This is a genomic window from Thermostichus sp. MS-CIW-30 (genome assembly GCF_054058015.1).
The window spans coordinates 57,038-111,395 of the sequence record NZ_JBSRZW010000006.1; the positions used below are offsets into that span (position 1 = coordinate 57,038).

Consider the following 54,358-nt stretch of genomic DNA (forward strand, 5'->3'; position numbering starts at 1 on the left):
CAGGTCTCTTTGGTTCCCCTTCCCGGCATCAACTACGAGCTAGAGGGATCCTCTCTGGAGCGGATGGCCGAGCTGTTGAAACAGTTGGCAGAGAGCGCCAAGGGGATCGTCACCTTTGCCGCTACCGGCGGGTTCAAAGCCCAAGCCATGATCATGGCTGTGGTGGGCAGCCAATTGGGGATCCCAGTTTGCTACATCCATGAGCAATACAAGTCTTTGGTCTACCTGCCCTACCTACAGCCGGAAGTTCAGCCCCGGATCCCTCGGGCAGATCTCCCCGATTCAGGCCGAGATCGCTCCCAGATCATCCAAATCCGAAGCGATGCCAGCCATCACCGACCCCGCAGTTGGGCCAAAGTGGAAAGACTCCTGCGAGACATTCCCTGGGTGGATCTGGTTCGATACGATCCACACGCCTACGCTGCCCCCAAAAACAGCGTCAAAGCCTCAAACCGCAAAACCGAAGATGGCCGCCACATTCTGTGGATCCACCTCCACGAGAGCCAGGACACCCACCTCGCTGTCAGAGTAGAAACCACCGGCTACACCCCCGAGCACCTAGAGCTGGCTGCCACCGAATTGCGGCAACGCTTGGGCCGTCTGCTTTGAGTGTTTCCATGAATCCCGCTTCCCCAAAGGGAAGTGACTTATCAGGTATAGGGTTTTTGCTACGCAAACCTACATAAAATAAGGTATCGCATTCGGAACAACGGTTGATCCGGGTGGCGTGGAAGTTGCTTGCGGCTCAGGATCGGTTCCATTAACAGGAAATTACCGAGTACAGCGTATTCGCTTCGACCATCATCCGTTTCAACTACCCCTGCCAAAAGTGCCAGATCAGATCTAGATCATCACGCCTGCAGTTATTAAGCTTGTCTGAGACACATATTACGAACAACGCGAAAAAAGGAAGTAATATGGTAGAACATGAAAGCCTGAATACACCAACCAAACTTCTCCTAGTTGGAGTGGAGATCCTTTTTGTCTGTGCCCTGTTTCTCATGCGTCTTGGAGTCGCCGGTTGGCTTCTAATGATGTTTGGAGCGCTGCTTATTTTGCTGCTTACTTTATGGGCATTTGTGCATATAGCTTTGATGATCACATTCATTAGCGTTTTTGAATCAAGAAAGAGCGATATTGCGCTCTACCTCGCGACTCATTTTTTCTATCTTTGGGCCTGGTTATTTCAATTCGATGGCGATGATACCAGTGTAAAGTGGACTATTCGTCTCCTCCCATGCACGAACTTTCTGGAGCCTCTCCTCCGGAAATGGGGCGGAGTTCTATTTTTAACCACGAGTATCGCTACATTTGTTTGCTATTTGATAATCTTCATTTTAATAGTTATTCGCTTGGCTCGATTAATTTTCCATTGAGTTTTCATTAATTCCACTGCCCCGAAAGGAAGCGACTTCCGCCGATTATAACCCTTGCCCAGAGCGGGATCCAGGGGCCTAGATCGACAGGGTCTCGTTTAAGGACTCCGTCCCGCTGGCGCGAACGGCTGCAATTTCCCCTTATTTTTCTCCGCCGAGGGGCCTGAAACCCTTGCCCAGAGCGGGATCGACCGGGTCAACGGAAGAATCAGGGTTTGAGGCTTGTCGCCGACCCTGTCGCTAACCATGTTGGTGTAGAAATTAACATGGATCCCTGTGTGGAGGTTGCTGGGGAGCTGCTCCTGAGACGCTGAAGCAGAGGGCCAATGGGGCGAAAAAAGGACTCCGTCCCGCTGGCGCGATGAGAGGCTAGGGAGCAACGACATAGCGATCTTGGGAGAGGCGCTCGTTACCCCGATACACGCTCACCTGCAAATGCTGGGGATCCAGCCGGTGCCCCTCTACACGGATGGGTGGGATCCTCAGGGCGTGGCGGGATCCCCGTCCCAGCACGGACACAATCAGGTTTTGGCCGCGGATCTGAACTCGTAGGCGCACCGGCCAGGGGAAAGGGTTGCGCAGCTTGAGGTCGGCCAAGCCGTACCAAACGGTGGCATCTAAGCCAGGGGGCACCGACTCTACCTGCCGGTAATGGGGGTGCCTCTCCACCACCTCCAGCCCTGCCAACAGAGCGGCATTGTAAAGGCTAGAGGACACCTGACAGATTCCTCCCCCAACCGAATCCAGGGTTTCGGCCACCATAAACACCGGCGCGGGCACATAGCCTCGTTCCAGGCTGCGCGGCCCCACCACTTGGTTGAAGGAAAAAATCACTTCTGCCTGTTCCTGTGAGCGTGTCGCAGGCATGATGTAAACTCCATCCAGGCTTTGGACGGCTCGGCGAATGTTGTGGAGCTGAGAAGGGGTACGCTCCCGCAAAGAAGTAACGTATTGGCTTAGGGTTGTTGGCGTGGGATCCGTCCACCACAAGGCCAGAAGGGCCAGTAGCGCCCCCACCAGCACAGCCAACCTCCGCAGGTCAACCCTTCCTCTCACCTCACACCTTGCCCGTCAGAAGGGGTTTCAAGGACTCCGTCCCGCTGGCGCGAGCGGGCAGTTGGCGGGAACCGGTCGCGACCAGCAGCTCTTGGGCGCGGGTACCTGCCGGCAACGTGCGGGATGGGCGTAGGGCCACCAGAGCAGAGCCTTGAGCATCCACCTGAAAGTCACCACAGTGGAGGAACTCGCCATTATCCAGCTTGAGCCAGAGGGAGTAGCGCTCCCCCGCCACCGGTTGGGGCAGATCCCGTGCGGCCAAGATAACCTCCTGCCAGTCTCCTGGGCGAAACAGCACATTGGCCGTCCCCACCTCCCCCTGCAAATGCACCAGACGGGATCCCGGCTGTTGCAGGAGATGAGACAATGCTCGCACCGGCTCTAACTGGGCTAGTTGCAGTGCTTGCCGCAGTCGCCAGTTGTCTAAGCTGAGCAGAACCAAAATTGCCGCCACCAAGCCTCCCAACCAGCGCCACCCCACCCCAAAAGCAGGCAGTGGAGAGTGAAGGGGGACTGCCATCTCCTGCTCGCGTAAGCCGATAGCCCCCACCTCTGCCATCACCTGGTCGCGCAAGCTGGCAGGCGGGAGTACTCCTGGCAATCCGTAGGGCAACAATTCCAAGGTTTCTTGCAAGGCTTGCAGTTCGGCCACCAGCCGAGGGTCTTGAGTTAGGCGTGCCTCTAGAGCACTCGCCTGCTCGGGAGACAAGTCCCCCAGCAGATAGCCGGCCAGTTCTTCCCGTTCCTCTGTTAAAGGGGGCGAGGTGGATAAGGACTCCGTCCCGCCGACGCGAAAGGACTCCGTCCCGCTGACGCGATAGGACTCCGTCCCGCTGACGCGATCAGACATGGCCATCCCGACACCAGAACTCAACTCCAAACCTAGGACTCCGTCCCGCTAACGCGAGCAGAAACCCAGAAGGGCGCGCAGGGATCCCCGCAATTTGCAGAGAGCTTGGCGAGAGCGGGTCTTAACCGTCCCCAACGGGATCCCCAATTGGCGAGCAATGTCCGCCTGGCTTAACCCTTGGTAATAGAGCAACTCCAGGATCTGCCGTTGGTTTTCGGGCAATTGGCTGAGGGCCGCTTGCACCGCTTGCCGCCGCTCCTCGATGGAAACCTGCTCAAAAGGGAACCGAGTCTTGCTAAAGGACTCCGTCCCGCTGACGCGATCGGCGCTGGGAATGGTCTGCCAGCGTTTCAAAAGAAGTTGGTGGCTGCCCTGAGAACGCAGACGGTCAATGGCCCGCGAGCGGGTCAGGATGCACAAAAAACTGCTCAGGGATCCCCGCCGCTCGCGCGACTCGGACGGAGTCCTTGGATCACAGCCAACCTTGCGCCACAGCTCGACAAACACCTCCTGAGTCAGGTCTTCTGCCTCGGCCACGTGGCCCAGGATCTTGAAGGCCAGCCCATAGACCAAGCCGGCATAGCGATCGTAGAGCGCAGCCAGAGCAGCAGGTTGCCCCGCCTTGAGCGCTTCCATCAGCTCCCAATCGGCGCGGGATGACCAATCTCTCACCCGCTCACGCCAGCGGGACGGAGTCCCTGGTTGCTCACCCATGCTACACCCAGTTTCGCCCCACACAACTAGAGGATAAACCTGCCCGATCGCGCCAGCGGGACGGAGTCCTTAAGTCTACCCCCTCAGCCACGACGGGCCGCCCATTCCAGGCTGAGCAAGGCTGTGTTCACCAGCAAGGCCAGGGATCCCACCGCCAGGGATCCGGCCCAGATCTTGTCGTAGCGACCGGCCTGGGCAATGCCATCGAACAGCAGGGTTCCCAGTCCCCCTGCCCCAAACTTGGCGCCCACGGTGGCAATGGCAATGGCCACAATTGCCGCCAGCCGCAGCCCTGCCAAAACAATGGGCAGCATGAGCGGCACCTGCACCTGCCACCACCGTTGCCAGAGGTTCATCCCCATGCCCTTGGCAGCTTCCAGGATGGCAGGCTCGACCGAGCGCAGGCCCACGCAAAAATGGCGCACCAAGATCACCTGCGTGTAGATCACCATCGCCACCACCACCGAGCGGGCATTGAGGCCAAGCCAGGGCACCAACAAAATGATCAAAGCCAGGCTGGGCACTGTGTACAGGATGCTGAGGATCCCCATGACCGGCAGGGCCAACCAGCGCACGTGGTGAACCAGCAGAGCCAGCGGCACCGCCAGCACCACCGCCATGCCCAAGGTCATCCCCACCATTGCCAGATGCTCTTGGGTGAGCTGCCACATCAGGCCGGGGTGGTTGAGGAGATAGCTCACGCGGATCCCCCCTCCAGCATGGCCAAGCTGCGAATGTGATCCAAGGTCAAAACGCCGATGGCCCGCCCGTCCTCCCACACCGTCAGGGCTGCCGCCCCTGTGCGCAACAGCAGGGACAAGGCTTGCCGCAAAGTGGCCTGGGGCCTCACCATCGCTCCCTCTTGGATTTTGTGGTTGTGCGGGATCCCGGCCATCGCCGTTTCCACCCGCAGCACACTCAACTGCCGTACCATGTCATCTGCCCCCAGCAGTTCCCTGACAAAGGGAGTAGCCGGCTGGGTGAGCAGCCGAAAGGGAGTGTCGAACTGCACCACCCGCCCCTTCTGCATCACCAAAATGCGATCCGCCAGGCGCAGCGCCTCTTCCACATCGTGGGAGACGAACAGGATGGTTTTTTTCAATTGCCGTTGCAGGCGCAGGATCTCCTCTTGCAGCTTGCTGCGGGTAATGGCGTCGATGGCCCCAAAGGGCTCGTCCATCAGCAGCAGCCCTGGATCCCCGGCCAGCGCCCGAGCCAGACCGACCCGCTGTTGTTGTCCACCCGACAGTTGGGCAGGGTAGCGGTTTCTGTACTCATGGGGGGGCAAATTAACCAAGCTGAGCAGCTCGTCCACCCGCTCGCGGATGCGCTCCTTCGGCCACCCCAAAAGTCGCGGCACTACCGCCACATTCTGGGCCACCGTCATGTGGGGAAACAGCCCCGATTGCTGGATAACATAGCCGATCCGCTGCCGCAGAGCCGTGATGGGAAACTGGCGGATATCCCGCCCGTCCAAGCGAATCTGCCCTTGGGTGGGATCCAGCAAGCGATTCACCATTTTCAGAAGGGTGGTTTTGCCGCAGCCAGAAGGCCCCAGGATGACCACCAACTGGCCCGATTCTATGGAAAAACTGCACTCCTCCACAGCCGGCTGGGAACTGTGGGGAAAGCGCAGCGATACCCGCTCGAACTCGACGGTGCTCACCTCAGGGTCTCGTGCAACAGGCAAGGTTATTTCTTGAGAATGCCGGCTTCCACCAAGAAAGTTCTGGCCACCTCCGCCGGCTCCTTGCGGTTGCCGCTCACCTCGTAGTTCAACCGCTGCATCACCTCGTCCGTCAGCAGGGGGGAAAGGGCATTTAAGGCAGCGGCAATGCCGGGGTTGGCCTCTAGGGTGTCCTTGCGCACCACCGGCGCCACCTGGTAGGGGGGGAAAAGCTGCTTGTCATCCTCCAGCAGCACCAGGTCAAAGGCGGCAATTTCTCCATCGGTGCCGAAGGCCACTGCCACATCCGCTTCCCCATTGACCAAGCCCTGGTAGCGGAGGCCGGGATCCACTGCTTTGTAGGCCTTGAGCCGGAAATTACCGTAGACGGCTTGGATCCCAGGTAGGCCATCCTCGCGGGCTTGAAACTCCGGCGGCCCGATCATCACCAGCTCGCCCGCTTTGGCCACCATGTCCGAGATGGTGGCAATGCCCAGCTCAGCCGCTCTGGCGCGGGTCATGGCCAGGGCCTGGGTGTTGTTCAGGGGGGCGGGATCCAGCCAAATCAGTTGGAACTGGCTCTCGTACTCGCGGGCCACCGTCGCGTACACCTCTGCCGGGTCGCCGCTGCTGGGCAACTTGAGCACTGTCAGCAGGCCAGTGCCGGTGTACTCGGGGTAGAGATCGATCTCGCCGCTCAACAAGCCCGCATGGGCTACCGGTGTTCCGCCCAGGTTGAGCTTGCGCTCCACCGTGAACCCTGCCGCCTCCAGGGCTAAGGCGTACATTTCCCCCAAAATAAACTGCTCGGTAAAGTCCTTGGAGCCGACGGTAATGGGCTTGGCGAGGCCCCCTAAGGACTCCGTCCCGCTGGCGCGATGGGGAGTGAGAACAAGAGCTGCCAGCCCCGACAGGGCCAGCAAAGCCAAGCGACGAGTGGTTTTCAGCATAGGCAAGGGGAGAAGGGATCCCAGGCTAATGACAAGAGGCCCTGCCGAGAGCGTTCCGGCCTGGGCCAGGAAGTTTCGACTGTTAAGTCACCATTAAACCATTATTTTCCCTGAGCCGTAACTGCAAGAACCAACCGTAGAGCATGCCTCTAACCCCCAAAACCCTGAACTTTGCTGAATTTACTGAGCTTTAGGCGGTTTGGCAAAAGTCATTGAGAGGGATATAGTAGACCAAGTTTCCCCCTGATCCTTGAGTCCACCGCAACGGTTGCCGGGAAGTGAAGGGGGAAAGCGCTCGGGGGGTATTCCTCAGGGCTTTGCGGGATACCGCCTTCCTGCTCAGAGATAGGCAGGATGCGATCGCTTCTTTCCTGAACCATGTTCAGGAGAGTTCAGCGTGAATGTATCAGATCGCCAGTACGGTCACTGCAAGTTGGTTTGAAATAGCCCAAGTGTAAGGACTCCGTCCCGCTGGCGCGATCAGCCTCCGCTGGGGGCCGGGAAAGAGCCTGTTACCGCGCGGATCTTCTGTCGCCGCCCGGCTCGCTCGATCTCCAGATCCAGGGTGCTGCCTACCTCAGTGCGCTCCACCTCCTGTTGCACCTGATCGGCTGTGGTTACGGCACGACCATTGATGGAGAGAATGACATCCCCAGACCGCAGCCCTGCCCGTTCCGCTGGGGATCCCTGGATGACTTCGCCGATCAGCACGCCCTGATCCACCGTTATCAAAATGCGACTATTGGGATCCTGGTTGAGGCGCTCCTTCAGCTCTGGAGTCAGCGTGAGCATGCGGATGCCCAGGTAGGGGTGATCCACCTTGCCGCGAGTGATCAACTGATTGGCCACCCGCTGGGCCGTCTCAATGGGGATGGCGAAGCCCAACCCTTGCGCTCCCTGGATGATGGCGGTGTTCACCCCTATCACCTCCCCTTGAGCGTTGAGCAGCGGGCCGCCGGAGTTGCCGGGGTTAATGGCCGCATCCGTTTGGATAAAAGATACCCGCTTGTCAGGCACCCGAATCTCCCCGCTGGAACGGCCCAAAGCGCTGATGATCCCAGCCGTAACGGTGTTATCCAAACCCAGGGGGTTGCCGATGGCAATGGCCCACTGGCCCGGCTCCAGGGTTTCCGAGCGCCCCAGCTTCACGGTCGGCAGGTTCTGGGCGTTGATCTTCACCACGGCGATGTCCGTAACCGGATCCGAACCGATTACCTGCCCATCAAAGCTGCGGGTATCCTTGAGCGTCACCGTTACCTTGTCGGATCCCTCGACCACATGGGCATTGGTGATGATCTGGCCGTCTGGGCTGATGATGAACCCAGAGCCGGTTCCCTGCTGTCGCCGCTGCCGAGGGATGGAAGGGATCGCTTGGCCAAAGAAATCCCGGAAAAAGGGATCGCTGAAAAACTCCTCCGGAAAAGGGGCAGGGGCGCGCACCGTCCGCTCAGCATCGATGCGAACCACCGCCGGCCCCACCTTTTGCGCCACATCGGCGATGAAATTCAGGTTCAGTTGGGGCGGGGTTGCCGTCGTCTGGGCAGATACCCCCTTGCCCCCCATCAGAGCTGCTCCCAGCCCAATGCCCAGCAGCACCAGCAGCACTGACGAGAGAAGAGACTTCCAAGTGGAGATGGCAAAAGGCTGGAAAGAGGATTGAGCAGGTTGGGCGGAAGCTTCTGACCCGGGAGAGGGCTGGCCCGGCATGGATGTGCTGCGCTTCATAGCTACAAGAAGAGGGTTGGGATGCTGCAAGACTTCGGCCCCACGCAGGGGGAGAAACCTAGGGCCTAATCTAACATGGACAGCAGGGATCCCAGAGTGGGCAACCCTAGCGTTTTTCCGTACTTCTATCTGGAGCGAAGAGCAGCGGAATCTGCTCACCTGAGGTAGCCCATTTCCATTCAGTTGGCTTTGATCAAGATAGGTAAAAGATAGGTAAGGCCCGAAAGGCTCCCGGTTTTGTCCGGTTTGCAGCTAGCGTAGGAATGATGAATGGGGGTAAGACCATGACCAACCCAGCCAGCCGCCTGTTGGCTCCTCTGCTTGGCGGATTGCTCTCAGCGCAGATGGCCGCCCCAGTTTTGGCCCAAATGGGGCCCTTGCCACCACCGCCTGCCGGTGAGGGATGGCGTCCTGTGAATCCTCGCCCCCTTCCCCCTGGCCCTCAACCCCTGCAACCTGGCCAGCCCTTTCAACTGCAAACCACGTTGCTATTGCGCTCTGGGGATCTGATCCAGGCGGTGCATCGCTCCCCAGAAACCCTCTTGATTGCCCCTGGGGAAACCCGCGCCGTCAGCCTTAGCTTGGATACCCCTCTGCGGGACATCTACGGCAACATGGTCGTCCCGGCGGGGGCTGTTTTGGAAGGCCAATTTCAGCCGGTGAGCGGCGGCACCCAGTTTGTCTCGCGGGCCCTGATTTTCAACGGCCAATCCTACCCCCTCTATGCCCAGAGCCAGGTTATCCCGCTGCGCAAGGATCCCCGCCACACTTCCGGGGAAGCGATTGTGCAAGATGCCTTGATTGGGGCAGCTGCGGGGGCCATCTTGGGAGGCTTGTTCGGCGACCGCGTGATCTCGACGGAGAAAGTGCTGGGTGGAGCGGCGGCAGGGGCTGTCATCGGCAATGTAACGGCGCCGGAAGTGGCGGTGATCGACGCCAATGCCAACTTGACTCTGACGGTCACCCAAGATTTTCAGCCCTACCTGCCCTAGCGAGCCCCTGAAAACAGCTCTGGCCCTAGGGACTGGCCGTGAGCCGATCCAAAATCTCCTCGTGGGAGAGGCCCTTGCGCACCCACTCCTCGCAGTGGTGCAGCCGCTGGGCCGTACCGATGAGGAAGCGGTTGAGGTCGGCCCCTAGGGATTCGCAGGTGGTCTGTACGCAGATGAGATCCCGCCCCGAAAGCAAGGAGAAGAGGCTGGCCAGCATTCCCGCCTCCAAATATCCGGCAGGCTCTCGCCGTGCAGAAGGTTCCTCCGGGTTGAAGCTGGCGCGAGCGGCAAGGGCAAACCCGGAATTGCGGATCCCGGCCTGAACCAAGCCGTGGTCGGCGGCGGAAAAATCCAGCTCCAGGCGTCCCCAACCGTGGGTGGCCCAGAGGTCGCTGAGGGCATCCAGGAAGATCCCCATCGGCAATTCCTGCAGCGGCTGCTGGTAGTAGCCGGAAAGCTCGTCTTCAACACGGCGGAAAAACGCCTCTCCCCAATCGCGGCCACAGTTGTAGAGAATGACGCGGGTGGCTTGGCCGGTTTCGTAGCGCAGGCCGGAGTAGAGAGCTTCCAGCAGGGGCATGGGAAAGGCCGCCAAGCGGTATCCTCCGCGGCTGTACAGCAGTCCGGTGTGGATGTCAGGGCGGATGTAGTGGGCGGGGCTGAAGCAGTGTCCGGGCAAGATCTGGTCTTGCAGAATCTCTTGCAGGGAGATCATGGCTATTCTCGCAGTCAGGTGGACAAGAGGGCGGGGATGGATAGATTGGGGAGCGGCTGGAATTTTTGGCGTGAGGGAATGAATGATTAAGGAGTGAGCTGTATAAGCTGTATACAGTAAATCGGGAGAAGGAGGTCGCTATCGGAGGGCGCAGGGAACTTTGGTGAATAGATTGAGGGCGAATGGACCTAGTTAACCAGCATGGATTTGGCCAAAAGCAGATAAGGACGGATCATCTCGCTCTCTTCTGCCCCAAAGATGTGGGTCAGGGAGTCGAGCATTAACTTGTAGGCAGGCTGGCATTGGTCGCGCATCTTGAACGATTTCAGGATCGTCTCCAGCCAGTAGAGCAATTTATCCCTCAGGTAGTCTTCGTCGTTGAGCAGCATGGCCATGCAGCAGTAGCGCCACACCATGCTCAGATCCCGGCGGCAGCGCTCCCAGGCCAGGTGACCATGCTGGCGGATTAAATTCGGCATCATCGGCTGAAACTTCTCCATCACCCGATCCAGCAGCTCTTGTTCTTTGGCCTGCAGAACCTGGTAAAGGCGGACCCGCTTCGGGATCCCTTCCACGTAGGCGTGTAGAGTTTTCAACTCGTCCGGGCGCAGATAGCGGCCTTCGCTTTGTTGCATCAGCTCGGCAACCCTTGAATTCATAGATAGAGCCTCCTTCAGTGGGCTTCACACAAACATTTCCGCCAAGGTGAGAGCCCTCTCCGGCGGAACTGTGGGCAGGTCAACCTCGGCCTCAGACCTAGAAGAAGAGGGGGAAGGGAACTGGGCCTGAGAAGTGGCGCAGACAGCTTGTAGCTCTTGCCAGTAGGGGGCAAGCAAACCCTGCTGATCCGCTGGCAGGGATCCCTGAACCACTGCCCGTAGCTGAGCGAGCGCTTGCGGCAACCCTAGGTACTGTTCCATCGCACCAAGAGTTACCTGCTGCACAGGGGTGGGATCCCCCAGCAACAGACTCAGGCCCAGGGAGCGCAAACAAAAGGCCAATTGACGAGCCAAGAGGCGCTGAGCCGGGGTTAGAGAAGGTTCTGCCCCCTCTCTGGCGGGATTGCTGCTGGGCAACGCTGTCGCGACGGGGGTTGGCCCCTGCTGTTGCAAAACCTTTTGGATCCAGGTCAGCTCTTGCTGTTGTAAGACTTGGTAGAGCTCCAGCCGTTCTTCAAAAGAGAGCGAGTAACGAATCAGGTCTTGCAGATCGTCGGGTGTTAGGTAACCCCCTTCTCGATCGGCAATGCGCTCCGGCCAAGAGTGAAGGTCATCCATGGGTGAAGTCTCCTTAAAAACAGAGGGCAAAACAAAACCGAGATCCCTGAACAAACCAGAGCTAGAGCAAAGCTCCGCCAAACAAGGCGGCAAAATCCTCAAGGGTAAAGGGATCCTCCGCTGGCAATTCCGGCACCGGCTCCACCCATGGGCGGATGCCCGACCAATTGAAGCCGGCAAAAAACTGGCCCACCGACTGGGCAAAGAGCATGGGGGACTGCGGCGGCGGCTCTTGAGCAAAGGGAGCCTTGGCCGGGGGTCGGTTATCCCAGTTCAACCCCTGCAAGAAGAGCATCAGGGGCTGGGTTAGATCTCGAGCAGGATCTAGGGTGAGCATGTCAGCTTCTCCAAAGCGCTGAGGAACGACAGAACCACAAGCAAGCCTTACATTTGCTGTAAACGCTGCTCGATCTCGCGGGCGCTGGCCCCTTCGGTGATCCAAAAATTGGCGGCATCAATGCGTTCTTGCCCGCCCAACAGGAACTTGCAGTAGGTTTCCCCCATGGCGTAGCACTGGATCTCGATGCAGGCCAGCTCGCGGGAAGTCATAGCGGTGAAAAACCCGGCAAATAGCCCGGCATAGAGATGGCAAACCGGCTTGCCCACATCCCCTAGGGTGCGAGCCACCATCGAGTCAAACAAGTTGATAAACAGGAAGCCTTTTTGTTTGGATTCGGTTTCCACCTCCCACTTGCCCCAGCCCTGAGCCGTAAAAGGCCACCACCAAGTCTCCAGCAAAAACAAAAGGTTGGACTGTTTTACGCCAATCCCATACTCCCGCTCGTACCACTCGGAGAAGTGCTTGGCATCGCGGATGCCCCAATCTCTGCCAATGGTGTACATCACCGCCGCCGAAGCATCTCCCACTTCCCGTTCCAGGCCTGTTTGCAAGCCCACAATAAAGTCTTCGCTCAACAGCAGATTTTGGGTGTTGTTCCAATCGATAATCGTGCCCTGATCTCGGTTGAAGCGAAAGAAATCGCGGTAACTGTAGTGGGCATGCTTGTCGCGGCCCACAGGCAGGGTGACTGCAGGACGGGGATCCGGTCGAGATGTGGTGGCCATGGCGCTCTCCTGATAAAAAATGGATAATTCTAGATTGCAAAGCAACAGGATTTGGTGGGATTTGTAGGGATCAACTGGGCCAGACAATGCCAATGAGTCAACAAAATGAATGGCTAAGCATTCGATAAACTTGGTCAGCTATCTGAGGGATCCAACATTGTTCAATCCTTGGTTGATTGTCTATAAGTTGTCTATAAGACAATGCCCGCTGAGCCCAAGGGATCCCTGAATATCGACAATCCATCAAACTTCCCGAGTTTGGGCCAGCGTATTGCCAATGATGCGGAAGTCCTCATTTTCTAGCTGCTTAACAGTAGAGCGAGTGATGATCTTGCCCTGCTCCACCAAAACCTTCCCCGTCCGTGGGTGCAGCAGGTCTTGTTCGGCCCGCCGACCGATGAGCACTTCGATATCCCTCAGCGAGTTCACGTACATCCCCGGCGGCAGCTCCACCACCACGCCATCGGAAACCACCCGCGCCTGACAGGCCAGCCGGGAATTGCTGCGGGCGCTGGTAATGGTCTCCAGAGTCTTGGCCTCGCGGGGGGTGATGGGAGTGAGGCTTTCCATTCCCTCTTTGACGTAAACATGACAGGTGGCGCAGAGGCCGCGACCGTTACATTCCCGCGAAACCTGCAGCTCCTCCGACAAAATGGCCGACAGCAGATTGCTGTAGGTATCGACCTCTGAGACGCGAGATAAAGGCTCTAGCCGGATTTGTTTAACCATAGACGGGATCCACATTAAGGGCAGACAAAAAACCCCGGCGGGCAGGATCTACTGCATAAGCAACGCAAACCAATCACAAAAATTGATTGATCCCTTCCCCTGCAGCCCCCTTGCAGGTCTACAGCAACACCTGAGTCCCCAGTCAATCAAACCAGAGCACTTCACCAGAGCACTTCAAATGATGAGCCCTGCACCTGTGACCCTGGGAGAGGCTGCATTCTTTACTTAACTTATATTCTGGATCTGGAGCAGGTTATTCTGGATGGAAGTGTCATAATACTTAACTACGAATAAACACGGAATTTTTTTATCGGCTAGAAAGTTACAAAGTGAAATCACGTAAATTGGAGAAAATGACAATCCTTTCGTAAATATTTATCGCAGATCTCCCCCGGTCGTTCTGTCGGCAAGGTAAATCTTAAGTAGAACCTTCACGGTCTTTTATTGGCAATTTTGTTACAGAAGGATGTGCTGAAGTTTGCCGTAAAAGCGTATTGAGCCATTCGCTACTCTCTTGGCCATTTCTTTAAAATAGCCCCTCGTTTTGTCTGTTTTTGTCAGTTCTGTCGATTGGGAGCTAGGGTTATGGAATCGCGCCAGCGCCGGCAGGATCCGCAAACGTTGCAAAACCTGTTGCGGGCTGCCTACCAACAGCTTTTGGAACGCCAGCCCTACCAGCACGAGAAAACAGGAGAGCTGGAGAAAATCGAGCAGGACTTCTTGCGGGGGCGGATCGGGATTAAGCGCTTGGTTCGCCAGATTGGGGGATCCCGTCTTTATCAGCGGCTGTTTTTCAGTGCCGGCTGCAACACCCGCTGTGTAGAGCAGGGTTTCAAGCACTTTTTGGGGCGGGCCCCGGCCAGCAAAGCTGAGGTGGCCACCTACCACGATATTCTGGTGCACCAGGGCTTGCAGGCCATGGTCAATGCCTTTATCGACTCGGAGGAGTACCGCCACCATTTCGGCAACGACCATCTGCCCCACCCCCGCCAACGGCTGAGCGGCCACCCACCTTTGGCCTACTTGCTGACAAACCAAATGCACCGGCGCCATGAGCTGGGGATGCAGGGATCCCCGCTTTTGCACAGTTTGGCGGCGATGGAAGTGGGGATCCCTTAGGCAGTGGGGCCGGGGAGGAAGTCGAGGGTATAGGCTTGGCGAACCTCCAGACCCGCTGCGCCGATCCCCAGGGCCACCATCTCCTGAAAGTAGGTTTGCCAGCGCTGGTGGGTCATGGCGCCGATCCCCAGCGTGGCGGCATCTCCACTGGTGAGAAGGCCGTAGTCTTTTAGGGCTTGGTGGGCGTAGGCCAGGAGGGCCTCGCTCATGTTGGGGTTGTCTTGGCGGATGAGGCGATTGCCGGGGCGGGGATCCTCTAGGTAGCTCTGCCAGCCCTGGATGGAGGCAGCTACAAATTTTCGCACCTGCTCCGGGTGCTGTTCGGCAAAGGGGCGGGTGGTCTCCAGGGTGGTGGCGTAGGGGGAATAGCCGTAGTCGGCCAGCAGAAAAACGACGGGATCAAAGCCCCCCTCCTGGCGCACGCGGAAGGGCTCGGAGGTCACATAGCCCTGCTGGGCAGAAGACTTGTCCAGCAAGAAGGGCGTGAGGCTGAGGTTGTAGGGGCGCTTCTGCTCGTCGGTAAAGCCAAATTTGGCCCGCAAAAAAGGCCAGTAGGTGAGGTTGGCCCCCGGTGACACCCAGATGGGCTTGCCCCGCAGGTCTTCCAGGCGCTCGATGCCCACCCCTGGATGGGCCAAGAGACACTGGGGATCCTTCTGGAAAAAGGCGGCCACGGTGAGAACAGGGATCCCAGCTTGCAGAGCCGCCAGAGCGTCGGGGCTGCCGCCGAGCACAAAATCTGCCGCTCCCCCGGCTAGCAGTTGCAGCACGTTAACCGCCGTTCCCCCCATGCGGATTTCCACCTGCAGACCGTAGTCGGCGTAGATGCCGGTGGCCAGGGCTTGGTAAAAGCCGCCGTGTTCGGCCTGGGCGTACCAGTTGGTGACCAGTCGCAAGGGCCGGGATCTGGCCGAAGAGGGGCGGGAGCCCGCTCCTACTGCTAGCAGAGCAGCTCCACTGGCCAAAAAACGCCGCCGCGGCCAAGGCTCTGGAGTTACACCGGACATAGGCAGGGATCCTCAGGCAGCCACGCTTTCAGTATCTCGCAAGTAGACCAGTTTTTCCTCAGGCTGGCCACCCCTTGGAAGAGGAGCTGTTGGGAGGCGTCTTCGATTTATATTTGCAAAGCAAGCGGGATCCCCTTCTTACAAGGGGCAAGATCGACATTCCAAGGGGTAGGGCATGGGCAAGGTGTATCTAGTGGGGGCAGGGCTGGGCGGGCGGGCGGGCCTGACGCAGGGAGCACTGGAGATCCTACGGCAGGCTGAGGCTATCTGGATCGACGAGCTGGTGGATGAGCGCTTGTTGGCAGAGTTGCCGCCGCAGGCGCAGGTGTGGCGACGCTCTGGGCCAGGAAGCCTCCAGGAGGGCATCCACTGGCTCATCCAGCGCTGCCGAGAAGGCAAACAGGTGGTTCACCTCAAGTCAGGGGATCCCTTGATCTTTGGCCGCGCTCGCGAGGAGATCCAAGCCCTTAGGGAGGCGGGCTGTCCCTTTGAGATTTGGCCGGGGTTGTCGTCGGCCCTGGCTGGCCCCCTCTGGGCAGGGATCCCGTTAACGGATAAACACTTGAGCCGCGCTTTTGCCGTTCTCACCGCCCACGAGCTGGAAGCTCTGCCCTGGGGCGCTTTGGCCCAGTTGGATACTTTGGTGATTTTGATGGGATCCCGGCAGCGACAGCACATTGGCGCACGGCTGGTGGAGTCTGGGATCCCGGCAGACCGACCGGTGGCCTTGATCTGGGGGGCGGGGCAAGCAGAGCAGCAGGTGTGGGTGGGCACCTTGGCGGAGCTGCAGCAGGAGGCGGGTCAGGCAAAGTTGCCGGGCCTACTGGTGGTTGGGGAGGTGGTGCGGCTGCGGCAGGACTTTTTGCCGGGGATCCCACCCTTGCCGCCACCGGCTCCTTTGGCAGGCAAGACGGTGCTGGTTACCCGTTCTGAGGGGCAATCGCCAGCTTTTCGGGAGCTGCTGCAGGCCCAGGGGGCGCGGGTGCTGGAGATGCCCACCCTGGTGATCCAGCCGCCCACGAGCTGGGATCCCTTGGATACAGCCATTGCCAACCTGGAACAATTCGACTGGCTGCTGCTGACCTCTGCCAATGGAGTGCAGGCTTTCTTTGAGCGGCTGCAGCGGCAGGGGCGAGATAGCCGAGCACTCCACTCCCTGCAAGTGGCGGTGGTGGGATCCAAAACCGCTTCCGTGCTGGCCCAGTACGGCATTCGCCCGGATCTGATGCCCTCCGAGTTTGTGGCCGAAGCCCTGCTACCCATTTGGCCGCAGCCAGTGCAGGGGCAGCGCATCCTCTTTCCCCGCGTTGAGTCAGGAGGGCGGGAGGAGCTGGTACAGGGGTTGCGGCAGCGAGGAGCAGAGGTGGTGGAGGTGGCCGCCTATCAGTCCGCCTGTCCGGCGACAGCGGATCCCCAGGTGGTGGAGGCTCTGAAGGCCCGTCAGGTGGACATCCTCACCTTTGCCAGCTCCAAGACGGTGCAGCATTTTGCCCACTTGATCCAGCAGGCAGGGCTAGGCCCTGAGATCTGGGATCCACCCGTGCAGATTGCCGCCATTGGCCCCAAGACGGCCGCAACCTGCAAGGCTGCATTTGGTCGAGTGGACATCGCAGCCCAGGAGTATACTTTGGAAGGATTGGTGGAAGCCCTCATCCAAGCGACCAACCGTTCTACCTAGCCTTTTCAGGCCGTTCGCGGTAGCGGTGCAGAGTACCCAGGTGCTCCTCATAGTGAGCCCCCATCAGCCAAACGGAACTCTCCTGGCCCGGCATCCCAATAGATACACCCAGACACCATGTGGCAGACGGCCAAGCTCTACGAAGACATTCTTTACGAAAAAACGGATGGCATTGCCAAGATCACCATCAACCGTCCCCACAAGCGCAACGCCTTCCGCCCCAAGACCATTGCCGAGCTGATTGATGCGTTTGCCGATGTGCGAGAGGATCCCAGGATTGGAGTAGTGCTCTTAACAGGCGCCGGGCCCCATACCGATGGGAAGTATGCCTTCTGCGCCGGCGGGGATCAAAGCGTACGGGGCGAGGCCGGTTACCTGGATGAGGCCGGGATCCCTCGTCTCAATGTGCTGGATCTGCAGCGCATCATCCGCTCTTTGCCCAAGGTGGTGATTGCCCTAGTGGCAGGCTACGCCATTGGGGGTGGCCATGTTTTGCATCTCATCTGCGACCTGACCATTGCCGCCGATAATGCCATCTTTGGGCAAACCGGCCCTAGGGTGGGCAGCTTCGATGGGGGCTTTGGGGCCGCCTACCTGGCGCGAGTGGTGGGGCAAAAAAAAGCCCGCGAGATTTGGTTCCTCTGCCGCCAATACACCGCAGCCCAAGCCCTAGAGATGGGTCTGGTCAATGCCGTGGTGCCAGTGGAAGAGCTAGAAGCTGAAGGGATCCGCTGGGCGCAAGAAATTCTCCAGCACAGCCCCTTAGCCATCCGCTGCCTCAAAGCCGCCTTCAACGCCGACTGCGATGGGCAGGTGGGGCTGCAGGAGCTGGCCGGAGATGCGACGTTGCTGTTCTACATGACCGAAGAAGCTGCTGAGGGCAAACGCGCCTTTTTGGAAAAGCGCCCACCTAACTTTCGCCAGTTTCCCTGGCTGCCATAGTTTGTTTGTTTTCATTAATTCCACTTCCCCGAAGGGAAGCGACTGCCTATCTACTCTTTTTACTCCTGCTCTTAGCCTTCCCGTTTCTCTGGTTGGTGGTTACCCTAGATGCGGTTCAAGTTGCTGTTGCAAAGCTCGGATTTTCTCCTAACCTATCTCTTGTGCTGCCGACCCTAGTAATTATTGGGAGTACGATTAATATCCCCCTTTATGAGAGAGTTTCCAAAGTAGCTATGGTACCTGATTTGGATCGATTGTGGACGATGCGCTTCTTTTGGGGTATTCCCTTAAGGCGAATTGAACAGAAAACGATTGTGGCGTTGAATGTCGGGGGTGGTCTGATTCCAACCCTATTGGCCATTTATCAGTTTACCTGTGTTTCGCCAATTTTGATTGTGCTTGTCACGGCTGTGGTGACAATAGTTAGTTATTATTCTGCCCAGGTGGTGCCGGGGATTGGGATTCAAGTGAATGCCTTGATTGCTCCCCTAACGGCGGCGATGACTTCTGTGCTATTAACGGCGGGGTCTGATGTTGTGGCAGCACCGATTGCCTTTGCTGGTGGTGTATTGGGAACACTAATTGGGGCTGACCTGTTACACCTGCCCCAAATTGAGCGGATGACTCCAGGCATTCTTAGTATTGGTGGGGCTGGGGTTTTTGATGGTATTGCGCTGTGCGGTTTATTCGCCGTTTTGCTGACTTAGAAATTACTCAGAAATTCCAACAATTCACTTAATTGGTACATTCGGTTGGCTCGTAATTTATTCTGAAAAACGTTCTGAACAACACGACTTATCCCTAAAATTGATCCCCCATTAAGGTGGTTTTTCTACCCACTCGTACAGTTCTAAATCCGTTGAGGCGCAGGAGTGACAGCCACCACACTTCCGCTGGTGTACGGGGCGCACCCGCCCTTTGCGAATTAATACATCCAGGATCGGACGGAGGGCATCGGCATCCATTTGCCAGTGTTGACATAATTTGGTCAACGAAACTTGCCGGTGCGTTTGCAGATAACGTTGTAGGTCTTGCAAGAGCATCCCTTACCTCCCGGAGGGTACCCGCCGCAAACGGGGGCTACTGACGGCACGCAATCCCCACAAAACCCCCAACTGTACCAGCATGAGTCCCAATACCCACAACAGGGAACGTGCGGGGTGTTCATTAAAAGTCATGAACTGGTAATAAAAGGTGGCAACCCAATAGGCCAGCCCGGTTGTCCAACAAGCGATAAACACCGTCCAGCCTAGATTGGTTTCCCGATAAACCGCCGCCGTTGCCGACACACAGGGGAAATACAGCAGGACAAACAGCAAAAACGCAATCGCCGCCGTGGTACTGCCAAAACGGAGAGCCATTTGACCAAAGGTAGTCGTCTGCACCCCCAATTCCTCCGCCACTGCCTCCTCATCCCCACTCCTGCTGACTACCCCCATCCCCAGCGGGTCCAGCAACTGCTCCCCTAGGGCGGCAAAATTTTGGGGAATGCTGGCAACTGCTTCCTGGAGACCACCCCACAGGTCAAATGCCGCCGGTGGTTCCCCACTATCTGCCGCTTCCGCCTGCGCCAACTGCCCATAGAGGGAATTCATCGTCCCCACCATCACCTCCTTGGCAAACGTCCCGGTAAATATCCCCACCGTTGCCGGCCAATTCTCCGGTTGCACGCCCATCGGTGCAAATACCGGCGTAATCTGCCGCCCAACCGCACTGAGCAGGGAATCGGTACTGTCCTGTTTCCCAAAGGAACCATCCGTTCCCACCGAATTTAAAAAGCCCAAAATCACCACCATCACGATAATCATCCGCCCCGCTTTGGTAATAAACGCTTGCAACCGTCCCCAGGCGTGGATGGCTACCCCCTTGAGCGTGGGCAAATGGTAGGGCGGCAATTCCATAATGAAGGGAGCCGCTATCCCCTGTAGCAGGGTGCTTTTCATCACCAAACCCGTAAACACCGCCGCCCCAATACCAATCAGGTAAAGCAGAAACACCACATTTTGGGCATTTTTCGGAAAAAACGCCGCCCCAAACAGGGCATACACGGACAGCCGCGCCCCGCAGGACATAAACGGGTTCATCAGAATCGTCATCAACCGATCCCGCCGATTTTCCAGGGTACGGGTCGCCATAATGGCGGGGATATTGCACCCAAACCCCACCAGCATCGGCACAAAGGACTTCCCCGGCAAGCCAATCCACCGCATCAGCCGGTCCATCACAAACGCCGCCCGCGCCAAATACCCGGAATCCTCCAACACCGATAAAAAGACAAACAATAAGCCAATTTGGGGAATGAAGGTCGCCGTCGTTTGAATGCCACCCCCCACCCCGTCCGCCAACAGCCCAATCAACCAGCCGGGTGCATGGAGTTGGGTCAACAGATGCGCCGTGCCCTTCACCGCAATCGTGCCCACCCCTATATCAAAAAAATCCACAAAGGCTCCCCCCACATTCATCGCCACGAAGAACATGAGGTACATCACCCCGAGGAAGATGGGAATCCCCAGCCACCGGTGCAACACCCAGCGGTCAATCCGATCCGAAAGCGTTTGGCTAACCTGCCCAGCGAAAGTGACCGTCGCCCCCATCACCTCCCGAATCCAGGTGTAACGGACATCGGCAACCAAGAGGTCAATGTCTTCCCCCAAGGTTTGAAAAATCTCCTGCCGATGGGTTTCTAACACCGGTGCAACGTTCGCCCCATCCACCGCTTGCAACCCGTACAGCACCGCCCAAGGGGAACCCAGACCTGCTGTATAGGAAAGTTCGGTAAAGGCTTGCTCGATCACCGGGGGATAAACAGGGCGCACCCCCGCCCCCTGCGGCTGGGTCAATGCCTGCCGGATGACTGCCTTAAGTTCTGCCACCCCCCGCCCCCGATGGGCACACAAAGGCACGACCGGACAGCCCAACCGCTGTTGCAAACCAGCCACGTCAATCCGTATCCCCCGCCCTTCCGCTTGATCCATCATGTTCAGGGCAATTACCAGCGGCACCCCCATTTCCAAAAGCTGGGTCGTCAGGTAAAGATTCCGCTCCAGATTGCTGGCATCCAGGATATTCACCACCAGGTTGGCTTCACCGCTGAGCAGGTAATCCCGTGCCACCTGTTCATCCAGCCCCGTGCCCCCCGCTGCCACATCCAGGGAATAAATCCCCGGCAAATCCACCACCGTCACCGTTTGCCCCTGATCCCGGTAGGTGCCCTCCTTGCGTTCCACCGTCACCCCGGGCCAATTCCCCACCCGTTGGCGCGCCCCCGTCAAGGCATTGAATAGGGTCGTTTTCCCACAGTTGGGATTTCCCAGTAAGGCAATCGTCCGCTTGCTCATTGCCCATCGCTCCCTAAATTTGCTTCTCCCTCCACCGGCACTACCTGTAATGCCGCCGCTTCCCCTTTGCGCAGACTCAGGGCAAACCCCCGCACCTCAATTTCCGTCGGGTCTCCCAAGGGCGCATGGCGTTTCACCTGCAGGATCGTCCCCGGCGTTAAGCCCATCCCCAGCAATTTCCGCTTGTAATCCCCCGCTCCCGGCGCATAGCCCACCACCCGCACCCGACTGCCAATAGTCGCCTCCCCCAAGGTCATCCTGGGCATTGCCGCCTCCCATCGCTCGACACCAATCCGTTCCGCCATACCCGCCCCCAACCCCCACCGCTGACCTTGACATTCCACCAGCACCGACCCGGAATCCAGATGGCTCAGCACCGTCAGCACCGCCCCCTGGGTAATGCCCATGCCCACCAACCGGGGATTGGCATCATCACAATCCACCCGCACCACCCGCACCCGTTCCCCTGCCCGCATTTGAGATAGGGGCATTATTTGCAAATTACCTTCACTAGCAATTCCCGGCTTAGCCCGGCTCACTGCCGCCTCGTTGACATAGGTAAAACCCAGTTTTTGACCGTTATTTCCCGGCTGACTCCCTGAATGTGGCACCAGAACCTCCTTGATTATTAGTGGCGTTTGTAATAACTTTAGACCTGAACATAATAAATATCATTCTCAATTCAATTCAATTAACACAAAGGCAACCCGACGGCGCCCCTGCCTTAAGCAAGTTTTAATGCTCAGGACGCCAAATTGTTATCAAATATTACGGATGGGATGGATTATAACTGGGAGGATTCTTGGGAGCGATTGTTTTGCAATGTACTGCCAATACCCTGCAAAATCCCCCGCCCAATCAAGCCCAAGCCCCGCCCAATGATCCGGGTGAGCAGGTAGGCACTGGTACGGCCAATGTAATTTGCCACCGCCCGCAGTATGGGTGCCACCGCATCTTGAAACTCCAACCAGAGGGTGACCAGCCAGGGAATGCCCCGGAGTTGGGCCAGTTCCGCCGTGCGCCCCGCATACACCGGGTACAGGACAATCGCCTGGTCTTGGATACGCAAAAGTTGATAACAACTCTCAAAAATCGCCCGGGGTTCGTCCCAGTAGCGTTGCCAGCGGTAGCGTTGGGAAAGTTGGTTGCGGAGCCGTTCGGTTTCCCGGGTAGAGAGCAGGTTGCGGCGATAAAACCGTTGCTTCACCGATTCATGGTGGGGAAAGCAGTTGAGCAGGGGTTGCACCACCCCGTTGGCGACCTGGATCACCAGATTTTCCAGGAGGATGGCGGCGTGGTCGCTGGCGATTTGGCTGTTGGCCGCATACAAGACCCCATCAATGCCCAGGGGCGTTTGAAAGAGATGAAAGCTAAAAAGGTCCTTGACCAGGGGAATTTTGTCTAAAATCAGGGCGCGCACCGTGTCCCGTTGTGCTAGGAGGATGTCAATCACATCCTGCCCGTCAATGGTGTAATAACGTCCGACAAAATCCGTCAGGGCTTCCTGCCACAGCCGTTCCACCAACTCGGGGCAACGGGGGGTCAGTGCCTCGGGGGTGATGCGGGCTTCGAGCAATTCCGCCAGCAGGGCTTCCCACCGATTGAGAATGGTATTCCACAGTTCCCGTTGTTTTTCAAACCGGAGCAGGTCGGTTTCCAATAATAGATTGCTGGTGTTGGTCAGGGGTTGGTTGAATTTTTGCCGCACCTGGCTCAATCGTTCCCCACTGGGGAGGGCAGGGGGGGGAGTCGCCACGGCGGGGGGGCCAACACGGCTCCCGGTCGCCACAGCCAGGTGATCAACCGGCGGGCGGCGTGCAATTCCCGGATGCGCCCCCGGGTGATCTGGGTTGCCAGCCAGGGACGGGGACGTTGGGCCCATTGCTGGCATTGCGCCAGGGCCGTCTCAATTTGCGCCAAACCCTGGGTATACAACTCGGAACGCCAGCGGGGGGTGAGGATGGCCGGTTGCAACCAGGGGGAATAGCCCCCCAAAATGGCCTGCATCCATTGCCAGAGGGTCGCCGCCGGGGTGTACCGTTCCACATACGCCGCTAGCCCCAGTTGTTGAAATTGTAAAAGCTGATCCCGGCTCACCGGGGGGCCCAGGGCGAGGATGGGCAGGTGGGGGTAACGGCGGCGCAGGGATTGGCACAGGGGAATGTCCACCGGTTTCAAATCCACCACCAGCAAATTCACCAGGGGTTGGGTCTGTTGCAACCGTTCGCTCAAGAGATTTTGCAAATCCCCCGGTTGGTCGCTGGCCAAAGTTTGGATCCGCTGCATTAATTCTCTGGAATCTAAGGAATTATTTTCGTTAACCAGTTGTCCCAATAAAGAAGTCCAGACAGGAACTGTTCTCTGTCTTACTTTACCCTCTTGAGCATTGGACTGGTTAACATATCCTATGGCCGAGAGTAAGCCAAAAACTCTCAGGTGCTGGGAAAGTCGGAGCACTGCGTTGAGATCTTCCTGAGAAAGAGACTGTTTCCCCTGAGATTTTATGTACTGTTGGATGTGTTTATAGGCTAGCAGGCTGATATGCTCCGGGCGCACGCCTGTTGGTTGTCGCTCAGACGACGTAGGAACAGGGGATCTGTCTATTGGCGGGTTGGAAGATATAGCTTTGCTCTCCAATTTGGGATTTGGAGGAGCGGGCTTAGGAGAGCTCTTGGCGTACTTGTTTTTCGACATCCTTAAACTCCTGCGGTGTTTTCAGATTTGGCTTGTAGAGCGGGCGGAGAAGCATTGGAGACCCATCCTTGAACCCAGCCTCGTCCAACGTTGGCTTGTCCTCCTACTTGGAACAAACCTTGAAGAATGTTGATCAAAATCTCATGTTCTTGGGTGAGATCTTGCTGATAGGGCAGGGGGCTATATCCCCAAGTAAAATAAAGAATCGTGTCACGAGGGATGCACACATCTGTCCAAAACACTTCTGCCGAGCCTACTTGGTTAGCTCCTTCAGGATCTTCCTGAATCTTGTTACGGATCTGCGTCCAAAGGGAGTGCTCCATCAAGATCTGGAAATCGCTGTCGGGAAGAATGATCCGATTGTGTTTCCAGGTTTTTTGGGTATCCCCCTGTAAAACAGTAGGCCACTCCCCAACCAGTGAGAAGGTTTGCCCTTCAGGGAGTTTCTCAACATGCACTTCTGCGTCTGCCACAACATAAACGCCAGGTTTTGTTCCTACAGGGGTTCTGGGGAGAACTGGAAGAGGCTGACGGCACAGCAAGGCGTGATCTCGCAGTAGGGAATGACAGCTCACCCAACAGAAAACGGAATCGGATCCCTCTAGAGACATGGTGCGCATCGGCACCCACAGTAAACGGGCATCTCCAAACCAGACTTGGTGAACCCCCATCTGGCCGTCTTTTTGGAGTTCCCGTCCAAAGAGGGTATCAGCGATTTCTGGATCTTGGAGTGTCACCTCGTTCCGCAGGCTTCCTCGTAAAGAGGATCCTGGGATGTAGGGAAAGTTGGTGTGAGATTCACGGGCAATTTCCAGGATATTGCCTAAGTCGCCTTCTCCACCGCAATGGATGGGGGCAAGGCTGTAAAGATAGCCAACGCGAAAGTCAGGTTGAATCATTTTACAATTCCCCACAAAAGTGTTCCGTAATTCAACGATGCAAAAGTCTGCAACTGGGCGCATGGGTTACCCACAAGCTGCCTTGGCAGTGGTGGATCCTCCTTGAAGTGATACACTGTGCCGGCGGGGATGAAAGCCCGTTGAGGTAGCAGCGCAAAGTCTAATCGCTCACTGCCCTGTCGCCGAACCGCAGAAATTCCACCCCATAGCAAGGCCCGATCCGTGGCGCATCCCGCCAGATAAGGCTGCCACTGGGAGGGATAGGCCTGATAGATGCGGGGATCCGCTTCAGGCTGCGCTAGGCCCGGAGTGAGGAGATAAGCCACCCGACCCGTCCCCTGCCGAAACCGCTCCCAATCGATGCCGGGATCCCAATCTTCCAGAGGCGTGACCAGGGCGCGATGTCCCTCTCCGCCCAAGCGAACGGTGGTGGCCGGGATCCGAGCACTGATGGCTGCCGCCAATCGCCACCCCCACCGCAGCCGGGTTGCCACCTCGGTAAAGTAGCCCGCCTCCTCTTTCACTTGGCGAGTGTCAGATTTGATGTCGATGTGAGGTAGTACCTGGGTATCCCAGGGATCCTCATGAAAGTCGTCGGCCTGGGGCAAGGATCCCTGTAGATAGGCACTCAGCGCCGAGGCCCGCATCCAGGGATAGGGACGACCTTTGATGTACTCCCCTTTTTTGAGAGGCGGAGGCACCAGGGGCGGGAGTTTTTGATCATCCCAGCCGATAGATTTTCAAGGATCCCCCTCGACCGGCTGCAGACGAGAGTACTTGTCTCCCCGGATTTTCTCCTCGAAGTTATCTTCTCGGATAGCGTCTGGATCAGCATGGGGATCCGATTGACCCGTAGCCAGGAGATCCTTGGGAGCGAGTAGCCAGAGCGTATCTTGCTCATCCAGGAGAAATGGCCCTAGGAACTTGAGATTTCGAGCCTTGTCTGAGGTGTAGGGCAGGGCGGAGCGTAGCGCTTGAAAGATCGTGGTGGGCATAGGGGGAAATAATCCTTTCGCCCAGGATCCCTCGCCAGGAGAAAAAGGTTTGCTCTCGCGAAAGAGCAGCACATCCATAGGCTCTAGGGCGTACCAGTACAGTTGAGTTTCAGACATAAGAATTACCTGCCTTGTGGAAATAAATCTTCGACACAGAAGGTGACCTCAGAGAAAGCCAAAGGAGAGAGGCAATCACGCTCTTTAACCACTTGCACTTCTTGATAAAAACCTTCCGCAAGGTGTGATAAAGAGCGCTCTCCTTGGCCTTGACATCAACAACCCAGTCATCCCAGATCCCGGCTTTAATAACTCCACCCGGTCGGCATCGGTCAACACACCGTTTTCGATCATGTGATGGTAATCTTCAACTCTCCAGGGGTGAATATTTCGTAACTTGGCTTTGTCTTGTAACCGCATCTCGATCCTCTTACTTTGCCTCAATTTCCTGAGGTTTTTTGATCCAATCATCTCGTTGTTTTTTCTTGTCTATCCAAAAGGCTGAGAATCTCAAGAGATTACCCAAATCTCTAGGAGTGGTGCCCAGAGCCTCTGACTTGCCTTGAAACTCGAATGCCCAGCTTTCCCAGGCATTGATCCAGTTCACCAAAAGCTCCCGAACAGGTTCCAGCTTCTCAGCTCGGTCTAGTCGCGCCAAAATCGTGGTGGTGGCCAGCTTAAACAGCTTGTTATTTGCAGAGATCACACAGCGCAGCGGCAGTTCTTCGGCCAAACGATATAGCACTGGCCCCAGATCCAGTTCCGGCCCTTGCTTTAACCAGTCCCACCATTGCTCCAGCAGTTTCCCTTTCATGAGAGCTTCCAGGGTATTCCCGGATTGGTAAATGACCCGGAAGCAAAGACCATCCTTGCCAGGGATCTTCTTGGCTCGATGCTTCTCAGCTTCCCAGAGATTTTCCAGGACGGTGGGCAGAGGGATCCCTTTGTTGGCGATCACCACGCCGATGCTCATGGTGGCTCCTTCGCCCATGGTGAAAAGGGGACGATTGGGCAGGCCGGAGAGATCTTTACCCGGCTGGGGATGCCAAAATCCTCCTTCAAATCTGAACTCGTCTTTGGGATCCCGTTTCCCACACCAATTCCCACACCAAGCTGCGCGCAGGAAGAGGAGATATTCGGGCAGATCTTCTAAGGGCAAGAGAGCCATGACATCGTCTCCGCCACTGTAGACCACCCGACCACAGAAGCGTTTCTCCGTCAGGTAAGGAACCAGCCGATTGGAGAAATCCAACAAGGCCCGATTAAGCCCCACGTGGGTGGCTGGCCCCATGCGCTTTTTGACATTCTTCAAAAGCTGCTGCCACTCCAAGCCATTTTTCTTCAATTGATCGGCAACTCCTTCGGCCAGGTAGGTTTCGTAGGGGTGCAGCCTGGAGCCGCTGACATACTTGCCCATGTTGTCTCCATCCGCCAGTACAATCACCCACCAGTCGGAGGGACTGCCCCCGGTTAGACCCACCTGTCGATGGGCTTGATCCACGGCTTCTCGCAATAGGGCAATATCTTCAGGATCCTGGAGCCCCAGATCGTCCACCAGCCATCTGCTGGAAAACATCACTCCGTTGTAGGGTGCTTCTCCCCTCGTCCGCTGGGAGAGGGGTTGGGGATCAGGAATCATTTGCTCATCCGTCTTCGGCACCTGAAAAGGGCGGCGCGTCAGGGATCCAAATCGATCCCGATATTCCGGCAGAACTTGTCGGATCTGCTTCTCCAACACGTGCCAATACTGTTTCACCTTTTCGGGAGCATCATGGGCAAAGCGGGCTGCTGCAATGGAGCTGAGGTTGGGAAACCGGATCAGGTTTTCCAGATCGTCCTCTTCTTCGGCTACTCCCAGAGAGTTGGCAATGCCCCCATACTTCCAGGCCATGCGTTTGGTCAGTTCCACCGCGTTCAACATCTCCGAGCCGTTGAAAAGCCCCGGATAAACTTCGGCCATCAGTTTCCAGAACATGCGCAGGGATCCCGCCGGCAACCCTGCCCCTTCACGGAATCGATCCCGATAGAGCAAATTGGGGTGAACCGCGCTGTACATGCCTGAGAGGGTAGACCGCTCCCCAGGGGCCACCGGGATCTGCCAGGTGCGGGTATTTTTAATAGCCTGAATCGACTGACCCAAACGCGCTTGCAAGCTGCCCCACCAGGTGCCCACATTCAAATTCCCATAGGCTTTTTCTTCAGGGTTGGTCGGCAATTCAACTCGGCTTTGGGCTAGAGTTTGCTGGGATTCTTTCCAGGACTTGTAGTCGGGATCTTTAGTTTTGGCTTGCAAAGGCTTGTCGGGATCCCCCAGCGGAACCAGAGTCCAATAGCTTTCCCAAGTATGATCAAGTCTTGGTACTGATGCTGCTCCAGTCGGCATTCAAAGACGCTGTACTGAACCCGCCGGCCATAGCCTTCAAGCAAGTCAGAGACTTTCTTGCGTCGTTTGTTGTCGGGGATGTCGTAGGTGATGACGTAGAGCTGCATGTGGGATCCCCTCAGTGGATGAGGAACGGCAAGTAAACAGGGATCTGATCATTTACAAACTGCTTGTAGGTCTGCACCTGCCGGTTGATGACGGCCCAGCACAGTACCCCATGTGGGAAAGATAGGCGATGGGGATGTTGCGCTCTAGGCAACTCTGGATCAGTTGGGTTGTGACTTGGGCATGGCCAAAGATCAAAATCTGATCCAAGTGGGGCAATTGAGCCTGTTGAAGAACAGCTCCAGCCCGTTTGACAACCAGGCGTTCCTGGTCGAGGCTGAGGTAGCAATCCTGTTGGGACACATAGAGTGTTCTACCCATGAGGCCACTCCCAGAAGCCTAAAATTGAAGCTGAGGTGGGAACAAAACGGGGTCTTCTTCAAGTTAAAAGTCAGGCCCAAAAATGCTGTAAGGGAAGATGCGAATGGCGAAAAAGCAGAGCAGGGTTTCTGGTGTGGGATCCGTTCGTGACGGTGCGCTCCTGATGAAAGATCTGCAAACCCTGAGACACTACGGCATCTTTGGGGATCTGGTGTATCGTTGGGGCTACTATCTCGGCTCTAGCACCATGACCGAAGTGGAGTTCAACGCCGCCCTCAGCGAGGGGATCCCAAAGCCCAAGAGGTCTTTCAGGCCCAAAAGCCGCGGTTCGGTTGACGCAGACGAGCATGACTCTAGTCAATAATAAGCTCAACTATACTGAAAATAATGTATAATATGTTCAGTACGGATTACTACCAGTTGATCTTTCTGTTTACTTTCGAGTCTGCCAACATGGTAGCCAAAGCAAAGCAGAAAATTGGTAGTAAGACGACACGGAAACTGCGCTTTGGGTATTCTACTCAAAGCTTTGCGGGATACCGCCATTCTGTTTGGACTCCGTCCCGCTAACGCGAATGGAAACAAACAGAATGCTATCGCTGCATAGTTGAACAGTGATGTTCAGCAATGTTCAGCGTAAATGTATCAGACAGAGCAAATCAGGGCACTGAAGGTCTCACTCTGGCAAACGAGCAAAGCTGACCCCTCGGTAGTAGTAGGCCAAAATTTGGCGGTAAGTCCAGCCTCGGCGGGCCAATTCTTGGGCGCCCCACTGGCTCATGCCAATGCCATGCCCAAACTTGGGATAGGGGCTGACATCCGGTAAGCTCATCAAATAAGGGATCCCACTCACCCCGACGGTTTGGCCGCCGCTGCTGGCGCTGTACATGGCATTGACAAACTGACCCCCATACACCATGACCACACCACGGGTGGCTTGTGTTGCTTCCAGGGCGGCTGCCGACCGCTGGGAAAGCCCTCGATACACCTGGGAGCGAGTATCGCTAAACACATCAAACCAACCGCGGGAATTGCGATGGTAGAGAACGTAGCTGCGGGCTGCCACCGCTTGCGCCTTCAGGGCTTCTGGGAAGAACCGGGATCCCATTTCTGCATCCACCACACTGGCCACATAGTCTTCTAGATCCACGTAGTTGATGGCCATCACCATGTTGTAGCCAGTCAAGAGCACCTTGCCGGAGTACCAGCGGCCATTCACTGCCACCAGGCCACCCTCCTGAGGTTCGATGAACAGCACCGGGTCAACCACCCCATGCAGACGCACCCCTTGAGGGCTGGGCTGAGCCAAAAACCCTTGCATAGGGGGCAGATCTGCCAGCACCTCTCCCCGACCGTTGATCAGTTGGGCAGGGAGAGAAACGCCTACCACCAGAGGGGCAGTGGTATCGGCCAATTGCACTCGCACTGTCACCCCCCAGACAGACTCCACCCATCCCCAGAAGGCACTGACCACCAGGGATCCCAGCAGGGCCAGCCAATGCCGCGCTTCCATAATCCGTATCCAGAGTTGCCTTTTGTACACCAACTCCAACTTAGGATAGGGCGAGTTTCCAGAAATGGGCCGGTTTGTCTGTAGAAACTGCAGAGGGCTTGAGTCTCAATTCAGGTGTGGATCAGGTGTGGAGCAGGGGGGATCTGATAGAGATATGAGACTATCTATGAACGGGATCCCGTTTCCAGCGGAGCGGGCCGATCCGGCGGCTCCAGAGGGTCGGGTTCTTGCGACCCAAGCCGATTGCGGCCGCCCTCTAGATGGACCGAAGAGCTAGCCGGCCCCAGGCCCAAGGCAAAGCGCAGCGAGTCCCCCGGTCGCCCATTGGAGAAGAAGAGAAAAGAACCCAAGGAAGCCAAGGAAAGAAGAGCCGCATAGCCAAACATGGCTCGATAGCCGGATCCCGCTGCTAAGGTGCCCAAAAGGGGCCCCGCCAGGCCAATGCCCAAATCAAACCCGCACATCACCAAGCTAAACAGGCGACCCCGCTCCGCCGGCTCCGAGCGATCGGCCACGAGGGCAGAGATGAGAGGGATCAAAGTCCCAAAACCGCAACCCACCACGATCCCAGCAGCCAGAAAAGCGCCGGTGCTGTTGGCAACAATCAGGATCCCCATTGCCAAGGCATAGGTGGCCAAGCTGAGGGAGATAAATGGCCCCCGCCCATAGCGATCGGAAGCGCGACCGGTGAGCAGGCGCACTCCAAAGCTGGCAAAGGCCACTGCCGTATAAAAAAGACCTGGATTCAGGGGAGCTCCGGCTTCTTGGATTAACAAGGCCACAAAGGTGGTCTGGGTGCCGAAGGCCAACCCCACCAAAAACATCACCCAAGCGAGGGAGCGCACCTTCGGGCTGCCCAGAAAGCTCCAGAAGGCTCCGTCCATCGGCAGGGATCCCCAATGCTCACGCCGCTGTTCTCGAACCAGTTGGGTACAAAGAAAGCCCACCAACCCCAGCAGAGCAGAGAAGAGAAACGAAGGGCCATAGCCGGCAAACTCCTGCAAAAAGCCGCCCAAAGCAGGGCCAATGGCTGCGCCGATCGGATTGACCAAACTCATGTAGCCCAGGATCTCACCCCGTTTTTCTTCTGGGGCAAAATCCACCACCAAAGTCACATAGGCCGTGGCAAAAGCGGCGATGCTAACCCCATGAAAGGCTCGCACCAGCGCTACCCATGGGATCCAATCGGAGAGCCAGTATCCTATGGGGGCCATCCCCACCACCCCCATGCCGATAAGCAGCACGATCTGCCGGCTGTGGCCATCCGCCAGGCGACCCAACGCAGGGCGAAAGGCCAGCAACCCAATCGAAAAGGCCCCCATTACCCAGCCCACTTGCTGGCTGGTGCCACCGGCATCTCTGACGTAGAGAGGCAACGTGGGCAGCAGCGAGGATAAACTGGCCCAAAAGAGCAGCCCAGCCACAAACAAAATGCCCAAGTTGCGCCGCTGTGCCGGCTGCAGCTGCCCGAATACCCTCACGCCAACTCCTTATGCAAAATGGAACTCAAAGCGTTCTCCCAGAACCGCGCCCTAGGATAAGCCCACCTTCGCCGGATCCCTCAGCCCGAAATATTTAGGTGCTAACCTTTCTGATTGTAACCGTATGGTCTGGGGCTGGGAACCGGCCCTGCTCGCCTTTGCAGGCGCCTCCAGTCTGGGATAACAGCTAACCTCAAGTTACCTAGAGATGCGCTTTTTGGACTCCGACCCATGCCTGAACGATCGGATCCCCTCACTCGCAGCTTGATTGCCCTGATCCGGGGTTACCAGGTGGGTATTTCTCCTTGGCTGCCGCCTGCTTGTCGCTACTACCCCACCTGCTCCCAGTACACCTTGGAAGCGGTGCGGCGCTACGGTGCCCTACGAGGGGGTTGGCTGGGGATCCGTCGCCTCTGTCGCTGTCATCCCTGGCACCCAGGGGGCTACGATCCAGTTCCCGATTTGCCGGGATCCGCGCCGACCCAGAAACCATTCCGCTAGCCGGACTCAGGAGACATTTAGGTCGATTGTGGGTAGCAGGCCACAACCTCGATTTCTACTCGGGCATTGAGGGGCAGGCGGGCCACCTGTACGCAAGAGCGGGCCGGAGCCGGATCGGTGGCAAAAAACTCTCGATAAACCTCGTTCATGGCCGCAAAGTCCTCCATATCGGCCAGGAAAACCGTTGTCTTCACCACATTGGCGAGAGTGGTGCCCCCCGCTTCCAGCACTGCCTGCACGTTCAGCAACGCCTGCCGAGTTTGAGAAACAATGTCCTCCCCCACCAGTTTGCCGGTTTTGGGATCCAGGCCCACCTGTCCGGCGGTGAACAGAAACGGCCCCAGAGCAGTAACGCCCTGGCTGTAAGGGCCGACAGGAGCGGGGGCAGCCTCAGTTTGCACAGCACAATGGCCTGGCCCGATTTGGCCCTGCTGGTGGCCGATCTCTGGCTTGGCCGGCTTCGTCTGCTCCATAGAGGTTTGCCCAACTCTGTCGCTACGCTACCACAGGTGGATTGCCGAAGAGCGGGGCTGAGAATGCCAAGATGAATTTCAAGATGAATTTGTTGATAGGGAGAGGGATCCATGCCTTTGATCAAGCTGCAAACGTCTGTGCAACCAGAAATCGCCGCAGTAGAGGAACTGCTTAAGGTGCTGTCTGCTGCTCTATCGGAACAGTTGGGCAAGTCGGAAGCCTACGTGATGACCGCCTTTGAGGGTGGGATCCCGATGACCTTTGCTGGCAGTGGGGATCCCTGTTGTTACCTAGAAATCAAGAGTATCGGGCAATTTTCCGCCCAACAAACCCGGGCCATGAGCGAGTTTTTTTGTGGCACCATCGAGGCCCGATTGGGGATCCCCAAGAAGAGGATTTACATTGAGTTCAGCGATGCCAAAGGCTATCTTTGGGGATGGAACGGCACGACTTTCGGGTAAAGATACTTCCCCCACTCCAAGAGCTGTCTACTCTGGCTTGCCCTAGCTCGCCTCACAAGAACTTTGTAGGAGTTTAGCCAATGGAAGAGCTACCTCAACTCAACACAAATCCCCAAAAGCAGCGGATTTTGCTTAAGCTTGCTACCGGCTTGGGCTTGGCCATTTTTATCTTTTGGGCAGCCCATCGATTGGGATTTTTTGGAGTTATTCAAGACTGGCTCGCCGAAGCTCTGGCTTGGATTGAAAGCTTGGGGTTGCTGGGGCCAATCCTCTTCATTGCCATTTACATTGTAGCGACGGTGCTGCTTCTACCAGCCTCGGTGCTGACCTTGGGGGCAGGGGCCGTGTTCGGGTTGCTGGCCGGAACTGTGTACGTGCTGATCGGGGCAACCATTGGAGCCAACTTGGCTTTTTTAATCGGGCGCTACTTGGCGCGGGAACAGGTGGTGAAATGGATTGAGGGAAACGCCAAGTTTGCGGCCATCGATCGAGCGTTGGGACGTGAGGGATGGAAAATAGTCGGCCTGATTCGGCTGTCGCCTGCGTTTCCCTTCAATGTGCTCAACTACGCCCTGGGGCTGACCCGAATTTCTTTTCTGGATAACTTGTTGGGCACTGCCGGGATCGTGCCGGGCACTTTTATGTATGTGTACATCGGCTCGTTGGCGGGATCCCTGGCCAACATGGAAGGCAGGGAGTTGGATCCTCAGGCTCAAACCGCCCAATGGGTCGTTCGCCTCGTGGGGCTCATCGCCACCGTAGCTGCTACCCTCTACGTCACTCGCATTGCCCGCAAAGCCCTACAAGAAGCGGTGGAGCCTGCCTAGGGAATTGCATTTTAAACAAGAATGAAATCTGTTGCATTGCTTCCCAACTCCTCTCTCTCTGGGAGAAGGACTGGAGGTGGTCGCAGAAGCGGCGCGGAGCGTTTGGGCAGCAGTAGGAGTGTCTCAATCCAGTTTGAAATGACTATAAGTTGGCTCGGCGAGCTAGTGTGTAGAAAGCACCGGGTTGAGAACACTCACCGTTGGGCAGAGGCTTAGCCAACAACTTGGCAGAGGGTTTCCTGCCTGATACATTTACGCTGAACACTGCTGAACATCACTGTTCAACTATGCAGCGATAGCATTCTGTTTGTTTCCAAACAGAATGGCGGTATCCCGCAAAGCTTTGAGTAGAATACCCAAAGCGCAGTTTCCGTGTCGTCTTACTACCAATTTTCTGCTTTGCTTTGGCTACCATGTTGGCAGACTCGAAAGTAAACAGAAAGATCAACTGGTAGTAATCCGTACTGAACATATTATACATTATTTTCAGTATAGTTGAGCTTATTATTGACTAGAGTCATGCTCTCTCGGTCTTGTTCGGCCAGCTCCTGGATGGCCTGTTGGTACACCTGGGCAGGTGTGGATCCCTGGTTGACTTGCTTCAGCCAGCGTTGGGCCTCATTGCCCTGGTGGAGCAGAGTTTGCAAGGGAGCTAGAAAACAGCCTAAGCCCTGAGGTTGGCCAATGCGCCAAGCTTCGGTCAGCAGCTCTTCGATCCACTCTTGGGCCGCCCGTTCCCGGCCTGTCCGCCAATCGACCAAATGAGATTGCAGCGATTCTCGGGCAGCAGCCTGCTCGTTGGCCTCGCAAAGGCTCTCCAGCTCTGTCGGGGTAAAGGGCCCCCGCAAGGGATCCAGCGCTTCCGGCTGGGCCAGCAACTGCCAGAGACGGGCTTCCACCAAGGCGGTAATGGCCAGAACCATCACCGGATCCCCCACCAGATCGCAAATGCGCAGCTCCACCCGGTTGAGATGGTAGGGCCGCTCCGGGCCGTTGGGTCGCACCGAGGCCCACAGGTGGCGCACATTCTGCATGGTGCCCAAGGCTAGCTGCTCCTGGATCCAGGCAATGTAGTGGGCGTGATCCCGGAAGAAGGGCACCTGAGCCGGCGTTTTGGGGAACACCTGCCAACGGCTGGAGTGGGATCCCGTCACCCGTCCGTCCAGAAAAGGAGAGGAAGCGCTCAGAGCTAGGTAGAGAGATGCTTCCGCTCGCAGCAGGCGACAGGCCCGGAAGATGGCCTCGGTACCTGGCAGGCCAACATTGATGTGAATGCTAGCAGTTACCACCCGCGTGCCATAGGTGCGCTCGATGTAGTCGTGGTAGGGGTTGCCGGGATCCGACCGCTCGAAGTGGTCGCTGCCGCCCAAAGCTAGCGTGCTCCCTGGCAGAAGGGTGTAAGGGCCAAGACGGCGCAAAAATTGCCGCAACTGTAGGCGAGGCCGCAACAAGGCACAGAGCAGGTCTTCGTAGCGGCGAAGGGGAGGGGTGATATACTCCACGTTGCGCCGATCCGGCTCCCGCACAAACCCTGGCAAAGCCTGGCAAATGCGATCCGACAAGCCCACCACTTCCCCGGCGGCGGTGCCGGTGTACATTTCCACCTCAAAGCCCTTGGTCAACAGCACAGGCCAGCCTCCAGCCGCAGCCTCACCAGTCTAACCTTTCCTTTCTCCCCTCATTGTCCTAGGTTTTGGCAGGGAATTGGCCGGTGGTGGGGAAGTTTCTCGACCTGTTCTAGAGCCGTTTTATAATATTTACACTCTCACTCTTAGAGGGTGTCAATTGAACCAAGCGGTATCTCAAAAGTCCTAGACTTTGGCAAGGAATCCACAGGGCCTTAGGGTGGAGATCAAAAAGGAACTACGACCTCTGGCAGGTGAACCTTGCCGATGATTACCAAGATGATTACCAAGAAGAAATCGAAGTGACATCTCCGTCTTTAAAGATTCAGCGATGAGCTTTCCTCTCAGTCATCTGTTGCAGCGAGGTCGGCAGCATCTTGCCCCTTTTTTAGGGCAAATCTTGTTGCCCAGCTTGGCCTTGACGGTGCTGCAGATCTTCATGATCCCGTTCTGGAGTGAGGAGAGCGACTATGCTTCTGCCTTCACAGCCCTGAGTCAGCGGGATAGCTATTGGTATCTCAGCATTGTGCGGCGGGGGTACCAGTTTGTGGGTTTCGACAAGATTGCCTATGAGCAGAGCAACGTAGCTTTTTTCCCCGGCTATCCCCTGGCAGTGGCCGCAATCAGTCACCTTGTGGGAGTTGACCCTGAACTGGGGCTCTACCTCACCGCCCAGCTCTTTTGCTGGCTGATGTGGGTTTACCTTTTCCTGCTTTACCGCAGGTGGCAAATTCCCCCCCTCTGGCAAATTTTGGCCAGTTTGCTCATCTTCTTTTATCCCACCAGCTTTTACCTGGTCGTGGGCTACAGCGAATCTTTGTTTATGGCCAGCCTACTGGGTTTTCTCTACTGGTCAATTCACGGGGGCCGTCCCCTGCTGATGCTCCTGGCTGGGATCCACGGCTTGGTGATGAGTGCTACTCGGATTGTCGGCTTGCCGGTGGCGCTGCTCCCTTTTTTGAATCTCCTGAAAGCGGGGGAGAGAACCCAAGCCCGCCGTTGGTTTTGGACGAGTATGGCAGCGAGCTTGGCTCTGTTGGGTGGCCTGGGCTTTTTTCTCTACTGTCAGCTCCGCTTCGGACGCTGGGATCTCTACCTGGAAATGCAGCGTTACTTTACCGGCGTGAAAGCCAATTATCAAGCTATTTTCCAAGCTCGCACATATGTCCTTTCCGCCGAACGCTGGCAAAGCTTACTCTCTCTTTCTGCACCGATGAAAGACCCTGGGCTGTGGGCTGACGCTCTTAGCCAACTGTTTGTGTCTGCCACCCTGGGATCCCTGCTTGTTACAGGTTTAATGGATGCGGCAGGAGTTATGGCAGGTAGAAGCCAGTGTTGGCGGGAGCGGCTGGGATTTCATCTGGCTGCTTGGGCCATGTTTTACATTGCCCTGACGGGTACGAGCCCCTTGGGCCAGCGAAGCATGAGCCGCTATTGCCTGCCGGTTCACATCCTGCAGGTGCTGGCGTTGGTGCATTGGGCCAAACACACCGATTTCAGCTTCATCCCCCAAAGGGTGCTTGGCTATCTTGGCACTATCCTGAAGCTGGGCTACGGGCTTCTAGCTTTGATCTTCCTCGCCCTCAACCAAATCCTCACCTGGCGCTACGTCCACCATCTCTGGGTGGCTTGACTCCGCTTTCCTGAAGATAGGATGTGAGGGATCCCAACTTCTCACCGGCTGAGAGCTGTGGCCTTCTCTTCTCCCCGCAAGTCTCCCCGTCAAAAATCAGCCTCGCGTGTCGCTCAGACCCTTGAGCCCACCAAAATTTACCCCTGCCCGTGCTGCCACCAAGGTCAGTTACGCCTGATCACCCTAACCGAAGCCTTTGGGTGTAGCCGTTGCCAGCATATTTTTGCCATTACCCCCGACCGCCTGTACATCGAGCAACTGGCCGTTTCTTATCCCTATCGCAAAATGTGGTTCTGGAACGGCTACCAATGGGTGTTGCGGCGGGAAAACACCCTACAGGGATCCGCGCTCTTGGGCCTCACCCTCAGCTTGGGCATTGTCTTGGCGGTTGGGTTCATCGGCGCAGTGCTCTTCCCAAACCAAACCCAGTTGCTCAGTTGGTTCATGATTCTCGGCTTGTTGCTAACGCTGCTGATGGTAACGGCGATCCTGCTGCTGCGGCGGCCCTGAGGTGAGTGAGATTTTCTCCAGCGACTGGTCTCCAGAATTGGCAGCCCCAGCACTTGTGGATCCAACCATTTCTTGTTAGCAGTGGTCTGGAGAACGCAGCGGGTCTGTCTCTAATGGGCTAGGCGGGAGAAGTTCAAGTGACAGATTTCGGTTCAGACTTTGACTTAGGTACCACTCTGCGACAGGTACGCCGCTTACTACCGCAGATGCAGCGGTTGAGCAGCCAAACCAAGCGCCAGGCCCTGCTGGCTCTCTCGCGGTGTTTGTTGGAGCGCTCCGATCTGCTCCTGGAAGCCAATACCCTCGACCTGGAAAGTTGCCGCGAGCAAACCGTACCGGAGTGGATCCTCAACGGCCTGAAGCTCACCCCCGAGCGTCTACAGCGATCCGCCCAGTTGCTGACTCTCCTGGCCCAGCAGCCGGATCCCATTGGCAAGCTGGAGAAAGGGCACCGCCAGGAGAATGGCCTGTTTATTGGCCGCTACCGCGTCCCGTTGGGGTTGATTGCTCTGGTCTACGAAATCTACCCCGAGTTTGCCTTAAATGGCATTGGCATGTGCCTAAAAACAGGAAATGGCGTGATTTTGGCCAGCAGCGGTCCCATCCAGAAAACTCACCAGGCTATGGTCAACCTGTTGGCAGAGACGGCTTATGAGCACGGGATCCCGGAAGGGGCCATTCAAACCTTGCCCGCCCAAGACCGAACCGCAGATCCCCAAGCAGATTCCCCACTGTTGCCGTTGCTACAGCAAACCCGCTACCTCGACCTGGTGATTCCCTGCGGTCGCCCCGGCTGGGTGGAGTTCCTGTTGCAGGCCAGCAAAGTGCCGACTCTGGCCACCCATTTGGGCTACGGCCACATCTATCTGGATCGCACTGCCCCTTGGCCCTTGGTCAAATCGGCTTTGTTGGATCCCCTCGCCCAGTATGGCTCAGAAGGGATCCCCATCTATCAGCCTCTCACCCTCTGGCTGCTGATCCACACCGATTGGGCCACCAACCATCTGACCGCCTTGATTGAGGACTTGCTGGGTCACGGGATTGCTGTACAGGCAGCCGCCCCCATTCTGGAACAGTTCCCGCAGCTCCAGCCGCTTGGGCAAGGCTTTGACTCGACAGAACGGCCTCATCTGCGCCTGCAGCCCATTGCCGACCTGACGGAGGCGATCGCCTGGATTAACAAAAATGGTTGCCGTCAATCGGAGACGATCCTCACCGATAGCCAATCGGCGGCCCAGCGCTTTCTCCAGGAAGTAGATGCCGCCCTGATCCACATCAACACTTCCCCCCTCTCGGCAGGCCGGGGAGCTGGGATCCCCACGTTGGGAGCGTTTCGCGACCTGTCTTTGGGCATTTCTACCCAGCGGCTGCACGTGCGCGGGCCCATCGACGTGGAAGCCCTGACAACGGTGAAGGTGGTGGCTCAGGGCGATCTGTAGAGCCGGGCAGCAACCCAACTGATGCGCCAAGGTTGGCCGGTCTGCCCAAGATCCAAGAGCTGGGATGAGGCTGGAGAATGAGAATGTAGATCGCCATCAGCTCAACATCCAACTGAGCCCAAAGGGAGGACTTTTTTGGGGATCGACCTTCGCAGTTACGTGTTTTTGGATCGGCTGCAACCCCAGTATGCTGCTTATCTGGGCACAGTAGCCTACGGCTTTTTGCCCCTGCCTGGGGACACTTCTTTGTGGGTCGAGATTTCCCCCGGCATCGAGATCAACCGCGTTATGGATATTGCCCTGAAGGCCACCTCGGTGAGGCCGGGGCTGCAGGTGGTGGAACGCCTCTACGGCCTTCTGGAAGTACACTCCAGCAACCAAGGGGATACCCGCACCGCCGGACGGGCGATTCTGGCTGCCTTGGGGGTGAGTGAACAGGAGCGCCTCAAGCCCCGCATCATCTCCAGCCAGATCATCCGCAACATCGATCCCCACCAAACCCAGTTGATTAACCGTTCCCGCCGTGGCCAAATGCTCCTGGCTGGCCAAACCCTCTATATCCTGGAGGTGCAACCGGCAGGCTATGCCCCCCTGGCTGCCAACGAGGCAGAAAAATCTGCCCAGATCAACATCCTAGAAGTGATGCCTTTCGGTAGCTTTGGCCGCGTGTACTTGGGAGGGGAAGAGCGAGATATTCTGGCCGCCTGCCGCGCTGCCGAAGCCGTTTTGGCGGGGGTTTCCGGTCGGGAGCCCCTCTTGTTGCCTGAGGAGGTGTAGCCAATGGCAGACTCCGATCCCAAGCCAAGATCGCCCCTGTCGCAACGCCGGGATCCCTCTTCAGCAGAGCAGGTGAGGCTGTTGACGGAGCTGGCCGCTCCCTACCGCAGCTTGCGGCGCTTCATCTACTTGGCGGTGGGGTTCTCGGCTACCATCGGGGCGTTTGTGTTTTTCTTTCGAGCCCTGGCCGGGCGAGACTTAAGCACCACCTTGCCCAGCTTGGCCTTACAGTTGGGGATCCTGGCCGGCGCCATCGGCCTAAACAGGCTGGAAAACCGCTCTCACCAGAAGGTGATCAGACAGGTCAAACAACGCTTGGGCATGCAGCAAGACTCCCAGGAGCCCCAACGGTCGGCGGACAGTTAGCCCGCCCATTCCCCGCAGCCCCTTTCTCAATCCAGATCAAAGTCATCATCATCCGCGTCAGCACTGCGCAGATAGCGGCGCTGAGTTTGGCGAGCGGGATCCCCTTGTGACCACTTTTGGACAATTTGGACACCCAGAAAGGTCAGAAAGGCCCCCAAAGCCACAAACGTGAGAAGTGGGATCGCCAGGATCACCACTGCGCCCAGGACATAGATAGCCACCTTGGGCAGAGACGGATCCACCCCCCAGCGGTGGCTGCGCACCCAGTCGGTGAGCTGCTGATCCCAGCGGCGTAGGCGAGGGACGTTTTCCTCGAAGATCTCCAGCAAAATTGGCCCCAGACGACGCAGATTGCCCTGAGTTTGCCTTCGCCAATCTTGCACCGAACGCCCCATGTTCAGGATCCCTTGTCCTGTGATCTTCAGGCCGATCCTAGCCCAACCCTAGCAACCTTCCCATCAGCTCAGAGGACGACCCCACCGGATGTAAATTTGTTTGAACATTTGGATCGGAGATTTTGGAGGCTTCCCAGGACTACTGTACACTGAGGGCACTTGCGCAGCGATGCTGCTGCCCTGCGGATTCGGTAAACCTCTTTTTAACGTTTCAACCTGCTCGACTGGAGAACGCTAATGGCTCACTCGGTCAAGATCTACGACACCTGCATCGGCTGCACTCAGTGTGTGCGGGCTTGTCCCACCGACGTGTTGGAGATGGTGCCCTGGAAGGGGAACAACAAGGCTGGCATGATCGCTGCCGCTCCCCGCACCGAAGACTGCGTTGGCTGCAAACGCTGTGAAACCGCTTGTCCCACCGATTTTCTGAGCATTCGAGTCTACCTTGGCCCCGAAACCACCCGCAGCATGGGCTTAGCCTACTGATGGGGGCACCTGGCCGCAACCCCACTCTCAACTGCCCACAGAGCACAAGCATTCCAGAGTACCAGAAAAGCAGTTTACTTCCCAACCCAGTTCCAGCCTTTCCCTCTTCCGGGGAGAGGCTGTGGCGTATGGCAGATCTTAAGCTGTTTGGTGACTCTAGAGGGGGGATCCGCCCCCTTTTTTCCTTTAGGGCTGCAGATAGAGGCGGTGCTGACGGATATAGTGCTCCACAGCAGGGGGCACCAGGTAGCGGATAGACCCTCCCTTTTGGATTTGCTGTCGCAGGTAGGTGGAAGAGAGCGTCAGGGTAGGGGCTTCCAGGATTTGGGCTTGGATGGGCAGCTTTGCGGCCACCGCCTGCAGCACCTGGGCGGCATCGCCGGCATCCACCCGTGGGGCAACAATCCAATGGCAGAGGCGGGCCAGTTCTTCCGCTTGATACCACTGGGGCAGGTCCCGCAGAGCATCCACGCCGATGATCCAGTACCACTGGGTATTGGGTTGCTCCTGGATGAGGGTGCGCAGTGTCTCGATGGTGTAGGAGCGCCCCGAACGGCGGATCTCCAGCTCTGAGCAGGCGAAGCGCTCGTGGTCGGCAATGGCCAGCTTGACCATCGCCAAGCGGTCGGCTTTGCTGGCGCCAGGGGCCAGAGGCTTGTGGGGGGGATCCCCGGCGGGCATCCACAGCACCTGATCCAGGTCAAACTGCCAAAGAGCTTGTTCTGCCATGATCAAGTGGCCATGGTGCACAGGGTTGAAGGTTCCGCCCAGAATGGCAATGCGGCGGTGCTTCATGGCTGCTGGCTCAGGTAGGTGATGGCATCCCGCAGCCAATCTTCTGTTGGGCGGGGGTGAGTGGGCAGAGCTTGCAGGGCGGCCTGAATTTCCTGAGCGCTGTAGCCCAGAGCCAGCAAGGCCATTTCCACCTCTTCCCGGATGGGCATGGGCGGTCCCCCGGCCAAGGGTTGATCCGCAACTCCCACCCCCTGTCGCCAGTGAGCCAGCTTGGTTTTCAGCTCCAAGACCAGCCGTTGGGCCGTTTTATGACCTACCCCCGGCGTGAGGGAGAGCAGGCGTACGTTTTCGGTCACCACCGCCTGAACCAGCTCCGGCAGGCCGAAGGTATTCAGCAAGGCCAAGCCCAAAGCCGGCCCCACCCCCGAGACTTTGATGAGTTCCACAAACAAATCGCGCTCGGCTGGCGAACCAAACCCGTACAACACCAGCTCGGTCTCTCGCACCACCAAATGGGTGAACACCCGGACGGGCTCCCCCACTGCGGGCAGTTGCTTGAGAAAACGTCCTGGGGCCTTGACGCGATAGCCGATCCCCTGCACCTCAACGGTGAGGCTGCTGCGCTCTCCCCATTCGATGGCCACAAGGTGGCCGCTTAAAAACGCGATCATGCTGCGAGTTTAATCTGGGTTTGGGATGCTCTGCTCGACTGGAGCTCCAAAGTCGGCCAAGCAATCTAAAGTCCTTGCCAAAGGCTGCTTCCCTACAAGGCTATTTCACAGACCATTTCTCTACCTGTAGACTGTTCCCCATCCAGCTCTGTATTCTCCCTCATCCATGCCGATTCGCCCTTTTCCCATCGGCCAATGGCTTTGGATCCTGTTCTCGCTGGGGGTGCTGCTCTTTCTCCATCTTCCTCTGCTGGTGATCGTCCTTTATGCCTTCAGCCCCGATGAGGCGACCTTGCGCTTCCCTTTGCCGGGGCTGACCTGGCGTTGGTTTGCCGTGGCCTGGGGGCGGGCAGATATTTGGCGGGCCTTGTTTTTGTCTTTGCGGGTGGCTGTGCTGGCTACCGGAGTGGCGGTGGTGCTGGGATCCCTGGCGGCAGCAGCAGTCTATCGCAGCCGATTTTTTGGCCGCGAGACGATCTCATTTTTGGTGTTGCTGCCCATCGCCTTGCCGGGCATTGTCTCCGGGATCGCCTTGCGCTCGGCGATCCATTTGCTGCATATCCCTTTCAGCTTTTGGACAATTGTTATCGGCCATGCCACCTTTTGCCTGGTGGTGGTGTACAACAACGTGCTGGCCCGGTTTCGCCGCATGGGACGCTCTCAACTGGAGGCTTCTGCCGACTTGGGGGCCAATCCTCTGCAAACCTTTCGGTACATCCTTCTGCCCGAACTGGCCTCGGCCCTATTGGCGGGATCCCTGCTGGCGTTTGCCCTGTCTTTCGATGAGATTATCGTCACCACCTTCACCGCCGGCCAGCAGCAAACCTTGCCGATTTGGGTGTTTAGCCAGCTCACCAAGCCTCGGCAGCGCCCGGTGATCAGCGTGGTGGCTCTGGGGGTGATTGGCCTGACGGTGCTCCCCATTTGGCTGATCCATCACTTGACCCAAGAGAAAACCACGACTCGCTGATGGCTCTTTCCAGCCTCATGCAAGGTTTGCACTTGGAGGGATCCCTAAGTATTGGCCGGAGTCGCTGTAACAGCAAGGAAACGCTGGCCCTGGTTGATCGCAGAGCCCTTGTGAGAAAATGTAACAAGCATTTCATTTGTGAAAATTGAGGTATCTATGGCTGTCACTCGTGCCGGACGCGCCCCTCTCGTGCGGGGCAGCAGCGAGGGAAATCCTGCCAAGTTCATGGAAATGGCCAGCGCTTTGCTCAACACCCGCACCCGCCAAGGCAGCGGCAAAAAGGTTCAGGATCGCTCCTCCTACGGCAAAGCGGGCAACCCGCAAGAGTTCATGCAGATGGCCAGCGAATTGCGCCGATCCCTGGAGCAGCAGGGGCGGTAGCCGATCTTGTCCACCGTCAAACCTAGGCCCTCCCCGTCCAGTTGCCTAAGCTGGACGGTTTTCTTGCTGCTCCTCTCAAGCCAGAGGCGGCCAATCGCTTCTGAGGCCACTCACCTACAGTTGGATCCCGTTACAGGCCCAACTTCGAGTCCAGAGCTCCGCCCTTGAGCTTCTGTGCAATGAGCCGGCAGAAGAGCAGCATGTCAGGATGGGAAAAGTGCTCATCGGGGCGCTCTTGCCGGTGGACGTGATTGAGGCCAAGACGACATGAAAAACAAAGGCTTTTGGCTGGCCGGGATCCTGGGGGTAATCTTGGATCAGGCGACCAAGCACTGGGCAGTGGAACGGCTGCTGCCGGGGCCAGAGCTTGAGCTGTGGCCAGGGGTGTTTCACCTCACCTACGTGGAGAATACCGGCGCTGCTTGGAGCCTGTTTGAAGATTCGGCAGAGCTCTTGAAGTGGATCTCGCTGGGGGTGGCGCTGGCGTTGGCGCTGCTGGCCATTCGCGGCGGGATCCTGGGCCGATGGGAACAGGCCGGCTATGGCTTGGTGTGGGCAGGAGCGGTGGGGAACGGCATCGACCGCTTCGTCAACGGCTATGTGGTGGATTTTTTCAATTTGATCTGGATTCGCTTTCCGGTATTCAACGTGGCGGATGTGGCCATCAACCTTGGGGTGGCCTGTCTGCTGATTGGTCTGCTACAGGACAACTCGAAGAAAACGGGATCGACTTCCGCCTCGCCCTGCCTGGAGAAAAAGCCCGGTCGCGACAGCACCCACTTTAAGGATTGACGAGCCGATGAACAGCCTTCAGGGATCCCTTGGGATGCTCAGGCCTTTGGCCAGGGGGATCCCCGGTCAGCTGCAAGGACTCCGTCCGCCTATTGCAAACGGCTGGCTTGCTGGGCCACCTGGCAGAAGCGCTCGACATCTGCGGGCAAAGTGTTAAAAGCTGTCACCAGGCGGATTAAGTGGTGACCTTCCCCCAGCCAGCGGTAAAACCGAAACCCCGCCTGCTCCAGGGCCTGGAGAACCGGCTCCGGCAGCTCGATAAAAACCTCATTGGCCTCGGTAGGATACACCAACTTGGCTCCCGGCAGGGATCCCAGTCCCTGCGCCAACCGTTGGGCCATTGCGTTGGCATGGCGGGCATTGCGCAGCCACACCCCATCCTGGAGATAGGCCTGCAATTGGGCAGACAAAAAGCGCATCTTCGAGAGCAGATGGCCACTGCGCTTGCGGCGAAACTCAAAATCGCCCACCTGATTTGGATGAAAAAACACCACCGCTTCCGCAGCCCAGGCCCCATTTTTGGTGGCCCCAAAGGACAGCACATCCACCCCCGCTTTCCAGGTCATCTCGGCAGGGGTGCAACCCAAACCAACCAGGGCATTGGCAAAGCGGGCCCCATCCATATGCACCTTAAGGCCAAAGTGATGGGCCAAATCCGCCAGGGATCCAAGCTGCTCCAAGGAGTAGAGGGTGCCAGCCTCAGTGGCTTGCGTCAGGCTGAGGCAGGCAGGCTGCACGTGATGAACCACCCCAAACCCCGCCCGCTCCAGGGCTGCTTTTAAGTTGCCCCAGTCAATACGGCCTTGCTCTCCGGGGATCCCCACCAACTTGGCCCCACCTGTAAACAGCTCTGGCGCTCCACATTCGTCCAGATTGATGTGGGCCTCGGGATGGCAATAAATCGCCCCGTAGGGCGGGGTGAGCACCGAAAGGGCCAAGGCGTTGGCAGCAGATCCCGTTGCCACCGGAAACACCGCCACTTCATGCTCAAAGATCTCGGCAAAGAGCCTCTGCACCTGCGCTGTGCATTCGTCTCCTCCATAGGGCATGGCGGATCCCCGGTTGAGGGCCAACAGGGCTTCCATCACCTCAGGACAAGCGCCTGTAACATTGTCGCTGCAAAAGTTCATGGCATGGACAACCCAAGGGATCTCGCCGAGGAAGGGTTAGGGCCGGCTTACTTCGCGCCAACCCAACCGGGATCCTCCAAAGTATCCCAGTCCCGACCTGCCTCTCCCTCGACCGCTTGCAATGGCGGGACAGAGTCCTTTTGGGGATGGGAAGGCGGCTCAGGCTGGTCGCGATAGCGGGACGGAGTCCTTTCGCAATAGCGGGATGGGGTCTTTGCACTCCACCACAACCCCAAAGCAGGCCCCAACCCCAACAACAGGCCCAGCCCCGCCGGCGCAACAATGCCGGAGCCCAGGCTCATCAACAGGGCAAAAGCAAAATTAGCTACATAGAGCACCAGCGGCCCCACCAACTGGCGGCGGTCAAGGATGGGTTGATCCTCGCCCCACAGCAGATTGGCCACCGTCATGAAGGCAGCCCCAGTCAGCATCCAACCACCGAAGTTTTGCAGCGGCATACCGAAGAAGGGCCCCGGCTGAAACCACGTCCAAAACGGGATCAAGCCGCGGGTCATGGCCGGATCCAGCACGAAGTCCCAGGCGGTGAGCAGCAGGGCCCCCAACATGATGGCCTCGAAGTGGATCAACCAGTGGCGCTGGGTTTGCAGAGCCACACGCGCCAACAAATAGGACGACAACCCCACATAAAACCAAGACAGAGGGATGGTAAAAGGCACCAACCCGGCAATCTTATAGCCCAGCCCACTCAGGTAGCCGTAGTTGCCAAAGGGGATCCCAGTGCTGGTGCCCAACAGCTCACTGCCCAAGGAAATGCCCACCGCCGGGATCAAAAACATCAATAGGCGCCGCACCCCCAACAGCCGGGATCCCATCAGAGCTGCTGCCAGCGCGCCGAACACCATGTAGGCCACGCCGCCGTTGCCCATGCTCAAGGAGAAGGCTTGAAGGCCAATGGGGGGCAAACTGGCCACCCACTCGGGATGCGGTACAACCCAGAGCAACCCTGCCAACCCAAAAAGCAAAGACAGAATGTGTAAACCCAGAGCCAAAGCTTCCAGCCGCCGCCAAATCGAGCCGGATAGGGGCAGAACGCTCTGCCCATGGAAAGGCAGGCCGACGAGAACACCAGAGGACGAGAACCAACGCATGAGAAACTCCCGAAGAGTGGTTAAGCGAAGCCGCTCTGTCTCCTTGCAACCCATACGGCGGCTGAGGGAAAAAGCGGATGGCCCCAAGAGAGAGCCCGAAGCCAAGAACAAGCCCGCTTGCTTGCAGGCCGGCCTACTTGGGATGGCCCTCTGGGCAGGGATGTCACCACCGCTAACGGTGACACTGCTGATATTTTGCTGTCTATTGTATCAATTCGTAAACATATCGCCCGTTTTTCCTCAGGTCTCCTCCCCGTCTTCGCCGCAGGGATCCCGGGTGGGGGTGTACGCCCAGTTGGCTCGTGCTGTGGAGCGCCAGGACTGGGTGCAAGCCCTGCGGCTGGTGGATCTCTTACGAGAGCACACGGAAGATCCCGCCCAGCGTCAGGATCTGGAAGACTATCGGCTGGAGCTGGAAAAATATCGTTCTGCTTATGGGGATCCGCCGCCGCCCCAGTGGCCGTTTTTGCACAAGCCCTTTGTTGGGGAATTTCCTGTCACCAACCTCTTCGACCATGACTTGCCTTTGGGGGAGAGGGATGGCAACAGACGGTTTGTGAGTGGGCAAGGCCAAGTTTGGATCCCTGGCCCGCTGCACCCCTGTGGCAAAAGCGATGGCCATGCCGGTTATGACTGGGAGATGCCGGTGGGCACCCCGATCCTGGCCGCTGCCGCAGGACGGGTCACCGTGGCCCGTGAGGAGCCGGAGTTTTTTTGCCCCAGCTTGGGCCGACCGGTCAGGGGGTTGCGGGTGCGCCTTTTGCACGAGCCAGAACTCTCGGAGGGGGAGAGAACAGACGGGAGAGCACTTCCCCGCTGGGAGACCCTCTACGCCCACCTCAGTCAAATCGGGGTGCAGGAGGGGCAAGTGGTGGCCGCAGGAGCAGTCATCGGCCTATCGGGAGACAGCGGCTGTGCCAGCGGGCCCCATCTTCATTTCGAGGTACGTCGCTTCGACAACACCAACTCCGGCCAACCAGCTGCCGTCGATCCCTATGGGTGGTTTGGGTCTGGCCTGGATCCCTGGAGCATTCATCCCCTTGGGGCCGAAAGCCTGTTCCTTTGGCAGGTGGGACAAGCCCCCAGTTTGGGAGCTTGCTGGCAAGGGCAGCGATAGCCGAGACGGACATCCGCTCTGGGCGAGACCTCGCTGACAAAGATGGATATTGACAGGCAGATTCACAACAGTCACAACAGATGATGGACTTATAGATCTCGACGGACAAAGCCATCCCCCTCCCATTGGTAGAGGGTAGCCCTCAAGTCACGGCTGGCATCGGGCGGGCTTGAGATGACCAGGATCCCTTGCGGGCTGACCCGCAGGCTGGCATTGCTCAGATCCGTCACGCTCAGCAGTGGCACAAGTCCCTCAGGCCGGTGTTCCAAGACCAAGACAGAGCGCAGCAGGCTGATGCCCCCTCGCTCGGTGAGGAGCACCAACTTGGGCTGTGGGCTGGAGGTAATGTCCGTGCGCAGGTGAGCCTCCACCAACCGCCCTGGGATCGGCTCAGCCGTGTGGAGCAGACGAAAGCTATACCCCCCCTGATGCTCGAAGCTGAGAACGCGCACCACCGGCTCTACGGTGGGCTGCCGCTGAATCTGAAACACAGCCACCACATCCTGGCGAGATGGAGAGGTTAGGCTGGCCGGGAACAGGCGCAGGTTTTCACCGCGATTGCCGCGAATAAAATCCCACCAAATGGATTGATTGAATAAAGCCACAACCCCACCTCGAGCAGCGCCGCCCTCAGAAGGAACCGGCAGCAGCGGAAGCACAGGCTGGGGATAGGCAGGAACAGCAGCAACCGGTAGAGTGGCAGCCAAGGCCGCTCCCCAGGCTATTCGACCACAGGAATACAGCAGTTTCCGCATATTTCCTCACTCCTCGCCCCTAAAATTCTAAAGGACTCCAAGGTTCTCCCAGTCAACCAAACAGCCGGGATACAGGGATCCCTTTTATGTCGAACGCAACCTCGATCTCACCTTGATCTCGCCTGGCAATGGGCTACCAAGTTAGGGTGAAAAGCCTGGAGCTTCCTCTGTAGCCAACAAAGTCGGCTTGGAACGACGCCCCGCCAATTGGAAAGGATCCCCCAGGAGCAAGGGGCAGCCCCCCCCGACGGAGGGCTCTATTTTTCGGCAGCCAAAAACAATTGGGCCCGCCAAAAGCAGGCAATGGACTTGCTGTCCAAATCCATTCCCAAACGGGACATTTCTGTAAGCTCAGAAGCAGAAAACTCCACTACGGTAATATCTTCATCCTCATCCTTATCGGGAGGGGAATCCAGCACTTCCAGCTCCCGCGCCAAATAGGCATACATAATCTCGCTGGAATAGCCGGGGCACAAATAAAATTGGCCAAGGGGATCCCAGCGATGGGCCCGCAGGCCGGTTTCTTCTTCCAGCTCGCGGCGAATGGTGTCATCGGGATGCTCCCCTGGCTCGACTGTGCCTGCCGGAAATTCATAAAGGTAGGAGGCAACCGCAAAGCGATATTGACGAATGCAGACGAACTTGCCTGCTGCAGTTACAGGCACGGCCACCACCCCCCCGGGATGGATGAGGTACTCCCGCTCCCCCTCTTTGCCGTTGGGAAAACGCAAACGCTGGCTGACGAAGGTGTATTTGTGGCCTTGATAGCGCAGGCGCTCGCGAATCACCTGAGATGGGTTTTGCATGGCAAGGGATCCCGAGAGTAGAGCCGCTCTCAGCTTAATGGTTTTCGGCGCTGTTGCAACCGGGCAATCCAGAGGGATTCACACATCCCTGGGATCCTCTGTCTGGGATAGAGTCAGGAAAAGCAGGGATCCAAAAGTTGCAGGCCATGATTTACCCTCCCTTGAAGGAGTTTCTTGCCCTTACCCAACAGGGCAACTTCATCCCGGTGTACCAGGAATGGGTGGCGGATTTGGAAACGCCGGTTTCTGCCTGGTATCGGGTCTGTGCCGGCCAGCCCTACAACTTTCTCCTGGAGTCGGTGGAGGGGGGGGAGCAGGTAGCCCGCTACAGCTTCCTGGGCTGCGACCCCCTGTGGGTATTGGAAATACGGGGAGATCAAGCCCTACAGCGCTACCGCGATGGCCGACAGGAGCACCACCAAGGGGATCCCTTCGCAATTTTGGCCCGCTGCTTGCAGCCCTATGAGCCGGTGCATTTGCCGGAATTGCCCAGCAGCATCGGCGGCCTGTTTGGCTACTGGGGCTACGAGCTGATTCGCTGGATTGAGCCCAAGGTGCCCATCCACCCCCTGCAGCCGGGGGATCCCCCTGATGCCGTTTTGATGCAGGTGGACAGCATCCTGCTCTTTGACCAGGTGAAGCGCAAGATCTGGGTGGTGGCCTTCGCCGATACCCGTCACCACGCTGCCGAGGAAGCCTATGCCCAAGCCTGCCGGCGGGTGGAAAAGCTGATGCAGCAGCTCAGCGCTCCTCTTTCCCTGGCCCATCTGCACCTCAACTGGAAGCCCCACCTGTCGGAAAGGACTCCGTCCCGCTGGCGCGAACAAATCCCCCCCAGCACCCTGAGCCGCCCAGCCTACTGCCAAGCGGTGGAACGGGCTAAGGACTACATCCGCGCCGGAGATATCTTCCAGGTGGTGCTCTCGCAGCGGTTTACCGTCTCCCTTGCCGGGGATCCCTTTTGCCTCTACCGCTCGTTGCGGCTGATTAACCCTTCCCCTTACATGGCGTTTTTGCAGTTTGGGGATCTCTGCCTCATCGGCTCCAGCCCAGAGGTGATGGTCAAACTCAGCCGGGTGGGAGAAGACCGCATCGCCACCGTGCGCCCCATTGCCGGCACCCGCCCCCGTGGCACCACCCCTCAGGAAGACCGGCAGTTAGAGCAAGAGCTGTTGGCAGATCCGAAAGAACGGGCCGAACATGTGATGCTGGTGGATCTGGCCCGCAATGACCTGGGACGGGTCTGCCAACTGGGATCTGTGCAGGTGGACGACCTGATGCAGATCGAGCGCTACAGCCATGTGATGCACATCGTCAGCAACGTGGTGGGGCGGCTGGATCCCCAGTACAGCGCCTGGGATCTGCTGCGGGCCACCTTCCCTGCCGGCACTGTTACCGGCGCCCCCAAAATCCGCGCCATGCAGATTATTCATGAGCTGGAAGGATGCCGCCGCGGGCCCTATGCCGGCGCCTATGGCTACTACGACTTTTCCGGCCAACTGAACACCGCCATCACCATCCGCACCCTGCTGGTTCATCAGGGCCAGGTGAGCTTGCAGGCCGGGGCAGGTATTGTAGCCGACTCGGATCCGGAGCGGGAATACCAAGAATGTCTAAACAAAGCGCGGGGCATGTTAATGGCTGTGGCCAGTTTGCAGGAGACCTAGCCCATGTTGGCCCAGTTGCGCTTCAGCCCTGCGGTTCGCGTCAGCGGGACGGAGTCCTTACAGGAGCTCCAGCAGCCGGATCCAGAGACCGTAGAGCAGGCTTTTGAACTGTTTTCCACAGAGGGCTATCTGGTGTTGCCGGAGATCTTTCCCCCCGAGCTCATCGACAAGTTGCACAGCAGCTTTCTGGCCACCTACAGCCGCTACTGCACCCACGAGCACCACGCTGATGCCCTGTTGGTGGGCAATAGACGGGTGATGGTAACGGTTCGCCTGGAGGGCCCCTTCAACGATCCCCTCCTCTATGCCCATCCTCTGATCTTGCCCATCCTGAAGCGGATTTTGGGGCCGGAGTTGATCTTGAGCGGGCTGGGGGCGGTGGTCTCTCTGCCGGGATCCGCCGATCAACAAGTTCACCGGGATCTGTCTCATCTGTTTGGCGACGAGACCTTGGATGCGATCATTCCTTGCTATGCCCTGAATTTGCTCATTCCTCTGGTGGATGTCAACGAAGAGAACGGCATGACCCGTCTCTGGCCCGGTAGCCATGCGGTCTTCGATGCCCACTATACCGAGCTGGCCCAGCAGATGCCCTTTGTCGATCCGCCCCTGGCCAAGGGATCCTGCCTCCTGTTCGACTACCGCCTGATTCATCTGGGTCGGGCCAATCGCTCGCCCGCTCCCCGTCCTCTTCTCTACAACACCTACAGCCGCGCTTGGTTTCGGGATCCCATCAATTACACTCAGCAACCTCCCCTGGTGATCCCGGCCCAAGAAAAAGAGCGGATCCCAGCCGAGCATCAGCGCCTATTCGTGACGGCACAGATTGTGTAGACGGCCCGGAACTGCGAGCTGACCGAAAACTCGGCGGCTCAGGCCCCGGCATTTATGCCTAGGGATAAGCTACCGTCTCCTGATAGGATGTGAGTATCGCTCCACCCATTTATAGAAAGGTGCAGTGCTGAAGGTGAAGTAGAAGTATCTGGGGTGTTTCCACATCCCAGTAGCTGGTGCGTTCGCCTTGGCGGCGCGAAGCGCTTTGGCGTCCCCCACGGTGCTGCGGTATAAGCCACATGCTCGGTGTAGCTCAGTCAGTGGGAGTTGTTTTGCTGGCTGAGAGCGGATCCTCTGGCTTTAGCCGTGGGGAGAACGTCAACCTGATACATTTACGCTGAACACTGCTGAACATCACTGTTCAACTATGCAGCGATAGCATTCTGTTTGTTTCCAACCAGAATGGCGGTATCCCGCAAAGCTTTGAGTAGAATACCCAAAGCGCAGTTTCCGTGTCGTCTTACTACCAATTTTCTGCTTTGCTTTGGCTACCATGTTGGCAGACTCGAAAGTAAACAGAAAGATCAACTGGTAGTAATCCGTACTGAACATATTATACATTATTTTCAGTATAGTTGAGCTTATTATTGACTAGAGTCATGCTCTCCTCTTGTTTGAGGAATCCGGTCAGCTAGACCGCCGAGAAGCGACGCCCTCTATGTATCAGCATGAGGGTCAGGATGAAAGGCGGAAACCCTTGCTATGGTAAACACAGAGCGGTGGGGCATCCCGTTCTTAAAGCTCAGGAAATGTCCTTAACAGGAGTCACTGAGAAGCTCGTACTCTATGCATCAGCATGAGTGCGGGAGTATGTCACGATGTCTCAGAATGGGGGTGGTTATCCCCGTTATTGCAGTTTGATTGCGCATCCCACCATGAGCGAAAAGATCCCTCAAGATCCCTCCTCGCCGGAAATGGCGGCTGAGATGGCCTTTGCTGCAGAGCCCAGTTTAGAGGAGGTAGGAGCTACTGCGGAAGAAACCACCCCAGACTCGGATCCCGGCAAGGGATCCCCTGGCACCGGCGGGTCGAATGCGCAGCGTGTCCGCCAACTGCTGGGCATGAAAGGGGCAGAGGTGGAGTCTCGCTCCATTTGGCAGTTGCACCTGCAGCTGATGAAACCGGTTACCTGGATCCCTTTGGTGTGGGGCCTGATTCCAGGAGCGGCTTCCTCGGGTCACTTCACCTGGACTTGGGAGAACGTGGCCCTAATTTTGGTGGGCATGATCCTGGCGGGCCCCCTGATGACGGGCTATACCCAAACGGTGAACGAATACTACGACCGCGAGATCGACGCCATCAACGAGCCCTACCGCCCCATTCCCTCCGGCGCTATTTCTCTGCAGCGGGTGGTTATCCAGATCTGGGTGCTGCTGATCTTGGGGTTGGGCTTGGCCTACGCTCTGGACTGGTACACCGGCCATGACTTCCCGGTGATCACCTGCATTGCCTTGGCGGGAGCCCTCATTGCCTACATTTACTCGGCGCCCCCCCTGAAGCTCAAGCGCAACGGCTGGCTGGGCAACTACGCCCTGGGCGCCAGCTACATCGCCCTGCCCTGGTGGACAGGTCACGCCTTGTTTGGCGAGCTGAACTGGACGGTCTGCATCCTGACGCTGATCTACAGCTTGGCCGGGCTGGGGATTGCCGTGGTCAACGATTTCAAAAGCATCGAAGGGGACAGGCAGTTTGGCTTGGCCTCTTTGCCGGTGATGTTTGGGGCGATGGGGGCCGCTTGGATCTCAGCGCTGATGATCGACCTGTTCCAGTTCGGCATGGCCTCATTCTTGCTGGGGGCGGGCCTAAAACTTTACGCGGCCCTTTTGGTGCTGCTGATCATCCCCCAAATAACCTTCCAAGATATGTACCTCCTGCGGGATCCTTTGAACAACGATGTGAAATACCAAGCCAGCGCGCAGCCCTTTTTGGTGTTGGGCATGTTGGTGGTCGGGCTGGCGTTGGGCCGCTCGGGGCTGTGGTAGTCGAGCCGACGGCAAAGTGCCCATCTTGGCAACAGAGGTGACGGCTTCCGCCCTGGGTTCGGCCCGACATCTGGGCCAAGATCAAGTCAAGATCAAGTTAAGTTGAGCCAGGGATCCATCCCCTGCAAGGATCGTTGGCGGATCCCTGGAAGCTGTTATGGCCCTGGGCCAAAGGAGATATCCAATGAAGCTGTTGTTTCCCCTCCAACTCGGCCTAAGCCTGGCTTTGCTCTTGGGGCCGCTGGCCGTCTCTCCCGCCCAAGCGCAGCGGATCGTCATCGACGGGCGGGGGATCGTGGTAGAACCCAGCACAGGTGGCTCGGTGATC

At 57.6% G+C, this 54,358-nt stretch carries 59 protein-coding genes and 2 pseudogenes (2 of these 61 cut by a window edge); 24 read left to right on the forward strand and 37 right to left on the reverse strand.

What is annotated here, in order from left to right; all coding sequences use genetic code 11:
- Positions 1-609, forward strand: partial view of a putative CRISPR-associated protein gene (locus ACVWXW_RS04045; protein WP_457402911.1) — the 3' portion only. 288 nt of this gene lie to the left of the window's left edge; the window shows 609 of its 897 coding nt (coding positions 289-897); its start codon lies beyond the left edge, outside the window; the stop codon is at positions 607-609.
- A 1,136-nt stretch (positions 610-1,745) separates the two neighbouring features.
- Here the strand turns inward: ACVWXW_RS04045 and ACVWXW_RS04050 are convergent.
- From ACVWXW_RS04050 to ACVWXW_RS04080, 7 genes are all read right to left on the reverse strand, one after another.
- A complete protein-coding gene (locus ACVWXW_RS04050; protein ID WP_457402913.1) occupies positions 1,746-2,432 on the reverse strand; it encodes a VanW family protein in 687 nt (228 codons plus the stop codon).
- Position 2,433: 1 nt separating this feature from the next.
- Positions 2,434-3,288: an anti-sigma factor domain-containing protein gene (locus tag ACVWXW_RS04055; RefSeq protein WP_457402914.1), complete on the reverse strand. Its 855-nt coding sequence runs from the start codon at positions 3,286-3,288 to the stop codon at positions 2,434-2,436.
- 42 nt (positions 3,289-3,330) lie between these two features.
- Entirely contained in the window at positions 3,331-3,996 is a 666-nt protein-coding gene (locus tag ACVWXW_RS04060) for a sigma-70 family RNA polymerase sigma factor (RefSeq protein ID WP_414418643.1), read from the reverse strand.
- Positions 3,997-4,079: 83 nt separating this feature from the next.
- Positions 4,080-4,697, reverse strand: coding sequence for an ABC transporter permease (locus ACVWXW_RS04065; protein WP_414344038.1), 618 nt, complete (start codon positions 4,695-4,697; stop codon positions 4,080-4,082).
- Positions 4,694-5,662 carry an ABC transporter ATP-binding protein gene (locus ACVWXW_RS04070; protein WP_457402978.1) on the reverse strand — a complete coding sequence of 323 codons (969 nt, stop codon included), beginning with the start codon at positions 5,660-5,662 and terminating at the stop codon, positions 4,694-4,696. The genes ACVWXW_RS04065 and ACVWXW_RS04070 overlap by 4 nt, the downstream gene beginning before the upstream one ends.
- A gap of 26 nt (positions 5,663-5,688) precedes the next feature.
- Positions 5,689-6,612 carry a glycine betaine ABC transporter substrate-binding protein gene (locus ACVWXW_RS04075; protein WP_011432229.1) on the reverse strand — a complete coding sequence of 308 codons (924 nt, stop codon included), beginning with the start codon at positions 6,610-6,612 and terminating at the stop codon, positions 5,689-5,691.
- A gap of 480 nt (positions 6,613-7,092) precedes the next feature.
- Positions 7,093-8,337, reverse strand: coding sequence for an HhoA/HhoB/HtrA family serine endopeptidase (locus tag ACVWXW_RS04080; protein ID WP_457402916.1), 1,245 nt, complete (start codon positions 8,335-8,337; stop codon positions 7,093-7,095).
- A gap of 284 nt (positions 8,338-8,621) precedes the next feature.
- Between ACVWXW_RS04080 and ACVWXW_RS04085 the strand changes: the two genes are divergently transcribed.
- Positions 8,622-9,329 (forward strand): hypothetical protein, encoded by a 708-nt coding sequence (locus tag ACVWXW_RS04085; protein ID WP_011432227.1) that lies wholly within the window; start codon positions 8,622-8,624, stop codon positions 9,327-9,329.
- A 25-nt stretch (positions 9,330-9,354) separates the two neighbouring features.
- Here the strand turns inward: ACVWXW_RS04085 and ACVWXW_RS04090 are convergent, their stop codons facing one another.
- From ACVWXW_RS04090 to ACVWXW_RS04115, 6 genes are all read right to left on the reverse strand, one after another.
- Positions 9,355-10,044, reverse strand: a complete 690-nt coding sequence (locus ACVWXW_RS04090; protein ID WP_457402918.1) for a V4R domain-containing protein — start codon at positions 10,042-10,044, stop codon at positions 9,355-9,357.
- 188 nt (positions 10,045-10,232) lie between these two features.
- A complete protein-coding gene (locus tag ACVWXW_RS04095; protein ID WP_457402919.1) occupies positions 10,233-10,703 on the reverse strand; it encodes a phycobilisome protein in 471 nt (156 codons plus the stop codon).
- A gap of 24 nt (positions 10,704-10,727) precedes the next feature.
- Positions 10,728-11,321 carry a globin family protein gene (locus ACVWXW_RS04100; RefSeq protein ID WP_414406981.1) on the reverse strand — a complete coding sequence of 198 codons (594 nt, stop codon included), beginning with the start codon at positions 11,319-11,321 and terminating at the stop codon, positions 10,728-10,730.
- Between the two features lie 61 nt (positions 11,322-11,382).
- Positions 11,383-11,658, reverse strand: coding sequence for a hypothetical protein (locus tag ACVWXW_RS04105; protein WP_414406980.1), 276 nt, complete (start codon positions 11,656-11,658; stop codon positions 11,383-11,385).
- Between the two features lie 47 nt (positions 11,659-11,705).
- Positions 11,706-12,386 carry a V4R domain-containing protein gene (locus ACVWXW_RS04110; RefSeq protein ID WP_414344053.1) on the reverse strand — a complete coding sequence of 227 codons (681 nt, stop codon included), beginning with the start codon at positions 12,384-12,386 and terminating at the stop codon, positions 11,706-11,708.
- 243 nt (positions 12,387-12,629) lie between these two features.
- On the reverse strand, positions 12,630-13,115 hold the full coding sequence (locus tag ACVWXW_RS04115; protein WP_414331883.1) for a 2Fe-2S iron-sulfur cluster-binding protein: 486 nt from the start codon (positions 13,113-13,115) through the stop codon (positions 12,630-12,632).
- A gap of 585 nt (positions 13,116-13,700) precedes the next feature.
- Between ACVWXW_RS04115 and ACVWXW_RS04120 the strand changes: the two genes are divergently transcribed.
- Positions 13,701-14,234, forward strand: a complete 534-nt coding sequence (locus ACVWXW_RS04120; RefSeq protein ID WP_457402921.1) for a phycobilisome rod-core linker polypeptide — start codon at positions 13,701-13,703, stop codon at positions 14,232-14,234.
- On the opposite strand, the gene ACVWXW_RS04125 is transcribed toward ACVWXW_RS04120, so the two are convergent.
- Positions 14,231-15,241, reverse strand: a complete 1,011-nt coding sequence (locus tag ACVWXW_RS04125; RefSeq protein WP_414344061.1) for an ABC transporter substrate-binding protein — start codon at positions 15,239-15,241, stop codon at positions 14,231-14,233. The two genes, ACVWXW_RS04120 and ACVWXW_RS04125, sit on opposite strands and share 4 nt — an antisense overlap.
- Before the next feature lie 175 nt (positions 15,242-15,416).
- On the opposite strand from ACVWXW_RS04125, the gene cobA reads away from it, so the two are divergent.
- The 3 genes from cobA (at position 15,417) to ACVWXW_RS04140 (ending at position 18,568) form a co-directional block, all read left to right on the forward strand.
- On the forward strand, positions 15,417-16,919 hold the full coding sequence (gene cobA / locus ACVWXW_RS04130; RefSeq protein ID WP_457402923.1) for a uroporphyrinogen-III C-methyltransferase: 1,503 nt from the start codon (positions 15,417-15,419) through the stop codon (positions 16,917-16,919).
- Between the two features lie 117 nt (positions 16,920-17,036).
- The gene (gene menB, locus ACVWXW_RS04135; protein WP_011432215.1) at positions 17,037-17,861 is read left to right on the forward strand and encodes a 1,4-dihydroxy-2-naphthoyl-CoA synthase; all 825 of its coding nucleotides are present in this window, start codon (positions 17,037-17,039) and stop codon (positions 17,859-17,861) included.
- A 5-nt stretch (positions 17,862-17,866) separates the two neighbouring features.
- Positions 17,867-18,568, forward strand: a complete 702-nt coding sequence (locus tag ACVWXW_RS04140; protein WP_457402924.1) for a DUF1614 domain-containing protein — start codon at positions 17,867-17,869, stop codon at positions 18,566-18,568.
- 111 nt (positions 18,569-18,679) lie between these two features.
- Here ACVWXW_RS04140 and ACVWXW_RS04145 read toward each other — a convergent pair whose 3' ends face one another.
- The 11 genes and pseudogenes from ACVWXW_RS04145 to ACVWXW_RS04195 all read right to left on the reverse strand — a co-directional run bounded on the left by ACVWXW_RS04145 (position 18,680) and on the right by ACVWXW_RS04195 (position 28,593).
- Positions 18,680-18,904 carry a FeoC-like transcriptional regulator gene (locus ACVWXW_RS04145; protein WP_457402926.1) on the reverse strand — a complete coding sequence of 75 codons (225 nt, stop codon included), beginning with the start codon at positions 18,902-18,904 and terminating at the stop codon, positions 18,680-18,682.
- 3 nt (positions 18,905-18,907) lie between these two features.
- Positions 18,908-21,199, reverse strand: coding sequence for a Fe(2+) transporter permease subunit FeoB (feoB, locus tag ACVWXW_RS04150; protein ID WP_457402928.1), 2,292 nt, complete (start codon positions 21,197-21,199; stop codon positions 18,908-18,910).
- Positions 21,196-21,690: a ferrous iron transport protein A gene (locus ACVWXW_RS04155; RefSeq protein ID WP_099812437.1), complete on the reverse strand. Its 495-nt coding sequence runs from the start codon at positions 21,688-21,690 to the stop codon at positions 21,196-21,198. The genes feoB and ACVWXW_RS04155 overlap by 4 nt, the downstream gene beginning before the upstream one ends.
- Positions 21,691-21,983: 293 nt before the next feature.
- Positions 21,984-22,955: a DUF3685 domain-containing protein gene (locus tag ACVWXW_RS04160; protein ID WP_414421451.1), complete on the reverse strand. Its 972-nt coding sequence runs from the start codon at positions 22,953-22,955 to the stop codon at positions 21,984-21,986.
- The gene (locus tag ACVWXW_RS04165; RefSeq protein WP_457402931.1) at positions 22,913-23,485 is read right to left on the reverse strand and encodes a hypothetical protein; all 573 of its coding nucleotides are present in this window, start codon (positions 23,483-23,485) and stop codon (positions 22,913-22,915) included. Before ACVWXW_RS04165 ends, ACVWXW_RS04160 begins: the two co-directional genes overlap by 43 nt.
- Positions 23,486-23,895: 410 nt before the next feature.
- A complete protein-coding gene (locus ACVWXW_RS04170) occupies positions 23,896-24,855 on the reverse strand; it encodes an RAMP superfamily CRISPR-associated protein (RefSeq protein ID WP_457402933.1) in 960 nt (319 codons plus the stop codon).
- The gene (locus ACVWXW_RS04175; RefSeq protein WP_457402935.1) at positions 24,789-25,493 is read right to left on the reverse strand and encodes a type III-B CRISPR module-associated Cmr3 family protein; all 705 of its coding nucleotides are present in this window, start codon (positions 25,491-25,493) and stop codon (positions 24,789-24,791) included. The genes ACVWXW_RS04170 and ACVWXW_RS04175 overlap by 67 nt, the downstream gene beginning before the upstream one ends.
- A gap of 39 nt (positions 25,494-25,532) precedes the next feature.
- Positions 25,533-25,904 carry a type III-B CRISPR module-associated Cmr3 family protein gene (locus tag ACVWXW_RS04180; protein WP_457402936.1) on the reverse strand — a complete coding sequence of 124 codons (372 nt, stop codon included), beginning with the start codon at positions 25,902-25,904 and terminating at the stop codon, positions 25,533-25,535.
- Between the two features lie 310 nt (positions 25,905-26,214).
- Positions 26,215-28,077, reverse strand: a complete 1,863-nt coding sequence (gene cas10 / locus ACVWXW_RS04185; RefSeq protein ID WP_457402938.1) for a type III-B CRISPR-associated protein Cas10/Cmr2 — start codon at positions 28,075-28,077, stop codon at positions 26,215-26,217.
- Positions 28,078-28,133: 56 nt separating this feature from the next.
- A pseudogene (cas2, locus tag ACVWXW_RS04190) lies at positions 28,134-28,274 on the reverse strand (CRISPR-associated endonuclease Cas2); the annotation flags it as partial.
- A gap of 52 nt (positions 28,275-28,326) precedes the next feature.
- The gene (locus tag ACVWXW_RS04195) at positions 28,327-28,593 is read right to left on the reverse strand and encodes a CRISPR-associated endonuclease Cas1 (RefSeq protein WP_414344071.1); all 267 of its coding nucleotides are present in this window, start codon (positions 28,591-28,593) and stop codon (positions 28,327-28,329) included.
- 103 nt (positions 28,594-28,696) lie between these two features.
- Between ACVWXW_RS04195 and ACVWXW_RS04200 the strand changes: the two genes are divergently transcribed.
- The gene (locus ACVWXW_RS04200; RefSeq protein ID WP_457402940.1) at positions 28,697-28,957 is read left to right on the forward strand and encodes a hypothetical protein; all 261 of its coding nucleotides are present in this window, start codon (positions 28,697-28,699) and stop codon (positions 28,955-28,957) included.
- Between the two features lie 312 nt (positions 28,958-29,269).
- On the opposite strand, the gene ACVWXW_RS04205 is transcribed toward ACVWXW_RS04200, so the two are convergent.
- Together ACVWXW_RS04205 and ACVWXW_RS04210 are read right to left on the reverse strand one after the other, a co-directional pair.
- The gene (locus ACVWXW_RS04205; protein WP_457402942.1) at positions 29,270-30,106 is read right to left on the reverse strand and encodes a SpoIID/LytB domain-containing protein; all 837 of its coding nucleotides are present in this window, start codon (positions 30,104-30,106) and stop codon (positions 29,270-29,272) included.
- A 164-nt stretch (positions 30,107-30,270) separates the two neighbouring features.
- Entirely contained in the window at positions 30,271-31,587 is a 1,317-nt protein-coding gene (locus ACVWXW_RS04210; protein WP_457402944.1) for an MFS transporter, read from the reverse strand.
- Positions 31,588-31,818: 231 nt separating this feature from the next.
- Here ACVWXW_RS04210 and yidD point away from each other — a divergent pair, with 231 nt between their 5' ends.
- Positions 31,819-32,088: a membrane protein insertion efficiency factor YidD gene (gene yidD, locus ACVWXW_RS04215; protein WP_011432210.1), complete on the forward strand. Its 270-nt coding sequence runs from the start codon at positions 31,819-31,821 to the stop codon at positions 32,086-32,088.
- A 17-nt stretch (positions 32,089-32,105) separates the two neighbouring features.
- Here the strand turns inward: yidD and ACVWXW_RS04220 are convergent, their stop codons facing one another.
- The gene (locus ACVWXW_RS04220; protein WP_011432209.1) at positions 32,106-32,489 is read right to left on the reverse strand and encodes a RidA family protein; all 384 of its coding nucleotides are present in this window, start codon (positions 32,487-32,489) and stop codon (positions 32,106-32,108) included.
- 183 nt (positions 32,490-32,672) lie between these two features.
- On the opposite strand from ACVWXW_RS04220, the gene ACVWXW_RS04225 reads away from it, so the two are divergent.
- Both ACVWXW_RS04225 and ACVWXW_RS04230 read left to right on the forward strand, forming a co-directional pair.
- Positions 32,673-33,023 carry a phenylpyruvate tautomerase MIF-related protein gene (locus ACVWXW_RS04225; RefSeq protein WP_011432208.1) on the forward strand — a complete coding sequence of 117 codons (351 nt, stop codon included), beginning with the start codon at positions 32,673-32,675 and terminating at the stop codon, positions 33,021-33,023.
- Between the two features lie 80 nt (positions 33,024-33,103).
- Complete coding sequence (locus ACVWXW_RS04230; RefSeq protein WP_457402946.1) at positions 33,104-33,850, forward strand: TVP38/TMEM64 family protein; 747 nt, start codon at positions 33,104-33,106, stop codon at positions 33,848-33,850.
- A 473-nt stretch (positions 33,851-34,323) separates the two neighbouring features.
- On the opposite strand, the gene gshA is transcribed toward ACVWXW_RS04230, so the two are convergent.
- Positions 34,324-35,478: a glutamate--cysteine ligase gene (gshA, locus tag ACVWXW_RS04235; RefSeq protein ID WP_414374961.1), complete on the reverse strand. Its 1,155-nt coding sequence runs from the start codon at positions 35,476-35,478 to the stop codon at positions 34,324-34,326.
- Between the two features lie 328 nt (positions 35,479-35,806).
- Here gshA and ACVWXW_RS04240 point away from each other — a divergent pair, with 328 nt between their 5' ends.
- The 5 genes from ACVWXW_RS04240 (at position 35,807) to ACVWXW_RS04260 (ending at position 40,200) form a co-directional block, all read left to right on the forward strand.
- A complete protein-coding gene (locus tag ACVWXW_RS04240) occupies positions 35,807-37,108 on the forward strand; it encodes a hypothetical protein (protein ID WP_414350140.1) in 1,302 nt (433 codons plus the stop codon).
- Between the two features lie 57 nt (positions 37,109-37,165).
- On the forward strand, positions 37,166-37,618 hold the full coding sequence (locus tag ACVWXW_RS04245) for a hypothetical protein (RefSeq protein WP_414374957.1): 453 nt from the start codon (positions 37,166-37,168) through the stop codon (positions 37,616-37,618).
- A 137-nt stretch (positions 37,619-37,755) separates the two neighbouring features.
- Positions 37,756-39,057 (forward strand): gamma-glutamyl phosphate reductase, encoded by a 1,302-nt coding sequence (locus tag ACVWXW_RS04250; protein ID WP_457402948.1) that lies wholly within the window; start codon positions 37,756-37,758, stop codon positions 39,055-39,057.
- Between the two features lie 135 nt (positions 39,058-39,192).
- A complete protein-coding gene (locus ACVWXW_RS04255) occupies positions 39,193-39,834 on the forward strand; it encodes a hypothetical protein (RefSeq protein WP_011432202.1) in 642 nt (213 codons plus the stop codon).
- Between the two features lie 3 nt (positions 39,835-39,837).
- Entirely contained in the window at positions 39,838-40,200 is a 363-nt protein-coding gene (locus ACVWXW_RS04260; protein ID WP_457402950.1) for a DUF3493 domain-containing protein, read from the forward strand.
- Positions 40,201-40,226: 26 nt separating this feature from the next.
- Here the strand turns inward: ACVWXW_RS04260 and ACVWXW_RS04265 are convergent, their stop codons facing one another.
- On the reverse strand, positions 40,227-40,595 hold the full coding sequence (locus tag ACVWXW_RS04265; RefSeq protein WP_148202802.1) for a hypothetical protein: 369 nt from the start codon (positions 40,593-40,595) through the stop codon (positions 40,227-40,229).
- A gap of 237 nt (positions 40,596-40,832) precedes the next feature.
- On the opposite strand from ACVWXW_RS04265, the gene psaC reads away from it, so the two are divergent.
- Positions 40,833-41,081, forward strand: a complete 249-nt coding sequence (gene psaC, locus ACVWXW_RS04270) for a photosystem I iron-sulfur center protein PsaC (RefSeq protein ID WP_011432199.1) — start codon at positions 40,833-40,835, stop codon at positions 41,079-41,081.
- A 186-nt stretch (positions 41,082-41,267) separates the two neighbouring features.
- Here psaC and nadD read toward each other — a convergent pair whose 3' ends face one another.
- Together nadD and ruvA are read right to left on the reverse strand one after the other, a co-directional pair.
- Positions 41,268-41,876, reverse strand: coding sequence for a nicotinate-nucleotide adenylyltransferase (gene nadD / locus ACVWXW_RS04275; protein WP_011432197.1), 609 nt, complete (start codon positions 41,874-41,876; stop codon positions 41,268-41,270).
- The gene (gene ruvA / locus ACVWXW_RS04280; protein ID WP_457402952.1) at positions 41,873-42,487 is read right to left on the reverse strand and encodes a Holliday junction branch migration protein RuvA; all 615 of its coding nucleotides are present in this window, start codon (positions 42,485-42,487) and stop codon (positions 41,873-41,875) included. Before ruvA ends, nadD begins: the two co-directional genes overlap by 4 nt.
- Positions 42,488-42,653: 166 nt before the next feature.
- Here ruvA and ACVWXW_RS04285 point away from each other — a divergent pair, with 166 nt between their 5' ends.
- From ACVWXW_RS04285 to lspA, 3 genes are all read left to right on the forward strand, one after another.
- Complete coding sequence (locus tag ACVWXW_RS04285) at positions 42,654-43,457, forward strand: ABC transporter permease (protein ID WP_457388863.1); 804 nt, start codon at positions 42,654-42,656, stop codon at positions 43,455-43,457.
- A 156-nt stretch (positions 43,458-43,613) separates the two neighbouring features.
- Complete coding sequence (locus ACVWXW_RS04290; RefSeq protein ID WP_148202686.1) at positions 43,614-43,838, forward strand: hypothetical protein; 225 nt, start codon at positions 43,614-43,616, stop codon at positions 43,836-43,838.
- Between the two features lie 267 nt (positions 43,839-44,105).
- Positions 44,106-44,630, forward strand: coding sequence for a signal peptidase II (gene lspA / locus ACVWXW_RS04295; protein ID WP_457402954.1), 525 nt, complete (start codon positions 44,106-44,108; stop codon positions 44,628-44,630).
- An 89-nt stretch (positions 44,631-44,719) separates the two neighbouring features.
- Here lspA and ACVWXW_RS04300 read toward each other — a convergent pair whose 3' ends face one another.
- Together ACVWXW_RS04300 and cruF are read right to left on the reverse strand one after the other, a co-directional pair.
- The gene (locus ACVWXW_RS04300) at positions 44,720-45,760 is read right to left on the reverse strand and encodes a threonine aldolase family protein (RefSeq protein WP_457402956.1); all 1,041 of its coding nucleotides are present in this window, start codon (positions 45,758-45,760) and stop codon (positions 44,720-44,722) included.
- Between the two features lie 47 nt (positions 45,761-45,807).
- Positions 45,808-46,869: a gamma-carotene 1'-hydroxylase CruF gene (gene cruF, locus ACVWXW_RS04305; RefSeq protein WP_457402957.1), complete on the reverse strand. Its 1,062-nt coding sequence runs from the start codon at positions 46,867-46,869 to the stop codon at positions 45,808-45,810.
- 277 nt (positions 46,870-47,146) lie between these two features.
- On the opposite strand from cruF, the gene ACVWXW_RS04310 reads away from it, so the two are divergent.
- Entirely contained in the window at positions 47,147-47,986 is an 840-nt protein-coding gene (locus tag ACVWXW_RS04310) for a M23 family metallopeptidase (RefSeq protein WP_457402959.1), read from the forward strand.
- 89 nt (positions 47,987-48,075) lie between these two features.
- On the opposite strand, the gene ACVWXW_RS04315 is transcribed toward ACVWXW_RS04310, so the two are convergent.
- Positions 48,076-48,741 carry a hypothetical protein gene (locus ACVWXW_RS04315; protein ID WP_457402960.1) on the reverse strand — a complete coding sequence of 222 codons (666 nt, stop codon included), beginning with the start codon at positions 48,739-48,741 and terminating at the stop codon, positions 48,076-48,078.
- A 257-nt stretch (positions 48,742-48,998) separates the two neighbouring features.
- On the reverse strand, positions 48,999-49,547 hold the full coding sequence (locus ACVWXW_RS04320) for an NUDIX hydrolase (RefSeq protein WP_457402962.1): 549 nt from the start codon (positions 49,545-49,547) through the stop codon (positions 48,999-49,001).
- 146 nt (positions 49,548-49,693) lie between these two features.
- On the opposite strand from ACVWXW_RS04320, the gene trpE reads away from it, so the two are divergent.
- Both trpE and ACVWXW_RS04330 read left to right on the forward strand, forming a co-directional pair.
- The gene (gene trpE, locus ACVWXW_RS04325) at positions 49,694-51,214 is read left to right on the forward strand and encodes an anthranilate synthase component I (RefSeq protein WP_457402964.1); all 1,521 of its coding nucleotides are present in this window, start codon (positions 49,694-49,696) and stop codon (positions 51,212-51,214) included.
- 3 nt (positions 51,215-51,217) lie between these two features.
- The gene (locus ACVWXW_RS04330) at positions 51,218-52,048 is read left to right on the forward strand and encodes a phytanoyl-CoA dioxygenase family protein (protein ID WP_457402966.1); all 831 of its coding nucleotides are present in this window, start codon (positions 51,218-51,220) and stop codon (positions 52,046-52,048) included.
- A gap of 365 nt (positions 52,049-52,413) precedes the next feature.
- Here ACVWXW_RS04330 and ACVWXW_RS04335 read toward each other — a convergent pair.
- A pseudogene (locus ACVWXW_RS04335) lies at positions 52,414-52,597 on the reverse strand (hypothetical protein); the annotation flags it as partial.
- Between the two features lie 326 nt (positions 52,598-52,923).
- Between ACVWXW_RS04335 and chlG the strand changes: the two are divergent.
- Both chlG and ACVWXW_RS04345 read left to right on the forward strand, forming a co-directional pair.
- Positions 52,924-54,030 (forward strand): chlorophyll synthase ChlG, encoded by a 1,107-nt coding sequence (chlG, locus tag ACVWXW_RS04340; RefSeq protein ID WP_457402968.1) that lies wholly within the window; start codon positions 52,924-52,926, stop codon positions 54,028-54,030.
- A 184-nt stretch (positions 54,031-54,214) separates the two neighbouring features.
- Positions 54,215-54,358 carry the 5' end (the start) of a hypothetical protein gene (locus ACVWXW_RS04345; protein WP_457388851.1) on the forward strand. 318 nt of this gene lie beyond the right edge of the window, so only the first 144 of its 462 coding nucleotides appear in the window; its start codon is at positions 54,215-54,217; its stop codon lies off the right edge, out of view.

What these genes read in the sequence shown, in the direction of transcription:
- ACVWXW_RS04055 (WP_457402914.1), bottom strand. Translation starts at nt 3,288, where the DNA reads ATGGCCATGTCTGATCGCGTCAGCGGGACGGAGTCCTATCGCGTCAGC.
- ACVWXW_RS04060 (WP_414418643.1), bottom strand. Translation starts at nt 3,996, where the DNA reads ATGGGTGAGCAACCAGGGACTCCGTCCCGCTGGCGTGAGCGGGTGAGA.
- ACVWXW_RS04075 (WP_011432229.1), bottom strand. Translation starts at nt 6,612, where the DNA reads ATGCTGAAAACCACTCGTCGCTTGGCTTTGCTGGCCCTGTCGGGGCTG.
- ACVWXW_RS04080 (WP_457402916.1), bottom strand. Translation starts at nt 8,337, where the DNA reads ATGAAGCGCAGCACATCCATGCCGGGCCAGCCCTCTCCCGGGTCAGAA.
- ACVWXW_RS04085 (WP_011432227.1), top strand. Translation starts at nt 8,622, where the DNA reads ATGACCAACCCAGCCAGCCGCCTGTTGGCTCCTCTGCTTGGCGGATTG.
- ACVWXW_RS04090 (WP_457402918.1), bottom strand. Translation starts at nt 10,044, where the DNA reads ATGATCTCCCTGCAAGAGATTCTGCAAGACCAGATCTTGCCCGGACAC.
- ACVWXW_RS04095 (WP_457402919.1), bottom strand. Translation starts at nt 10,703, where the DNA reads ATGAATTCAAGGGTTGCCGAGCTGATGCAACAAAGCGAAGGCCGCTAT.
- ACVWXW_RS04100 (WP_414406981.1), bottom strand. Translation starts at nt 11,321, where the DNA reads ATGGATGACCTTCACTCTTGGCCGGAGCGCATTGCCGATCGAGAAGGG.
- ACVWXW_RS04105 (WP_414406980.1), bottom strand. Translation starts at nt 11,658, where the DNA reads ATGCTCACCCTAGATCCTGCTCGAGATCTAACCCAGCCCCTGATGCTC.
- ACVWXW_RS04110 (WP_414344053.1), bottom strand. Translation starts at nt 12,386, where the DNA reads ATGGCCACCACATCTCGACCGGATCCCCGTCCTGCAGTCACCCTGCCT.
- ACVWXW_RS04115 (WP_414331883.1), bottom strand. Translation starts at nt 13,115, where the DNA reads ATGGTTAAACAAATCCGGCTAGAGCCTTTATCTCGCGTCTCAGAGGTC.
- ACVWXW_RS04120 (WP_457402921.1), top strand. Translation starts at nt 13,701, where the DNA reads ATGGAATCGCGCCAGCGCCGGCAGGATCCGCAAACGTTGCAAAACCTG.
- ACVWXW_RS04125 (WP_414344061.1), bottom strand. Translation starts at nt 15,241, where the DNA reads ATGTCCGGTGTAACTCCAGAGCCTTGGCCGCGGCGGCGTTTTTTGGCC.
- cobA (WP_457402923.1), top strand. Translation starts at nt 15,417, where the DNA reads ATGGGCAAGGTGTATCTAGTGGGGGCAGGGCTGGGCGGGCGGGCGGGC.
- menB (WP_011432215.1), top strand. Translation starts at nt 17,037, where the DNA reads ATGTGGCAGACGGCCAAGCTCTACGAAGACATTCTTTACGAAAAAACG.
- ACVWXW_RS04145 (WP_457402926.1), bottom strand. Translation starts at nt 18,904, where the DNA reads ATGCTCTTGCAAGACCTACAACGTTATCTGCAAACGCACCGGCAAGTT.
- feoB (WP_457402928.1), bottom strand. Translation starts at nt 21,199, where the DNA reads ATGAGCAAGCGGACGATTGCCTTACTGGGAAATCCCAACTGTGGGAAA.
- ACVWXW_RS04155 (WP_099812437.1), bottom strand. Translation starts at nt 21,690, where the DNA reads ATGCCCCTATCTCAAATGCGGGCAGGGGAACGGGTGCGGGTGGTGCGG.
- ACVWXW_RS04165 (WP_457402931.1), bottom strand. Translation starts at nt 23,485, where the DNA reads ATGCAGCGGATCCAAACTTTGGCCAGCGACCAACCGGGGGATTTGCAA.
- ACVWXW_RS04170 (WP_457402933.1), bottom strand. Translation starts at nt 24,855, where the DNA reads ATGCGCCCAGTTGCAGACTTTTGCATCGTTGAATTACGGAACACTTTT.
- ACVWXW_RS04180 (WP_457402936.1), bottom strand. Translation starts at nt 25,904, where the DNA reads ATGTCTGAAACTCAACTGTACTGGTACGCCCTAGAGCCTATGGATGTG.
- ACVWXW_RS04195 (WP_414344071.1), bottom strand. Translation starts at nt 28,593, where the DNA reads ATGGGTAGAACACTCTATGTGTCCCAACAGGATTGCTACCTCAGCCTC.
- ACVWXW_RS04200 (WP_457402940.1), top strand. Translation starts at nt 28,697, where the DNA reads ATGGCGAAAAAGCAGAGCAGGGTTTCTGGTGTGGGATCCGTTCGTGAC.
- ACVWXW_RS04205 (WP_457402942.1), bottom strand. Translation starts at nt 30,106, where the DNA reads ATGGAAGCGCGGCATTGGCTGGCCCTGCTGGGATCCCTGGTGGTCAGT.
- yidD (WP_011432210.1), top strand. Translation starts at nt 31,819, where the DNA reads ATGCCTGAACGATCGGATCCCCTCACTCGCAGCTTGATTGCCCTGATC.
- ACVWXW_RS04225 (WP_011432208.1), top strand. Translation starts at nt 32,673, where the DNA reads ATGCCTTTGATCAAGCTGCAAACGTCTGTGCAACCAGAAATCGCCGCA.
- ACVWXW_RS04230 (WP_457402946.1), top strand. Translation starts at nt 33,104, where the DNA reads ATGGAAGAGCTACCTCAACTCAACACAAATCCCCAAAAGCAGCGGATT.
- ACVWXW_RS04240 (WP_414350140.1), top strand. Translation starts at nt 35,807, where the DNA reads ATGAGCTTTCCTCTCAGTCATCTGTTGCAGCGAGGTCGGCAGCATCTT.
- ACVWXW_RS04260 (WP_457402950.1), top strand. Translation starts at nt 39,838, where the DNA reads ATGGCAGACTCCGATCCCAAGCCAAGATCGCCCCTGTCGCAACGCCGG.
- ACVWXW_RS04265 (WP_148202802.1), bottom strand. Translation starts at nt 40,595, where the DNA reads ATGGGGCGTTCGGTGCAAGATTGGCGAAGGCAAACTCAGGGCAATCTG.
- psaC (WP_011432199.1), top strand. Translation starts at nt 40,833, where the DNA reads ATGGCTCACTCGGTCAAGATCTACGACACCTGCATCGGCTGCACTCAG.
- nadD (WP_011432197.1), bottom strand. Translation starts at nt 41,876, where the DNA reads ATGAAGCACCGCCGCATTGCCATTCTGGGCGGAACCTTCAACCCTGTG.
- ruvA (WP_457402952.1), bottom strand. Translation starts at nt 42,487, where the DNA reads ATGATCGCGTTTTTAAGCGGCCACCTTGTGGCCATCGAATGGGGAGAG.
- ACVWXW_RS04285 (WP_457388863.1), top strand. Translation starts at nt 42,654, where the DNA reads ATGCCGATTCGCCCTTTTCCCATCGGCCAATGGCTTTGGATCCTGTTC.
- ACVWXW_RS04290 (WP_148202686.1), top strand. Translation starts at nt 43,614, where the DNA reads ATGGCTGTCACTCGTGCCGGACGCGCCCCTCTCGTGCGGGGCAGCAGC.
- lspA (WP_457402954.1), top strand. Translation starts at nt 44,106, where the DNA reads ATGAAAAACAAAGGCTTTTGGCTGGCCGGGATCCTGGGGGTAATCTTG.
- ACVWXW_RS04300 (WP_457402956.1), bottom strand. Translation starts at nt 45,760, where the DNA reads ATGAACTTTTGCAGCGACAATGTTACAGGCGCTTGTCCTGAGGTGATG.
- cruF (WP_457402957.1), bottom strand. Translation starts at nt 46,869, where the DNA reads ATGCGTTGGTTCTCGTCCTCTGGTGTTCTCGTCGGCCTGCCTTTCCAT.
- ACVWXW_RS04315 (WP_457402960.1), bottom strand. Translation starts at nt 48,741, where the DNA reads ATGCGGAAACTGCTGTATTCCTGTGGTCGAATAGCCTGGGGAGCGGCC.
- ACVWXW_RS04320 (WP_457402962.1), bottom strand. Translation starts at nt 49,547, where the DNA reads ATGCAAAACCCATCTCAGGTGATTCGCGAGCGCCTGCGCTATCAAGGC.
- trpE (WP_457402964.1), top strand. Translation starts at nt 49,694, where the DNA reads ATGATTTACCCTCCCTTGAAGGAGTTTCTTGCCCTTACCCAACAGGGC.
- ACVWXW_RS04330 (WP_457402966.1), top strand. Translation starts at nt 51,218, where the DNA reads ATGTTGGCCCAGTTGCGCTTCAGCCCTGCGGTTCGCGTCAGCGGGACG.
- chlG (WP_457402968.1), top strand. Translation starts at nt 52,924, where the DNA reads ATGAGCGAAAAGATCCCTCAAGATCCCTCCTCGCCGGAAATGGCGGCT.